The sequence below is a fragment of the Streptomyces flaveolus genome, assembly GCF_044765825.1.
GTDB classification, from domain to species: domain Bacteria; phylum Actinomycetota; class Actinomycetes; order Streptomycetales; family Streptomycetaceae; genus Streptomyces; species Streptomyces flaveolus.
On record NZ_JBIWKU010000019.1, the window covers coordinates 71,074 to 112,204 of the forward strand.

37 protein-coding genes and 8 pseudogenes are annotated in these 41,131 nt (G+C 68.8%); 11 read left to right on the forward strand and 34 right to left on the reverse strand.

Annotated elements, in window-relative coordinates:
- The coding region (locus ACIRG6_RS36815; protein ID WP_403326350.1) for a WD40 repeat domain-containing protein at positions 1–599 on the forward strand (599 nt) is incomplete at its 5' end.
- Positions 600–774: 175 nt separating this feature from the next.
- On the opposite strand, the gene ACIRG6_RS36820 is transcribed toward ACIRG6_RS36815, so the two are convergent.
- The 3 genes and pseudogenes from ACIRG6_RS36820 to ACIRG6_RS36830 form a co-directional block, all read right to left on the reverse strand.
- Positions 775–1,200 carry a hypothetical protein gene (locus tag ACIRG6_RS36820; RefSeq protein ID WP_403326353.1) on the reverse strand — a complete coding sequence of 142 codons (426 nt, stop codon included), beginning with the start codon at positions 1,198–1,200 and terminating at the stop codon, positions 775–777.
- A gap of 401 nt (positions 1,201–1,601) precedes the next feature.
- Positions 1,602–2,066, reverse strand: coding sequence for a hypothetical protein (locus ACIRG6_RS36825; protein WP_403326356.1), 465 nt, complete (start codon positions 2,064–2,066; stop codon positions 1,602–1,604).
- Positions 2,067–2,931: 865 nt separating this feature from the next.
- A pseudogene (locus ACIRG6_RS36830) lies at positions 2,932–3,422 on the reverse strand (transposase); the annotation flags it as partial.
- 3 nt (positions 3,423–3,425) lie between these two features.
- Between ACIRG6_RS36830 and ACIRG6_RS36835 the strand changes: the two are divergent.
- Positions 3,426–3,519: pseudogene (locus ACIRG6_RS36835) on the forward strand (IS5/IS1182 family transposase); the annotation flags it as partial.
- Between the two features lie 471 nt (positions 3,520–3,990).
- Positions 3,991–4,401, forward strand: a pseudogene (locus ACIRG6_RS37790) (SCO2400 family protein); the annotation flags it as partial.
- Positions 4,402–4,451: 50 nt separating this feature from the next.
- On the opposite strand, the gene ACIRG6_RS36840 reads toward ACIRG6_RS37790, so the two are convergent.
- The 6 genes and pseudogenes from ACIRG6_RS36840 to ACIRG6_RS36865 all read right to left on the reverse strand — a co-directional run bounded on the left by ACIRG6_RS36840 (position 4,452) and on the right by ACIRG6_RS36865 (position 8,651).
- A complete protein-coding gene (locus tag ACIRG6_RS36840; protein WP_403326359.1) occupies positions 4,452–4,934 on the reverse strand; it encodes a hypothetical protein in 483 nt (160 codons plus the stop codon).
- A gap of 742 nt (positions 4,935–5,676) precedes the next feature.
- A pseudogene (locus tag ACIRG6_RS36845) lies at positions 5,677–6,039 on the reverse strand (helix-turn-helix domain-containing protein); the annotation flags it as partial.
- A 38-nt stretch (positions 6,040–6,077) separates the two neighbouring features.
- Positions 6,078–6,356: a hypothetical protein gene (locus tag ACIRG6_RS36850; RefSeq protein ID WP_403326362.1), complete on the reverse strand. Its 279-nt coding sequence runs from the start codon at positions 6,354–6,356 to the stop codon at positions 6,078–6,080.
- Positions 6,357–7,465: 1,109 nt separating this feature from the next.
- Positions 7,466–7,711: a hypothetical protein gene (locus ACIRG6_RS36855; protein WP_403326365.1), complete on the reverse strand. Its 246-nt coding sequence runs from the start codon at positions 7,709–7,711 to the stop codon at positions 7,466–7,468.
- A gap of 248 nt (positions 7,712–7,959) precedes the next feature.
- Entirely contained in the window at positions 7,960–8,115 is a 156-nt protein-coding gene (locus ACIRG6_RS36860; RefSeq protein WP_403326368.1) for a hypothetical protein, read from the reverse strand.
- 182 nt (positions 8,116–8,297) lie between these two features.
- Positions 8,298–8,651, reverse strand: coding sequence for a hypothetical protein (locus tag ACIRG6_RS36865; RefSeq protein WP_403326371.1), 354 nt, complete (start codon positions 8,649–8,651; stop codon positions 8,298–8,300).
- Positions 8,652–8,892: 241 nt separating this feature from the next.
- On the opposite strand from ACIRG6_RS36865, the gene ACIRG6_RS36870 reads away from it, so the two are divergent.
- The 3 genes and pseudogenes from ACIRG6_RS36870 to tpg (ACIRG6_RS36880) all read left to right on the forward strand — a co-directional run.
- Positions 8,893–9,303, forward strand: a complete 411-nt coding sequence (locus ACIRG6_RS36870) for a hypothetical protein (protein ID WP_403326374.1) — start codon at positions 8,893–8,895, stop codon at positions 9,301–9,303.
- Between the two features lie 82 nt (positions 9,304–9,385).
- On the forward strand, positions 9,386–10,789 hold the full coding sequence (locus ACIRG6_RS36875; protein WP_403326377.1) for a VanZ family protein: 1,404 nt from the start codon (positions 9,386–9,388) through the stop codon (positions 10,787–10,789).
- A gap of 128 nt (positions 10,790–10,917) precedes the next feature.
- Positions 10,918–11,340, forward strand: a pseudogene (gene tpg / locus ACIRG6_RS36880) (telomere-protecting terminal protein Tpg); the annotation flags it as partial.
- A gap of 89 nt (positions 11,341–11,429) precedes the next feature.
- On the opposite strand, the gene ACIRG6_RS36885 reads toward tpg (ACIRG6_RS36880), so the two are convergent.
- From ACIRG6_RS36885 to ACIRG6_RS36930, 10 genes and pseudogenes are all read right to left on the reverse strand, one after another.
- A complete protein-coding gene (locus tag ACIRG6_RS36885; protein ID WP_403326380.1) occupies positions 11,430–11,945 on the reverse strand; it encodes a hypothetical protein in 516 nt (171 codons plus the stop codon).
- A 415-nt stretch (positions 11,946–12,360) separates the two neighbouring features.
- Positions 12,361–13,128: pseudogene (locus tag ACIRG6_RS36890) on the reverse strand (helicase associated domain-containing protein); the annotation flags it as partial.
- Between the two features lie 259 nt (positions 13,129–13,387).
- Positions 13,388–13,693 (reverse strand): hypothetical protein, encoded by a 306-nt coding sequence (locus ACIRG6_RS36895; RefSeq protein WP_403326383.1) that lies wholly within the window; start codon positions 13,691–13,693, stop codon positions 13,388–13,390.
- On the reverse strand, positions 13,690–14,184 hold the full coding sequence (locus ACIRG6_RS36900; protein WP_403326451.1) for an RNA polymerase sigma factor: 495 nt from the start codon (positions 14,182–14,184) through the stop codon (positions 13,690–13,692). Before ACIRG6_RS36900 ends, ACIRG6_RS36895 begins: the two co-directional genes overlap by 4 nt.
- A gap of 39 nt (positions 14,185–14,223) precedes the next feature.
- Positions 14,224–14,517 (reverse strand): annotated as a pseudogene (locus ACIRG6_RS36905) (WhiB family transcriptional regulator); the annotation flags it as partial.
- The gene (locus ACIRG6_RS36910; protein ID WP_403326386.1) at positions 14,498–14,746 is read right to left on the reverse strand and encodes a hypothetical protein; all 249 of its coding nucleotides are present in this window, start codon (positions 14,744–14,746) and stop codon (positions 14,498–14,500) included. The gene ACIRG6_RS36910 and the pseudogene ACIRG6_RS36905, both read right to left, overlap by 20 nt.
- 167 nt (positions 14,747–14,913) lie before the next feature.
- Positions 14,914–18,123, reverse strand: coding sequence for a Helicase associated domain protein (locus ACIRG6_RS36915; RefSeq protein ID WP_403326389.1), 3,210 nt, complete (start codon positions 18,121–18,123; stop codon positions 14,914–14,916).
- A 100-nt stretch (positions 18,124–18,223) separates the two neighbouring features.
- The gene (locus tag ACIRG6_RS36920) at positions 18,224–19,252 is read right to left on the reverse strand and encodes a TniB family NTP-binding protein (protein ID WP_403326391.1); all 1,029 of its coding nucleotides are present in this window, start codon (positions 19,250–19,252) and stop codon (positions 18,224–18,226) included.
- Positions 19,246–21,498 (reverse strand): transposase, encoded by a 2,253-nt coding sequence (locus ACIRG6_RS36925; RefSeq protein WP_403326394.1) that lies wholly within the window; start codon positions 21,496–21,498, stop codon positions 19,246–19,248. Before ACIRG6_RS36925 ends, ACIRG6_RS36920 begins: the two co-directional genes overlap by 7 nt.
- Entirely contained in the window at positions 21,495–22,349 is an 855-nt protein-coding gene (locus ACIRG6_RS36930) for a TnsA-like heteromeric transposase endonuclease subunit (protein ID WP_403326397.1), read from the reverse strand. Before ACIRG6_RS36930 ends, ACIRG6_RS36925 begins: the two co-directional genes overlap by 4 nt.
- Positions 22,350–22,622: 273 nt before the next feature.
- Between ACIRG6_RS36930 and tpg (ACIRG6_RS36935) the strand changes: the two are divergent.
- A pseudogene (gene tpg, locus ACIRG6_RS36935) lies at positions 22,623–23,152 on the forward strand (telomere-protecting terminal protein Tpg); the annotation flags it as partial.
- A 194-nt stretch (positions 23,153–23,346) separates the two neighbouring features.
- On the opposite strand, the gene ACIRG6_RS36940 reads toward tpg (ACIRG6_RS36935), so the two are convergent.
- Both ACIRG6_RS36940 and ACIRG6_RS36945 read right to left on the reverse strand, forming a co-directional pair.
- Positions 23,347–24,345 (reverse strand): helix-turn-helix domain-containing protein, encoded by a 999-nt coding sequence (locus ACIRG6_RS36940; RefSeq protein WP_403326400.1) that lies wholly within the window; start codon positions 24,343–24,345, stop codon positions 23,347–23,349.
- A 9-nt stretch (positions 24,346–24,354) separates the two neighbouring features.
- Positions 24,355–24,630 (reverse strand): hypothetical protein, encoded by a 276-nt coding sequence (locus ACIRG6_RS36945; RefSeq protein WP_352170525.1) that lies wholly within the window; start codon positions 24,628–24,630, stop codon positions 24,355–24,357.
- A 924-nt stretch (positions 24,631–25,554) separates the two neighbouring features.
- Here ACIRG6_RS36945 and ACIRG6_RS36950 point away from each other — a divergent pair.
- Together ACIRG6_RS36950 and ACIRG6_RS36955 are read left to right on the forward strand one after the other, a co-directional pair.
- On the forward strand, positions 25,555–25,923 hold the full coding sequence (locus tag ACIRG6_RS36950; RefSeq protein ID WP_352170526.1) for an effector-associated constant component EACC1: 369 nt from the start codon (positions 25,555–25,557) through the stop codon (positions 25,921–25,923).
- The gene (locus ACIRG6_RS36955) at positions 25,920–27,074 is read left to right on the forward strand and encodes a caspase family protein (RefSeq protein ID WP_403326403.1); all 1,155 of its coding nucleotides are present in this window, start codon (positions 25,920–25,922) and stop codon (positions 27,072–27,074) included. The genes ACIRG6_RS36950 and ACIRG6_RS36955 overlap by 4 nt, the downstream gene beginning before the upstream one ends.
- Here ACIRG6_RS36955 and ACIRG6_RS36960 read toward each other — a convergent pair.
- On the reverse strand, positions 27,071–27,292 hold the full coding sequence (locus tag ACIRG6_RS36960; protein WP_220671434.1) for a hypothetical protein: 222 nt from the start codon (positions 27,290–27,292) through the stop codon (positions 27,071–27,073). The genes ACIRG6_RS36955 and ACIRG6_RS36960 overlap by 4 nt on opposite strands.
- A 636-nt stretch (positions 27,293–27,928) precedes the next feature.
- On the opposite strand from ACIRG6_RS36960, the gene ACIRG6_RS36965 reads away from it, so the two are divergent.
- Positions 27,929–29,335, forward strand: coding sequence for an AbiJ-related protein (locus ACIRG6_RS36965; RefSeq protein WP_403326405.1), 1,407 nt, complete (start codon positions 27,929–27,931; stop codon positions 29,333–29,335).
- Positions 29,336–30,050: 715 nt separating this feature from the next.
- Here the strand turns inward: ACIRG6_RS36965 and ACIRG6_RS36970 are convergent.
- The 11 genes from ACIRG6_RS36970 to ACIRG6_RS37020 all read right to left on the reverse strand — a co-directional run bounded on the left by ACIRG6_RS36970 (position 30,051) and on the right by ACIRG6_RS37020 (position 39,683).
- Positions 30,051–30,296 carry a hypothetical protein gene (locus ACIRG6_RS36970; protein WP_403326408.1) on the reverse strand — a complete coding sequence of 82 codons (246 nt, stop codon included), beginning with the start codon at positions 30,294–30,296 and terminating at the stop codon, positions 30,051–30,053.
- A 404-nt stretch (positions 30,297–30,700) separates the two neighbouring features.
- Complete coding sequence (locus ACIRG6_RS36975) at positions 30,701–31,414, reverse strand: hypothetical protein (protein WP_403326411.1); 714 nt, start codon at positions 31,412–31,414, stop codon at positions 30,701–30,703.
- Complete coding sequence (locus ACIRG6_RS36980) at positions 31,411–31,845, reverse strand: hypothetical protein (protein WP_403326414.1); 435 nt, start codon at positions 31,843–31,845, stop codon at positions 31,411–31,413. Before ACIRG6_RS36980 ends, ACIRG6_RS36975 begins: the two co-directional genes overlap by 4 nt.
- On the reverse strand, positions 31,842–32,864 hold the full coding sequence (locus ACIRG6_RS36985; RefSeq protein WP_403326416.1) for a nucleotidyltransferase family protein: 1,023 nt from the start codon (positions 32,862–32,864) through the stop codon (positions 31,842–31,844). The genes ACIRG6_RS36980 and ACIRG6_RS36985 overlap by 4 nt, the downstream gene beginning before the upstream one ends.
- Positions 32,865–33,013: 149 nt before the next feature.
- Positions 33,014–34,006 (reverse strand): ImmA/IrrE family metallo-endopeptidase, encoded by a 993-nt coding sequence (locus tag ACIRG6_RS36990; RefSeq protein WP_403326419.1) that lies wholly within the window; start codon positions 34,004–34,006, stop codon positions 33,014–33,016.
- Between the two features lie 44 nt (positions 34,007–34,050).
- Entirely contained in the window at positions 34,051–35,025 is a 975-nt protein-coding gene (locus ACIRG6_RS36995) for a hypothetical protein (protein WP_403326422.1), read from the reverse strand.
- Positions 35,026–35,094: 69 nt separating this feature from the next.
- Positions 35,095–36,105, reverse strand: a complete 1,011-nt coding sequence (locus ACIRG6_RS37000) for a hypothetical protein (protein ID WP_403326425.1) — start codon at positions 36,103–36,105, stop codon at positions 35,095–35,097.
- Positions 36,095–36,385, reverse strand: a complete 291-nt coding sequence (locus tag ACIRG6_RS37005; protein ID WP_403326428.1) for a GNAT family N-acetyltransferase — start codon at positions 36,383–36,385, stop codon at positions 36,095–36,097. Before ACIRG6_RS37005 ends, ACIRG6_RS37000 begins: the two co-directional genes overlap by 11 nt.
- Complete coding sequence (locus ACIRG6_RS37010) at positions 36,354–36,530, reverse strand: hypothetical protein (protein ID WP_403326431.1); 177 nt, start codon at positions 36,528–36,530, stop codon at positions 36,354–36,356. The genes ACIRG6_RS37005 and ACIRG6_RS37010 overlap by 32 nt, the downstream gene beginning before the upstream one ends.
- A 38-nt stretch (positions 36,531–36,568) precedes the next feature.
- Positions 36,569–39,232 (reverse strand): DEAD/DEAH box helicase, encoded by a 2,664-nt coding sequence (locus ACIRG6_RS37015; RefSeq protein ID WP_403326434.1) that lies wholly within the window; start codon positions 39,230–39,232, stop codon positions 36,569–36,571.
- Positions 39,233–39,341: 109 nt separating this feature from the next.
- Positions 39,342–39,683, reverse strand: a complete 342-nt coding sequence (locus ACIRG6_RS37020) for a hypothetical protein (RefSeq protein WP_403326436.1) — start codon at positions 39,681–39,683, stop codon at positions 39,342–39,344.
- Positions 39,684–39,922: 239 nt separating this feature from the next.
- On the opposite strand from ACIRG6_RS37020, the gene ACIRG6_RS37025 reads away from it, so the two are divergent.
- Complete coding sequence (locus ACIRG6_RS37025) at positions 39,923–40,219, forward strand: hypothetical protein (RefSeq protein WP_403326439.1); 297 nt, start codon at positions 39,923–39,925, stop codon at positions 40,217–40,219.
- A 233-nt stretch (positions 40,220–40,452) separates the two neighbouring features.
- On the opposite strand, the gene ACIRG6_RS37030 is transcribed toward ACIRG6_RS37025, so the two are convergent.
- Positions 40,453–40,875: a hypothetical protein gene (locus ACIRG6_RS37030; RefSeq protein WP_403326442.1), complete on the reverse strand. Its 423-nt coding sequence runs from the start codon at positions 40,873–40,875 to the stop codon at positions 40,453–40,455.
- Between the last annotated feature and the right edge of the window lie 256 nt (positions 40,876–41,131).

Consider the following 41,131-nt stretch of genomic DNA (forward strand, 5'->3'; position numbering starts at 1 on the left):
CGTTCTCTCCGGACGGCACTTTGCTGGCCACCGGCGGCGCTGACTCGACGGTGCGCCTATGGAACCCGCTCACCCGGAAGCCGGTCGGCAAGCCCCTGGCTAGACACACCGGCTACGTAAGCGCGGTGGCGTTCTCTCCGGACGGCACTTTGCTGGCCACCGGCGGCGCTGACTCGACGGTGCGCCTATGGAACCCGCTCACCCGGAAGCCGGTCGGCAAGCCCCTGACCGGACACATTGGCGACGTGAGCGCGGTGGCGTTCTCTCCGGACGGCACTTTGCTGGCCACCGGCGGCGGGGACAAGACGGTGCGGTTGTGGGACCCGGTCACCCGGGAGCCGGTCGGCAAGCCCCTGACCGGACACACCAGCATCGTGTACTCGGTGACGTTCTCCCCGGACGGCGCCCTGCTGGCTACGGCCGGCGCCGACTCGACGGTGCGGTTGTGGGACCCGGTCACCCGGGAGCTGGTCGGCAAGCCCCTGACCGGACACGCCGACTACGTCTTTTGGGTGGCGTTCTCTCCCGACGGCGCCCTGCTGGCCACTGCCAGCCAGGACATGACAGTGCAGCTATGGGCACGGTCCACCCGCATGTAGCAACGCCCAAGGTTTCAGCACCCGAGTTCAGGCCCGACGGCCGTCCAGCGAGCAGTCGTCGATGACGAAAGGGGGCGGAATCGGTCGCTGTGACAGCGGACCGACAGCCACGACGGATGCCGCTGCGCCATGTTGTCCTGCCCGCGTGTTCGCGGGCAGGACATCGCCGCCGACGTCAGACCACGGAGGCGCAGCCGGTGACGGAGCCCGCCGGTGAGATGTTGCAGACACGGAACTGTATGTTCCGGGCCCGGAATCCCATGTCCAGGGAAGTGGAACTCCAGGTGCGGAACGAGCTGTAGGTGACCCAGGGGGATGTGGGCCCTGCCTGCACCTCGCCCTTGAACTGGAACACGCCGCGCAGCGTGCAGGCGGAGTTGGCCCGCGACATGGAGTACGAGCCCCAGGTGATGTAGCCCGGGTAGTTGAGGTCGGACGACTGCTTGTAGCCGTACGTGCCGGTGACCCGCCAGCACGAGTTGTACGAGGTTCCGCTGATGTTGTACTCCGCCGCCGAAGCGGAGGATGGAGCCAGGGCGAGGGCTGCTCCAGCGGTCGCTGTGGCCACGGCAACCGCGACCTTGCGAAGCGTCAGACGCATTGTGTTGTCCCTTCCGTACGTCAGTCATGCAGCCGGATCGGCGCGTGACCCAGGGGATAGGGAAGCGTCGGCAGGGGCAAGAGCCAACTCCTGTCCCGGACAACCGGAACACTGTCCGTGCTGGTCAGGGCCTCGTGCGGATCAGTCCCGGACAAGGCGGACACGGGAAGAGGAAGTGTTCAGCGCCGCCAGCACCTGCGCCTGGTCCCCCGGGCGCCCCGGGCGCTCCGGGTCAGTGCACTCACGCCCTGACCATGATCGTTCTCACCGATAACCGCTGTACCGATGTTCCCCGAGGCCGGAGAGCCACGTGAGTTCAGGGAAACTGAAGGGGCCTCAGTGGGAACTCGAGGGTCGGATGGTGTGCTCTGAGGGGATCGATCGGTGGGTTCGTCTCGAACTCACGTTGAGGCATCCAAATCTGCGGGCTTCATCGCCTTGTGAAGATGGGCCTCAACCGGACCCAGGTGCTGGTCATAGGCCAGGACGATTTCGTCCGCGAGGTTGAGGACACGGATGCTCCCGCTCGCGAACTGCAGGACGATGCCGAGGGCAAAGTCGAGGTTGTCGTGCCGGTAGCGGATCTCTCGGGTGGAGAAGATCTGCTGGCCGACGAACCGGGTCATGGGGAAGTCGGGCAGGTCGTCCTCGACCGTGGTGTGGCCATATTCGTCCATGTCGTAGGGGCCATGAGGCTGGTCAACCTCCATGGACAATCCATCGCCTGGCGTGTGGAACCGGACGGGGCCGAGGTCGTCCATATGCAGCCACATGTGCAGGAGAGAGGGCTCGGTCTCCTCGTAGTGGTGCCAGGACGTCGTCACCTTCAGCAGGCGTCTGCCGACCAGGTCCTCAGCATTGATCATCGACTGAGGCTGTCACAGCGCTCAACGACTCGGCACTGGTTTCCAGGAGGCGCCGGGCCGAGTCCGCGTAGCGCATCGTGGTCTTCTCGTCGAGCCCGAAGACCTCCGCGAGATGGAGTGGATCAGGCCCGTGGGTCAGGGCTTCTTCGAGCTGCCGGTCAACGCGAAGCCGCTCCAAGGTGGCGTCCTGCCCTCGCATCGGAGCACTGATCCAGTGGTTGCTGGCCCGGCCGGTCGTGTTGGCGGTCTGGTTGTTGATCAGCAGGTGGAGGTTCGCGGTGCTCGGCCATCGGCACGCCGGTGGTCCAGCCAGTCCGTCAGGAGCTTCAGGGTGAAGTCGTCGAGAGGCCGGGCGCGTCCGGCGATGGTCAGCCTGCGGTTGCCGAGATCGACGTCGTCGAGCACCAGGGCGGCGATCTGGGCGACCCGGGCGGCATGGACCGCCGCGAGGGCGAGCACGAGCCGCGCCGCCGGGGTCATCGCTGTCGCGACGGAGCGTTCGACCTGCTCGGGGAGGAGCGGTTGCAGCACGGCGTACTCGTTTTGCCCGACCTTGATCCGGCTGGTGGGGTTGCGGAAGATCAGCCCCTGCCGTTTGGCCCAGGTGAACAGGGACCGCAGAGCGACGAGCTGGTCACGCCGCTGGTGCCCGTGCAGCGTCTTGACGTGGGCGAGGACGTCGTCGCGGGTCACCTCCCGCAGGTGGTCGTAGCGGTTCGACCACTCCAGTAGGGCCGGACGGACCTGGTTGAGGGAGAGCCAGACCGTGCCCTCCCTGCGTGGGAGGCTGCGGGGGCCGCCGTTGCGCAGGACGCGGGTCCAGCGCTCGGCTTCCGAGCGGATGCCGGGTGCGAGCCCTTCCAGGCATCCGACGAGCCAGCGCTCGAAGGATGACTTGCTGTCGTCCTCGAAGATCCCCATCTCCTCCAGGACCGTGACGATGTGGCCGACGGGCAGGTCCAGAGCCCGCAGCGGGGCGAAGATCTCTGTGTGCCGGATCACGTCGCCCTCGACGTGAGATGGCGACGGCGACGGGAAGGCCGCTGCGGTCCACGACGAGGTGGATTTTCGATCCACTCTTGCCTCGGTCGGTCGGATTCGGTCCGGTCAGCTGCCCCCTTTGAGTGCTCGGACGCTGACAGAATCGACGGCGAAGCGCGACCAGTCCAGCTCGCCCTGGGCTCCGAGTTCATCGAGGATGACGCGGTGCAGACGTGCCCAGACCCGGGCCTGGCTCCAGCGGGCGAAGCGCCGGTAGACCGTGGGCCAGGCCGGCCCGAAGACCGGTGGCAGTTGCCGCCACGAGCAGCCTGACGTGGCCACGAACACGATTGCAGCCAGACACTCGCGGTCCCCGGTCGCTACGAGCGAGATCCCCGCAACTACCTGGCCTTTCTCGGCCTGGCAGCCGCCCTGTGCTACTACAAGCGACCTCATCCGCCTCACCACGTAGGACACGGTCTTAGGGGCGGAGAGCCTCGCTTCGTTGCCATCCTGCGGAGCGCATGAAGCCACGAACCCGGCCATACGAAGGTGCGGGACCCAGGGGCCCAGGCGGACCCGGCGGCCGTTGCGGACCGTGTCCACCAGCGAAAACACCGGTCTGAGGACCCAGGGACCCAGGTTCTCGGGCGGTTGCTGGGTCCAGCTGGGTCCGCTCGCGCGATGACACAGATCTGGGGGATGTTGTCGACGACTGAACGACAGGGAACTGGTCGCCGTTGTGCCTCTCGCCCGTAGGTCTCGGTGACCGTGATCAAGGCGACGTACTCGCACGTCACCTGAAGTTTCGCGCGCTGAGGCAGGGGATCCGCACAGGAGCGCCACATCGGCCCCACACGGTCTTTCGAAGGCGCCGTTAGCGTTACATGCTCGATCCCACGCTCGATCCGATCCCTCGTGCAAAACTGTCAGGAAGAAGCGGATGGACTACTGCTCCTCGTGCCGTCGGCACCTCAACGGAGCCCTGGTGTGTCCGGGTTGCGGCGCTTACGCCCCGGACATAGCGCCGTTGACCTCAGGCGGCCGCACCGTCCCGGCCCCGGCCGCCATAGCGCTCTGGCCGGAGGTGGCGGCGACGGCGGGAGCCGACGCGTACGGCGCCTACGACGACGCCGGCACTGTTTTTGAGGACGTCGGCGGTGATGTCGAGGGTGCCGACGGTGAGACCGAGGGGCCTGCCTCCTCACCGCAGGGGCGGGCGGGCCGGCGCCGACAGCGGGCCCGCTGGAAGAAGAACCAGCGTCGAGCCGTGGTCGCGACCGCCGTCGCGCTCGTCGGCGGCGGTCTGACCGTGGCCTCGATGGAGGGCAGTTCCGGCCATCGCGCCCAGGCGTCGACGGCCGATAACCTTTCGAGCATGGGCACCGGTGAGCAGTCGGTGGATCAGACCGCCGAGCTCCCGCCGGCCGGCACGGGCAAGCACCGAAAGCCTTCCTCCACGAGCTCCCGGTCCTCCACGACCGGCACCTCGCAGCGGCGTTCCGAGGCCGTCGCGACCCACACGGACTCGGCGAGGGCGCGGCAGCCGGTGGCCGCGGCCTCACAGGCGAGGTCGGGGGCTGCCGCACAGCCGGCCGCGTCCGTACCATCCGCCGACACCCGGTCTGCCGACACGACGACTGCCGGCACCGGTACCGGTACGTCGGCGGCCCGGTCGCCTGAGCCGACGGCCACCGGCGGCACGGGGTCGGGAACCTCGGCAACTTCAGGCGGGTCGGGAACATCAGGCACGTCGAGCACGTCGGATGCGTCGTCCTCAGAGTCTTCGGGGACGTCCCAGTCGAACTCCGCACCGGCGGCGACCTCCCCGTCGGGCATCTGTGTGCTCGGGCTGATCTGCGTGAGCTGATCCCCCTCCCAGGTCAACTGGTCACTCTCTGGACCTCGCCAAGGGAGCCGAGATCAAAGTCCCCGAGCCCAGAACGAAGGCCGCGCACATCGCGCCGCGCGCTGGCGTTGATCAGCTGGCGTCTCATCGGCGTGGGCAGAGAGGCCGTGTTGCAGGCCGGGGCGACTTCGAGTATCGGCTCCCCGATCGCGTGGGTGCTGGCGGCGAGGTCGTCTACGACGGTGCGCGGCGACGGCCGGGTCGGCCGGCGGATCGGTGGGAGGCGGTGGCGGGGCGCGCGGACGTCGCGGACGGCCTGGCGGACCACGGCGCGCACCGTGGCGCTGTCGAGGGTCCGGAGGCCGCTGTGGGCGAGCGTGGCGAGGCCGCGGGTGATCAAGCGCCGCGACGACGTCCGCGCGGCTGGAGACGTCGATCAGGGCGCGTTGGGACAGGCCGTAGTCAAGCGCGGCCGCGGCGGTTCGGCGCCGTGATCCTGGTCCTCGTGCTGCTCGCCCACGACTCCATCGTCCTCCGGCCGGCGGGCCGGTCCAGGGCGCAGTGAGGTGGGTGCCCGGCTCGGTGCACCAGAGCCGCACCCAGCGGCGCACCGCCTGGACGTCGTCGTTGCTCGCCACTACGTTGTCCGCCGTCGTCATACCCGCCCCCTGTTCTCCGGTCTGGCTAGAACGCAGCGGGCTCCGCCAGGTGCGGCCAGCAGTTCGTGCGAGTAGCACCCCTGCGGCCAGCCAACTCACTACGGGCGAGGCCCGCGTCGTGCTCGGCGATGCTGTGGTCGCGGGTGGGGACCAGGGTGCCCTCCGCGATTAGGACGGTGCCGGTGCGGAACCGCTTGCGCTGCTGGGGTGCGAGCGCTGGCCCGAGGTGGTCGATGATGCGGTCGGCCGCGGACTTGGACACCCCGAACAGCGGTGCCGGTTGGCGCAGAGTGAGGTTCGTGCGCCAGTAAGCGGCGACCAACAGCACCCGGTCCGCCAGCGGCACGCCCCACGGCCGGCCCCTGCGGACCGGGTCGGCGCCCTCGCGCCGGAGCGCGGTGATCAGCTTGCCGAATTGCCTTGGGCTCAAACCGCTGAACGGGGGTATCCACGCGGGATCCGAAGCCGTGATGACGCCAGCCATTTCAGGATCACCGCAAGTGGCCGGGCGCCTCTCCCTGTTCAGTACGTTTCAAGGGCTGGAGGAAGGTTCGCGGTCGTGTGCGCTTCCGCGATGTTGAACACACTGGCGCACGCCGGACACTCTGCCCGGCCAAAGACGTGTCTGATCCCCTCGGCGAGCCGCTGCTGCCCGTCCCGGTCGGCTGTGGCGTGCATCCATCGGCCCGGGTCGCGAAGCTCCTCGGCCGGGGCGGGCCGCAGCGACCGCCGCTCGATGTCGCCCTGCTCCCAGTCCCGAATGGCCGCGTAGCAGCCGTAGTCACCGACGGCGATGGTCACCTCCGCTTCGCAGCCCGGGCAGGACACGGCATAGAAGTCGTCGGCGAAGTCCCCCCAAGGAGGCGCTCCAGTGGTACTGCCCTGCAAGGGCAAGCAGATCACCGAAGAGCCGGTTGTAGTCGGCCGGACGCGTCCGAAGCCTCTGGTCCACGAGTTCCCGCAACCGGTCGACCTCGTTCGGACAGCCCGCGAGCAGAGCTTCACCATCGGGGTGCCGCAACGTGCCACGCACGATGGCACTGGCCAATTCGAGTGCCTGGGCACACGCGGGAGCTAAAGCTGCCAAGCGCGGGAGAGCTGCGAAGCTCGCCGCGGAGACCGTCTCACCGTGGAGGCAGAGACGGGCCCACAGCTCGTCCCACGCCTCTGGTGCTTCTTCTCGCTCCACCTGATCCAGGAGCAGTGGCACTCGCCCAACCACCCCGTGAGCATCGACCACCTGCGTCCAGTCCGTCACGAGGGTATTCAACTGTTCCTACAGCCTCGCTGCCAACCTGCAGAATGACAGGGCCTCGAGCTCCCGAGCCATTGCGGGACAGCCCCTAGCTGGCCTGCCGTGAAGTGAGCGGTCGGGGTGCTGTCAAGTACCCCGAACGTCATCGCATTGTCCGAAGCGGATGCATCCGGCGTCACCAGCGGGGAACCTGAAGCCGTCTCGAACATCCAGCGCCCCGCCACGGCCGTCCGCTGCGGGGCCTCGTCCGCAGACATCGAACGGCCGAACGCGGCGGGTATCTCGTCTCGAACGCCCCCCGCCGCACTGGTCGCTGAGAGTCCACTTAGCACCGCCGCAATGGACAGCACCATCCCGACAGTGCAAAGCCGTCTACTCACAGGCATGACACAGCCTCCCCGCGGAGTCTCCCCGACCCCGACCTAACGTGAGCTAATGTTCACGGACCGCACACTGGAGGGTAGAGCGGCACCTGTCACAAGATCTAGATCCGATGCCGCGCTATTCGGACTGGTCACGTCGAACAAGCTGTTTTCATCAGACGCTGGCGAAGGCGGACAGCAGCGTGTCGGTCCGGACCTGAAGACCGCGTGTCCCGGCTCCTGCGACTTCGACGGATCAAAACCCGGACAAGCTCACTCGCGGGAAGCCCGGGTCAGCCCTTATCCCGCCCTGGCAGGGCCGCGCCATCCAGGAACGCGTGATAGGTCTCAACGGCATCCGGCTCGACTTCCGGGTTAGACGGTCCATAGCGGGTGTCGGAGCGGTCCCGCTTCGGTCCGGAGACCCAGAACTCCTCACTGGTCTGCGTGTCGTAGAAGTTCGCGTCGAACATCCCGCCTGCCCGGCGCAATGTCCTTCCCTGAAAATACGCAGTGCTCCAAGTCTTCGAGAAGTCCACCCACCCGATCCACGAGGGTCCACGGTCGGTGTCATAACCAGACTTCAACTGCACGAACATGAGGCGTCGAGGCATGTACCCAGGGTCCCGCACAGCCCGCACCCGCGACCAGCGCTTTTACAGCAGACAGAGGGCACGCCCGCCCGCGCTTCTTCACCTGGAGAGTGCCTCCTTCCTGGCAGCCGACAGGACCCAGACAAGCCCCCAAGCCCCGGAGAGGCTGGCTCGTGAAAGCCCGAGGCTAGGGGTCAAGGGAGGGTTGCGCGGCGAAGCACCCCCGCGTCGGCGGGGAGGACGGGCAGGGCCGCACCGAGGTACTGCTCGACCTCTTCCCGGCCGCCCGGGTCCGCACGCCCGGCGACGGGCTCGCCCAGCAGAGCCTGCCACTCATCCAACGAGGACATACACGTCTCCCACACCGGTCAGCGAAGAACTGCGCGCCAACTTAACTGCCTGCACCACGACGTCGCGCGGCGCGGCCGCCGTCAGACGGGACACCCCCTGCGGAAGTCGGCTCACCGCGCGGAACCCGCGAAACCGCGGGGCGAAATCTGCTGCCAAGCGCCATGGCGGGTGGAGGCCTGTCCTACGCCGACGGTGACTCGATGGAGAAGGCCGTGAGCTGCAAGACCGCCCACTGTGACCGGTGCCGGCCGCACGGCATGGCCGAGTGGGGTCTCATCGCCGCGTGGCGGATGCGCGAGGGCGACGACGAAGGCGTGGGCGGCGTGAAGCGGGACTGCCCGCACGGCGGCTGGTCACCGTTCAACTGGTGGTACGAGACGGCCCTCGGCAGGCGGGCCTGCTGGAACAGGGCGATCGTGTCGATACCCGGAGGCGGGGCGTCCTCGAGCTGGTCGGATTCCAGGCCGAGGTCGAGGGTGAGCTGCTCGCCGGGCCGGGGCAGGTCGACGATCTCCAGGGAGCCGGTACAGGACACCAGGGCGCCACCGAAGGCGCTGGGCCGTTCGGTTGGGTCGTGCCGCCACAGCAGGCCCTTCGTGAGGCGGCCGGCAACCAGCCCTGTGATCTACCTGAGCGTAAGGATATGGCCACTACCTGTCTCAAATGATCTTCACGAAGATGCGCGTAGCGTGATCAAATACTTACGGCATCGACATGAGCAGCGCCTCTCTGCGTCGAGGGAACTGTCATGTCTACGACATAATTAGGGGTAACTGATGCGCTCCAAGACCAACATCGCCCTGACCGCACTGGCGATAGCGGCTGGCTCGGTCATGTTCAGCGCGCCGACCGCGTCGGCCGCGGCCTACTGCAGCGGTTCCGGCTACACCGCCACCAACGAACCGATGGAGCGGTGTACCACGTTGTCCAACGGCATCGTCTACAACAAGCAGGTCTCCGGCACCACCGTGTACACCACGTACTCCAAGACGGGCGGCTCTACCGTCAGCGTCCGCCTCGGCTACACGTACAACGGGTCCACGACGTACTCCTCCTACTTCTCCATCGGCTCGGGCCAGACGGTGAAGAAGTCATGGGGCCTGAGCAGCAGCGCCTACTGCAAGAGCATGACGGGCGTCCTCAACTACAGCGGCGGAACGTTCCAGACGCCGTCCACGCACTGCTGAAACCAGACGTGCGCAGGCCCCGTCTGATCAGACGGGGCCTGATGCCCTGTTGGATCACTCCGTACTACGCAAGGACCGCGCCGTGTTCTCCGCGATCTTCCAGCATCACGTCGCCTATCTGGTCGCGTGCACATTGACCGCCCTGGCGCTCGGTGGCGGGGCGTGGGCGCTCGCTCGCCGACTGGGCAATCCCCACGGCCTGTGGTGGGCCGGGCTTGCCTTCACCGTCACCGGTGTCCTCGGCGTCACGTTCATGGGTGCCGGCCCGGCCAGCGGCGTATGTGTCCTCAACCACCAGTTTGGCGAGCCGTTCCACACCACCCAAGGGCTGTGGAACCTGGCGATGATGGTGCCCGTCGGCGCTCTTGCCCTCCTGGCCGTCCGCAGGCTCCTGCCCGCCCTTGTCGCCGTCGTCGCCTTCCCCTTGGCGATTGAGTTCACGCAGGCCACCGTCGACGGTCTGGGGCGCGTCTGCGACAGCTCGGACGCCGAGATGAACATCATCGGCGGGCTGGTGGGGATCGCCATCACCGCGACGGTGCTCACTGTGCGCGCGTCGCTCCGGTGGCAGGGCGGCGTGAAGGGTGCGCTGATCGCCTCCGTTGCATTGCTCCTGCTGGGTTCGGGTGTCGCCCGCCCGATGCTCAACTTCACCAACGTCGACGGCAGCGGCCTCTCTGCAGCGGGCACGGACCAGAGGCAGGCCGTCGAGGCGGCGGTCGAGGAAGCCTTCGGCGACCGTTACACGATCGGCCAGCTCTATGAACAGCCCTGTCTGGACACCTCGTGCAAGAACATCATCTTCAACCTGCATATCCGTGGGAAGGGCCAGTCCGAGCTGTTCGGCAACGGCAGCCTCTCCTGGCCGGACAAGAAGCACCTGAACGTCCTCCTGGAAGACAGCGACCGGCCCACCGACATGGGATATCCGGTAAAGGGCACGACCACACCCACCACCGACCACGAGGCACACGAGATCGCGCAGACATACGCCCGCCAGCAATACCCGTGGGCCAAGAGCGCAACCGTGCAGGAGACCGACCCCGTCGGCGAGAAGGCCAGCCTGGGCTGGATGACGAACTGGCGATGGACGCACAACGATGTCCTCATGCCCAGGATGCTGGACGTCCAGATCGACAAGGCCGGTCGCGTATCCCAGATCGACGTAACCCTCGGCCCTACCCGCGCCGACCTTCCCAAGCCCAAGCTCGACGCGGAGCAGGCCGAAAAGGCGGTGAACGACGCCGTGGCAGCGCAGTTGCGGGCCAACGGAAGCACGGGCGCCGAGTTCCAGACCAAAGCCATCACCGTGAAGGCCGACGACCTGGATGGCGCGTGGAAGCCCTACTGGCTCGTCAACGTGACATGGCCTAACGCCGGACAGAACGGCGATGCGCAGGCGCCAGCTCCCGTGGAAACCTACCGAGTCAACGCTCTGAGCGGGCAGGTGTACGACGCCGGCCGGGTGCCCATCAAGACGAGCTGACCTCTTCGGACACGGCGGATGACGCCAGACGCACGCGTGTTACGCCTGGCTCTGTTCACGAGTTCCGGCTCTGGCACAACTTCCGTGAAATAGCGCCGGCCGGACTTGTACCCGCCTCTGGACGTGCACTCGGCCTCTCGCAGCGCACCGTCGAGCGCTACGTCAAGGACCAGATCCGCCGCCCCCGCGCCGACCTCGCGCAGCGCCTCGAGGACGCCGTACGCCAGCGCTGGCAGCCCCGCATCCGCGCCCAGGCCCGCAAGCAAGCTGCCACCAGCGCCGGCCTCGTCCTCGACACCCGCGCCCGCTTCGGCTTCACCGCAGCACCCGGCACCACCGACGACGCCCGCATCCGCCACCTCACCCTCGCACTGCCCCCGCACCACGCCGCCCGCCTCTTCGACGCTCAGGACCAAGGCGCCGGCGAACAGCAGCTGCGGGCCCTCGCGGCCGAAGCACTCGGCGAGGTCTACTTCCGCGACGGCGGCCGCCGCGCCGCAGGCCTGGAGGTCGAGTTCACGGATGTCGAGCACGTGGAGTTCAACCTGTAGAAGGAGCGGCATCCCCGCGGGCGCGGGCAACAGTGGACAGTGAGCGTCGCCGCCCCGATGCCGTCGGGGCCATCCCCGCAGGCGCACTGTCATGCTCCGGGCGCTCCCACTCCCACAACGAGGGTCCGTGGTTCTTCATGGCCTTGCACACCGCGTTGACCAGCGACTGCGGGTTGGCTGCGGAGGCGGCCTTGGGCTGCGTCCACTCCAGTGCGTATACGAACAGATCCCGCACGTGGTCTGCGGCCCCGGAAGCGCCGGCCGCCGCGGTGAACAGCGCGTCGAACAGACTCGCGATCCTGCGACGACCAGGCGGACATCAACCGCAGGGTCAGCGCGCGGGCGGCCGGCGGCACCCGTTCGTCCAGGCTCTCGGTCTGCCCCATGGCCTTGGCCAGGGGCTTGCCGGTCACCCACTCGTTGCCGGTGACCAGGGTGAGGTTGTCGACGAACGCTGCGGCGGTGCGGGCCATGGCCAGAAGGTCGTGGCCCCGCAGTGCGATCACCGCGTCCAGCCGGCGCTCGGTCTGCTCGAACTCGCCCAGGGCCGCCTCGCCGACGGCGGCCTGGAAGTAGACCTGCGCCAGTTGGTGGGCATCCGCCACGTGCGTTCCAGGGCCACACACCCCTCATCCATGCCGTAGGACATCATGACCGGTGTGTACTGCGGTACTCCTCGCCGGGAACGGCCAGTTCCTGCTGCCCGCGCTTTGTCGAGCTGGGGGAGCGCAGACCCGTCCGCGCGTACGGCCCGCCGCCGGTCCGCTGCTCACAGGGCAACCAGTAGTCACCAACGGCCGCGGGGCCGTTCGGCACCGAGCTGGACTTCACGGAGGCATTCGCGGTTGTCCGGCAAACCGGGCACGACGCGGCCCTCGCCCTTCGCCCAGGTGAAGCTGCACAGTGCCTTGGGTCGGCGCCTGCCGCCATCGTCTGCGGCGTGGGAGCCATGGCCCGGGACGTTCCAGGTGACCAGCGTCCCGCCCTCGTACGGACGCTGTGCGACCACTTGGACCACAGCTACGCCCACTCCACCCCCAGCTCTCGCAGCGCTTGCACCTGCTCACCGGTGAGTTTGTCGCGTCTGGCGCGGGTGTTCGATAGCCACACGCCCAGGCGTACAGCCACCGGCTCGGCCTCGCTGTCGACCGTGATCTGTTCGCTGTGGCCGCGGGGGACTGGCCGTTGGCCTTCCCGTTCGATCCACTGTGCGAGGGCTGCCAGTCCGCGCTGAAAAGCCTGCTGGGCCTTGCTCCCCTTTGCCGTGCCCTTGATCGTTGGTGCGGGAGGCGGTGCCTGGGCGGGCTGTACGCCCAGCTTCAACAGCCGTTCCTGCTGCTCGGTGGTCAGCAGTCTCCAGTCCCGACGTTGCCGTTGGAGCCAGCGTCCGATGTCGTGGCCGTCGATCTGCACGCCGGGTGCGACGTCGGGCAGGACTCCGCCGGGTTCGTCGGCGGCGAGGTGGGCGAGGTGGCGGTAGTGGCGTTGCCAGTCCAGGGGCCAGGGACAGTTCCAGTCCGGGTCGATCGCCGTCAGCTGTGCCGCGCGCGCAGCCGCCCGCTCGGGATTCTTCCCGAGGCCGCCCTTCCGCCGCAGGTTCGCCAGAAGCTGCCCCGCCGGTACGAGACCCTCGGTGTCGCTCTCGCCCCAGACGGCGTCTTGGCGGGGTGCGAGGTGTCCGGTGGCGCGCCGGTAAGCCCGGAACACCGCGAGCTTGGTCTCCCAGGCTTCTTCGCCGGGCTCCCAGACCATGCCGGCCTCGGGGGCGTCGAGGAGCTTCTTGCTGTCGTCGCCCAGTTTTTCTGAGTTACTGCTCGGGCTGTGAGCTGGGGTTTCTCAGTTCATATGGGTGATGTTGGCGGTGCCTGGGGGTGATCGAGTGTGAGGTTGGTCGAGGCGGTGTCTCTCTGACCTGCGCGTACGCGGGTGTGCGCAGCTTGGTCGAGCAGGGTGCAGTTGCAGTGAGCTGCTATTTGATGGAACAGGTCAGGCGATGTCGGGGTTGGTGAGGTCGTTGAGGTTGGACCTGTCGGCTGTGCTTGTGTGCCTACTCGTCGTTGGTGCTGTCGGTCTGCGGTTCGAGGTCGATCTCATGCAGGGCCAGGACAAGGTGGCTTTCGACGTCTGTGGTGGCCTCAAGGGTTGCCTGCAATTCCTGCCGGCCGTGGTCGAGGAAGGCGTCGATTGAGGCTTTAACGGGAGGCGCGGGAGGAAGAGTGGCGGCGTACAGGGCGGCTGCCGCCCTGCTGTCGACATCCGTGGTCGCGTCCAGCGCGTTGGTCAGGCGCCGCATGGCGGAGGTCAGCACGTCATCTACCGGCTGGGCGGCGCTGCGCCTGGGGGAGTTGCTCACAGTGCGCCTCCTTCGTCCTGTTCCTGGAGCATGCGCTCAAGGTTGTGACGCGCCCGGCGCAAATTTTGGCGGACGTTGGCGCTTGGGACGCCCAGTGCTTCGGCTGTCTGTGCGGGCGTGGCTCCGTCGATTTCAAAGGCCATCACCGTGCGCTGGAGAACAGGAAGCCTCCGCAACAGTTGCACGAGGTCGACCTGCTCGGCGATGTCGCCGCTCGGGTCGGGCACACCCGCTTCGGGTAGGTCGGCGGGGTCCGAGGACCAGGTCTTCTGCTTGTCTTTGGCCTTGAGCCACATGCGCCAGGCGGTGGTCCGAAGCCAGGCTTCGGGGTGTGTCACTGATTCCCATGCCCGTGCGAGTTGTACGAAAGCGCTCTGCACGGCGTCCTCAGCGTCGTGTCGTCCTGCACCGGCGGCGATCAGGAACCCGACGGTCGGTACGAAGCGAACCCGGAAGAGAGCCCCGTACTGCTGTTCCTGTTCCAGTGACAGACCCTGCTGCTCTTGGGTCTGCCGGGGCCGTTCTTCGACAAGTAGACCGGCGCTCTGCTCTGGCTCGGCATGTGCGTTCTGCAGAACCGTGCGCCAGGACTTGACGGTGGGACGTCTGCGAAGCAGTGCGCGCCGTTCTCGTTCGGTCATGCCGCCCCACACGCCGAACTCCACTCGATTGTCGAGTGCGTCGGCGAGGCACTCCGTTCTCACGGGGCAGTCGGTACACACCGCTTTGGCCCGGCCCTGTGCCGTCGACTGCACGAACAATTCGTCCGGATCACTGGTACGGCAGGCCGCCTGATCCGACCACTCAGTCACCCACGATGACACTGCTGCCCCCCTGCTTCTCAATTGCCCGCGGTCCGCCGACTTCGATGGTGATTCTGTCGTGTTCGTCCATGACCCGGCTGCCGCCGGGCAGTTCCCGGATCATCTCGCTGCGATGTCTGCTGCGGATGCGGGCCATGCTGGTGCGTCCGTGCACCCGAATCAACATCCGCAGCGCGCTTGTGAGGTATCCGGCCCCGGCGGCGAGGGCTGCAATCTCATACTCCGGCATCGCTGGGGCTCCTGATCGGTGAACGTGGGCTCGACTGTCGAAGGGTGAGTGCCTGCAAGGGGCCTGCTGCGTGACCTCGATGCCAGATCTTTTTTGAGTTTTTTCTTCCGGCCGGGCGGAAGAGGGGGTCGGGCGTGCCCGGGGCGGACAGTGGTGGGGGCGTCAGTTCATGGCGGAATGACACCGATGGTGGTGAGGAGATGCTGTTGCTGGGGGTGCAGACGTGGCCAGTTGCGGTGTTGGGTCTGGATCCATGTGGTGATGCGTGGCGGGTAGGGCTGACCGGTGTGGTGGCCGGTCTGGGCTTGATGGTAGGTGCGGTGCCAGTGGTAGGGCCAGGGTGGGTTCCACCAGGGGTCGATGGTGTCGAGGGCGTGCAGGGTGGCGGGGGAGAGGCGGCGTTGGCTGGCTTTGCGGCGTTGTTGGATCAGCCAGACCCCTAGAGGGAAGCCGTCATGGGGCGTGCTTTTGGGGACGCAGAGGTTGCCGGTCTCCTTGGCCCAGGCGCGGGCGTGTGCCACGCCGGGGCTTGGCGGGTAGGGGCGGGTCGCTTCGCGGCGCTGTGTGCTGGTGCGGTTTTCCGGGGTGATGCCGATGCCTGTGAGGAGCGTGTGCTGTTGCGGGTGTAGCTGGCGCCAGGCGGCGCGTTGAGCGGATGCCCAGGAATGGGTGGTGGAGTTGATGGGTGTGGTGCGGGCGTGGTGGTAGGCGCGCTGCCAGCGCATGGGCCAGGGTGGGTTCCACCAGGGGTCGAGCATGGTCAGTGCGCGGTGAACGGCGTATGGGGTGTTCGCGTGATGGGCCAGAAGACGTTGTCGGGCGAGCCAGGATCCCAGGGGGAAGCCGTCGTGGACGGCGCAGTACGGCGTCGCCAGACTGCCGTGCGCGGCTGTGTAGCTGCGGGCGTGCTCGAGCGCGGTCTCGGCATACGGGGTGACGGGCCGGGTGCGGGTGCTCTCCTCGGTGAGGCCGATGTCGGCCAGCAGGCGCTGCTGGCCGGGATGCAGGTCGGCGTAGTGCCTGATCTGCCAGCGTAGCCAGGCCTGCTCGTCGGGGGCGAAGCTGCGGAACTGGTGCATGGCGTCTGGCTGGTGGCCGGCCTGGACCTGATGATGGATGTGCTGCCAGGCGCGTTGCCACGCCAGGCTCCAGGGCGGACACCACCACGGATCGACCGCGGTCAGCGCCTTCGCCGCAGCGCACTGAGGCGCGCCCGTGTCGGCATCTGTTCGGGCGTGCTGGCGTTGCCGGCGCAGCCACCGCCCCAGCTCGAACCCGTCGTGGACGGTGCTGATCGCGGCGGCGAGAGTGCCGTGTGTGGAGTGATAGGAACGTGCGTAGCCGAGTCCGACGGCGAAGTCGGCTTCGCGTTCGGCGGGCCGTGCGGCCGCGCCGCGGGCCCGGTCCGCGGTCAGCCCGATCCGGGTGAGCAGGTCCTGCTGGTCGGGCTGGAGTGTGTCGTATTGGGCGCACTGGTTGGTCAGCCACCTGGCGAGTGCGCGGCTGGTGCCGGGGAATCCGGCCGCGGCGTCCAGGACGTGACCGTCTGCGATGTGGGTGTGTGCCTGGTGCCAGGAGCGTTGCCACTTCAGGGCCCAGGGCGGGTTCCACCAGGGGTCGATTGCCGACAGTGCCAGTGCTCGGGGTGAGGGAGCGCCATGACGCAGCTGGTAGGCCCGGTCTTTGCTGCGCTGGTTGGCCAGCCACTGCCCTAGCTTGAATCCGTCCTGGACGGTGTCGGCGGTCGCGGTCACCAGCGTGCCGTGGGCGCGGGCAAAGGCGCGTGCACCTGCGAGGGTGCGTTCGAAGTGGGTGGCCATGTGCTTGCGGCGAGGTCGGGCCGCCCGTACGGCCTCGGGAGTGAGGCCGATGTCAGACAGCAGACGCTGCTGCGCGGGGTGCAGGTCGGCATAGCCGGTGCACTGCATGTGCAGCCATTCACCCAGACCGAAGCTGGTGGTGGGGAAGCCGCGCTCGGGCCGCAGGCCGCCCCGGGCGCGGGCATGGTCGCGGGCTTCGTAGTAGGTACGCTGCCACATCACCGTCCAAGGCGGCCGCCACCACGGGTCCAACGCCTCGAGTTCCGCGACGTGTTCGGGCGGTACCGAGGGGGATTTCCGGTGGTTCGACAGCCACCGGCCCAGCCCAAAGCCGTTGAACCGCTCGCCGATCGGAGCCGCGAGGTGGCCGTGAAGGGCAGCGTAGGCACGGGCGTGGGCCAGACCGGTATGAAATGCCTGTTCGGGGGTGAGCCGCAGCCCGCGGCCCCGCGACGGGCTGCCTCCCACCGCCTCCGGCTTACTGCCGTTGCGGTAGGCCTGCAGTTCCCGGGCGATGGGCCGGGGCCGGTGTGCCATGTGCAGCGTCCACAAACGATCGGCGGCGTCTGCTCCATCAGGGGACCGCACGCAGTTGTGCACCCATACCAGCAGGGGCCCGGCTGAGGTCGAAGCGATCTTCTCGGGCAGCCAGCCCCGGTTGGTGATCTGGGCCAGCTCGCTGACCAGAGCGGGCGTATCCGCAAGGGTGTGCGGCAGGTGGCCGCGGCTCTCGGCGAGCAGTCGCCGCCTGAAGCCTTCGTCAACGAGAGCAGAGGCGAGGGCAACCGTCTCCGGGTAGGTGACCGCGTCCCTGGCCAGCAGTCGCCACCAGCCGGGATCGGTGCCTGGCGGCGCGAGCTGCAGTGCCCGGCGCGGCCATTGCTCGTCCTCAGGCCATTGCTGTGCCCACCAGGAGACGGCTACGGCATGTGCGACCTCGAACGCACGAACGCCGTCCGGCCGGTGGCGCAGCAGATTCAGGTGTCGCCGGTGTGCCGTGATCATCTCCGGCAGCCCCGTTAGGTCGATCTGCTCGGTGCCGGCCGGTGCGCCGCCGATCCAGTGGGTGCCGAGCATCCAGCGTCGGTGGCGCGGGCAGACCCGGGTGTGCGGCTGTAAGTACAGCCGTGCGGGTTTGGCCCGTCCGGTGCGTGCGGCTGTGCACAGCCGGCAGCCTTCCCCCGCAGCCGGGACCACGGAGCCGAAGCGGAACCGCCCGGCCGTGCCCGCCCCGTCCGGCGAAAGAGGTTCCTGGGCGGTCCAGGCAGGCAGGGCACGCTGAAGGATCTCCTCGGGCACGCGGCTGAACATGCAGACACGGGCGCGGGCTTCGGCGTTGAGGTAGACCTCGCCGTCCGGGCGGTAGCCCTTGAACAGGCCTCCACCGACCTGCAGCAGCGCGGGGACGAGGTCTCTGACGCCGAGCCGGTAGCGGTCGGCCAGCCGGTCCAGGTACGAAAGGTTCGTCTCGCCCGGCAGCGGCGCGAGCCGTGCTGGCCCCGGTCGTGCCGCAGCCGTACGCGGCGGCTGCGGCTGTGGTGGAAGAAAGTCGTGCATCAGGGAGTGAAGGTCGTTTCCTGGCGGGCCCGGACGTGCTGGCATCCGAGCCGTGGCCGAACGGTGGATCGGTGCGGACGGTTGAGGCAGACGCCGCCGGTCAGGGCTGGCGTTGCGTGGGCATCCGGTGGCGCCTGGGTGCCCGGGCCCGTTGTTCGGCGGCGGTGTCGAGCTCGATCTGTTCGAGCAGCTTCTTGGTGATCTTTTCGGTGCCGTCCAGCAGGGATACCAGGGCGGCTTCGCGGATGAGGTGGGAGAGGCTGCCCATGCGTCCGCCAGTGCGGGCGTGCAAGTAGGCGGCGTGTGTGACCAGCGTGCCGGGCCGGTGCTGGCGCAGCCGCAGCGCGCTGTCCATGCCGTTCACCAGGGCATTCCAGACCTGCTTGTCCGCGCTGCTGCCGTAGCGCAGCGGCTGGTTGCGCACGATCTTGAAGCGGCCGGCGAGCTGGGAGCCGCGCACGCCGGTCAGCAGTGGCGAGGCTTCGACGTCGATGCCGGAGTAGACGAACGTCGCCGGGATCCGTTCGCCGAGGTACTTCAGCTGGTCGGAGGTCTCGGCGCCGGCCCGGCTGCGGGTGTCCATCAGGTGCACGTCGTCGACTAGGACCAGCTGGGTGCCCATCTCGCAGAGCAGCTCGCACACGGCGTTGGTGATCTGGATCTGGTTCATCCGCTCCAGCGTCGGCAGGCCCAGGAAGCGGGCGAACTCGCTGATGAGCATTTTTGGGGTGGAGGACGGCGGCACGGTGATGAACAGGACCGGCAGCCGCCCGTCCTGGTTCGGTTGGCGGCGCCGGTCGGCGAGTTCGACGGTGCGCCCGAGCTGCTGCATCGCGGTGGTCTTCCCGGTGGTCGCCGGCCCGGAGATGATCAGGCCGCGTCTGGCTCCGCCCTGCTGGCCGCGGTTGAGCAGCAGCAGGCGGCGGACCGCGGTGGAGATGGTGTCCATGGCGGGGGTCTTCAGCACCACGAACCGTGCGTGGTAGTCCTCCCGCTGCTCCAGCGTCCACTCCTGGTCGCCGGCGTCCCGTGCCGGGGCGTGGGGTGTGTCGACGAACTGCTGCCACCCGTCCCACGTGGTCAGCGGACTGAAAGTGCTCGTGGTGGCGGGCTGGGCCGCTGTCACCATGCCTGGGCCTCCTGGTACGGGTCGTAGATGAGCATGCCGCCCGCCCCGGCGGCGTTCAGCGTCTGCCCTGCGGCCTGGTCCCGGTCTGTTTCGGCCGACGACTCGGATGCTTCGGCCTCATCCGCGTGTTCTGCCGCGGCGTCCTGGCCGTCGGCGAGGGCGGCGAGAAGGTAGTCCTCGCCGTCCGGGTCGTCCTCGATGTCGTCCAGGCTGTCGTCGGTGTCCCAGCGGTCGCCGTCTTCAAGCGGGACGGTGAAGGAGCCGGGCAGCCCGAACGAGGCCCCCGGCGCCAGAGGCGCAGGGCACTGCTGCGAGGCGGTGGCAGGGGACGGGTCGGTCATCTGCGCGGCCGCCTGGGCCCGGGCGGCTACCGTCCGCTCTCGTCTGCTGCCCAGTCCCTGGCTGGCACGGCGCAGCAGCGCATCCAGCGCCTGAGCGATCGCCGCCTCGTGTTCTTCGCGGCCCTCGCGGCGTTCCACGGTGCGGCGGACGTAGTCGAAGGTGAACGCGGTGAAGGGGCGCCGTACCGCCTCCGCGTGGACCCACGGCACCTCCAACCATCCCCCGGGCAGGCGCACCCACACCCGGTTCGGATCGTAGGGGTTGTGGTGGACCTCCCACCGTCCGTTCTTGTCCTCCTGCGGTGAGCGGCGGCGCCGGTAGGGGTTGAGGCCGGGGTGGTCGTAGGTGCGGTAGCCGAAGCGGACGCCGTAGTCGTTGATCGCCAGCCACCGCAAGGGCAGCAGCTCAACGTAGTCGTCGGCGGACAACGGCACGGGCACGTGACCGGTCACCGCCACCAAAGCTGCCCACATCTCGTTCGGAGAGACAGCGACCTGCGGCATCATCGGGTGCCGCAGCGCCTCGTGACGACGCTCCTGCCACCCGCAGATGACCCACTCGTCCAGCAGTTCCTGAAGCTGCGCCAGGCTCCAGCAGGCATCCGGTTCTGCGGCCGCGCCCCGCTGGGAGACGTCCGAGCCGGTGTGGCCTGGCAGGTACTGGCTGAACCCGTCGGCGATGGCGCGAAAGGTCCGCTCCACGTTCCCCTTCGCCGGGCCGTTCGCCGGCGGTACCGGCTGCACCGACACCCCCAGGCTCTCGCACGCGGAGACGAACGAAGCCGACACATACACACGGCCCTGGTCCACGATCACCGTCTCCGGCATGATCACCGGCCGTGCGGCCGCCTGCTCCAGCCGAGCGTCCAGCGCGATCAGCCGCTCATACGGGATGACGGATCGCTGCATGGACAGCGCCTTGTCCCAGCCCGGCCGGATCGCCGTCGGCACCACCATCTGCGCCAGCAGCATCGCCGCGTCCACCGACGTCGTGCCCATCGGGCGCAGCAGCGCGGCGCAGATGCTGCGCGTCGCCACGTCCAGCGCGATGCTCAGCTCGACCCGGCCGGTCACACCGTCGTCCAGGACCGCCAGTACATCCAGCGGCGTGCTGTCCAGCATCACCAGCTCGCCCGGCCGCAGTGCCACCGTCGGCGTGAAGGGAGGTGTCGGCCGCGACGCGTGCCACCGCCGCTGCGCCGCCGTTCCCAAAAGGCCTTGTCCGTCGGCCACCGCGTGCGCCAGCCGGTTAAATGTCGACGCCGGCGGCAGGGCCACCACTCCGGCGCCGTACTCCTTCTCCAGCAGCCACCTCACCTGGCGGCGCAGTCGTGCCAGCGTGCCTGTCGACCGCTCCCGCTGTCCCTCCAACACCTTCCTGACTGCCGCGACGACCCGCTCATCGGCCCGCCCCACCGCCGACCGCTCCCGCACCGCACGGCCGTCGACCAGCCCCCACAGGCCCTCGCTGCGGTAGCGCGCCCGCATCCGGCGCACTGTCGCCGCACTCGCCGCCCAGCCTGCCGCCGTCAACTCCCCGGCCTTCGCCCGCTCCCGCTGCGCCAGGCTCCGCGTCGCCGGATCGAACTGCTCACGCGGGGCGCCCTGACCGTCCGCGTCAGGAAAGCCGGTCTCCACCTCCCGCACATGCCGCTGCCACGCCAGAGCCCGCTCACGCACCTGGTCCGGCAGGGCCTCCAGCAGCCCGAACGGCGGCACCTTTCCCGGCACCGGTCCGCCTTCCACCTCGAAGGACGGATCGGCGAACAGGTAGGGCAGCAGCACCACCGCCGAGGCGCCCTCGTCACTCACCAGCGTGGCCCGGGGACCTTCCAGCACGGCGAGCGTCCATACCCGTCCGTCGTAGCGAAGGCGCGCCCCGACCTCGACAACCGCCTGCGTCACGCCGCTTCGGCCTCCTGCCGTGCGACCGAGACGACGACACGCTCGTGCAGCGGTTCGTCCAGCCGCACCCGCAGCACACCGCTCCACAGTGCGTGGAAGACCGCGGGCCATACGGCGATCGGATCCCCCAGCTCACACACCGTATCCACCGCCGGCCGCGGACTGCCAAAGGCCTCCAGCAGAGCCGGCATCCACGGCCCTGCGGCGTACCGGGGATGCCGGTACGCCGCCAGCCACTGCACATTGGCCACCAACACCGGATCCGGCGGCCCCGCCAGCCGGTAGGACCAGCCCGCTGCCTCCGCGGCAGCTGCCGCGACCCGTGCCCGCGCCGCCAGCCGGGCCGAGGGGCCGCTGCGGCCCGCGCAGTCGAGCAACAGGCCGCTGCCGTCCTGAAACCTGGCCATCAGCTGCGGTGCATGACCGACGGCCTTGCTCTCCTCACGCCACAGCAGCTCGACCGGCCGGCAGGCCAGCGCCACCACCGTCGATTCCCGGTCCAGCAGCATCAGCTGGGTCCGCATGACACCAGACCCGTACGCCACCAGCCGCCCGGTCGTCGACGACCACCACCAACCCGGAGCAACCCGCCGCCCGTGCCGGACGGGGAAAGGCCGTACCGCAGGACTCTCCTCGAAGGGGACGTCCTGCGCAGCCTCAAGCCACGGGACCTGACGCGAGCAACCCAGAGGGTCTCGAAAGCGCACATCGATGAGGTTGACGTCTACGGCTGGAGCGTCTTCGCGTCGCACGGCACCATCCGTACTGTGCGGCTCGGGGATGCGGCACCTGGCCTCGGGCACCGCGGACGATGCGGCCTCCTGGCTGCTGTCGGCGATCACGTACTCCACACAACGCCATACCTGACCTGCCGCGCAGCAGAACCGGCCGGTAACCGCAACATCAGTGCAACCGCGGGTTGTTGGGATGCGTCCGGCACCCAGGTGTCGGCCGGCAACGGCTGGCCGGATACCGACCGGCTTGCGCCGCTGTGGCAAGCCGCTTCCCGGCGGCTTCAGAGGAGGTCCGCGACCGCTACGACGCCCCCGACCTCAACCTCGCCCGCTACATTAAGGACGGCACGTCACCGACACCGGCCACGGCGAGTAGGGAGCAGACGGCCGATGAGCATGTTCGCGGACGGCCGGACGCCGCCGTGCACAAGGCGTTCACCCACCCCGTACTCAAGACCGCGTCCGCGCAGATGCGCTACCTCGTCAGAAACCGCAAAGGCACCCGCGCGGTGGGCCAGCTGCTGCGCATCTCCCAGCGCACCGTCAACGGTACGTTAAGAACCAGATCAAGAAGCCCCGCCCGGACCTCGCCGCCCGCCTGGAGCGCGAGGTGAAGAAGCGGTGGCAGCCGCAGATCCGGGCCTGGGCCCGCCGCCGGGCGGCAACCACCGGCGGCATCGTCATCGACACCCGCGCCCGCCTGGGCTACACCGCACCCATCCACCGACCAGGACCGCATCCGCCACCTGACCGTCACCCTGCTTCCGCACTACGCCGCCCGCCTCTTCGGCGCCCGCCTGCGCGCGCGAGATCGCGGCCGAAGCCCTCAAAGACGTGTACTTCCAGGACGGCGGCCGCCGCGCCGGCTCCCTGGAAGAGAAGTCCGCTTCACGGACATCGAGCCCCTCGAGCTCGACCTGCAACAGCCAGGCCCCGGCCTGCGGACCGAGAGCCCCGGCCCCGGGCCGCCGAGACCCGCGCGCCCACCCGGCTGCCCGTGCCCGTCCGCTGGGCAGCGTCTCACCGCAGCGAAACACTGCCCAGCCGGGGGCGTCCTGCCCTTGACCGCCTGATGCGGTCCGTGTCCTGTCAAGGGGAGGTCAGCGGACGGCCGTCAGCCGGTGTGTGGCCGGCTGGAGGAGCTTCGCCCGTACCTGTGTGCGGCCCGCGCGGTGGGAGGAGCTCCTGGGGCCGGTGTGCGGGGCTTGTTCACACTCCCGCCGGCTGCGGGGCCGCCGCGGCCCCGGCTGGAGAGGCTCTTCACTTCGACCGCCACGTACCGGCCCTCGTGCGTCGTGAACAGGTCCGGCTGCCAGGCGAGTGGAGCATGCAGGCTCTTGCCGTTGAGGGAGGCTTGCGACGCCAGGTAGCTGTGCATGCCGATCGCGACGGCTTCATCCAGCGCGGCGGGCGGCAGCAGTTCGACCAGCCGCCTCCATGCCTGGCTGTTGGTCCGCGTACCCGGTCCGCCCGCGTAGGCGGACGCCATGTGCAGCAGGCGCCGCTCGACGGGGCGGTCCGCAGCTGCCGGTTCCGGCGGCAGCTCATGCGCGGCGGTGGCCTTGGCGAAGGCGGCCGTCCAAGCGGCGTGCTTGTCGGGCGGGACGCCGCAGCCGGCGAGGAACGCCTCCAGCTGCTGCTCGTCGGCGGGTATGGCGTCACGGTTGACGATGCGGGCGGCGCTGCTGACGGGCAGGGCGAGCGGGTTGCCCGAACGGTCCCGGATGTCCCGCAGACTCGGCGCCCCTGCCTGCTCCCACACCACTTCCAGAGCCCGGCTCAGGTCAGCTGCGTCGCTGATGAGTTCGGGCCGCGGGGCGTGCAGCCCGGACAGCCGGCCGCGTTCCTCGATGCGCGCGTGCCGCCACAGCTCACCGGCGTACTGCACCTGTGCCGCCCCGCCGCCGCAGCCCTCCACGTAGGACTCGACCGTCGTGTGCCGGGGCACTACGATGCCCGAGGCCGCCCGCTTGAGCGTGGCCGGCGACAGCCCCGTCGCCCGGGCCAGTTCCCGGTAGGTCATGGCGGCCGACTGCCGCCGCAGGCGCAGATATGCGGCCAGCCGGCCCCGGGCGGGCCGGCTGTGGTCGACGGGATTCTCCCGGCGTCCCATCGCGGCCTCCTACTTTCCGGCGGCGGCGCGCAGCACCGCACCGGCCAGTGCCGCCGCACGGCGACGGCCGCCGCCGACGGCCACGACCGCCGCCGCGCCCAGGGCACCGCAGCCGCCCAGCAGGACGAAGATGTCCTGCAGCGGCACCCCGGCCACGTGCAGGGCACCGCCCAGGACGGGGAAGGACACTGCGGTGAAGGCCTGCGGCGCGCCGAAACGGGACGCAGGATCCGTCCGCACGGGCTCGGCGGGGACGGGCACTGCGAGGGTGGTCTCGGTGGGCATATGACGTCCTCTCGGCATGCCCGGCCGCCAGAAGACGGCGGGCCGGGCGCGAAACTGCTACTGGCTGCAAACCCCGTGTGCACAGCGGCGATTGGCGTCGCCAGCTGCGCCGGGGGAGATCTCCATCATTCCAGGACGAGGCCGCTCCCCGCAGAGCGACCACCGCCCGTAAAATTCCACATGTGGGGTATGGGAGTTTTTTGGTTCGCTGGTGTCCAAGAGAGCGGTTCTCACCCCCTGCTCCTGCGTCCCCCTCTGACCAGCACTGGTGTCGTACGACGGCGGCGCAGGAGGGGCCCGGCCGCCGGGATGGTTCATTCGCGTCCACGCTCGGCTTGCCGCAGTCCCTGTCTATGAGTGATGGTGGGCCGCACAACACCACGAGGCCGGTCCTGCTGGCCGCGAACGTCCTTGAACTGCTACTGGCTGCAACCGACGCTGACAGGGACACCCGGCACAAGCCACGTTGGCGCGTGGCCTGCCCGCACCGAGCCGGCACCCATCCCCCGGGCGCCGGCTTCCGCGTGTGGTCCCGCACACCCCCGCGGCCGGCGTACACGGCGGGCACGACGCCGGCCAGCCGACGGTGCCCCGGCCGACGCAGGACACAGGCGTCCCTCGTGCGGCCCGTACACGCAGCCGGCCAACGGTCTGCCCGCGGGCTGCAAGGAGGGGGCCACGACAGCCCCAGCCTGGCCGGGCAGCGGCGCCGCGCCCGCCGCAACGCGACCGTCATACCGCGGCCTTCAGGCAACGTGCCGGATGGGATGCCTCCTTCTCCAGTGCCCGCATTCCCCTTACCCGTGCCGCGTCCTGGGCACGGCTGCGGGGCCGGTACAAAGACAACCCGCGCGAGCGTTCTGGATTCTCCAGCCCTCGCGGGGGATAGGTCTGCATCGTCGTTGGAATCGGTGCGGAGCCGGGGTGGGCGCAGTGCTGCTAGAGGTGCGGGTCGATCCGTCTGCGGGGGAACTGCGTTCACTGCAGGGCTGGTTGCGTGCGGATCCCGAGGCGCGCCGGTCGGTGACGGCACACGTGCGGGGCGGTGTCCCCGGTCCGGGAGACATGGGCACGGCGCTTGATGTCCTGCAGCTGGTGACGGGCAACGGGTGGAGTGCGGCATCGTTCGTGCTGGCAGTGGCGGCGTGGCGGCAGACGCGCCCGCAGCGGCCGCGGGTGGAGATCCGCCGCGGGGACACGGTCATCGTTCTCACCGACTGTTCCGAACAGGAGATCCAGCAGGCGACGCGGGCACTTGACCACCTCGACGGCGACGGGGAGGCAGGCCGGTGAGCGTGCTGCCCGACCCGGGAGCGTCGCGCGCGGTCCTGATCGGCACGAGCCGCTACCGGCACCTCGAGCAGCTGCCGGCGGTCTCGAACAATCTGCGGGCCCTCGCCGGCCTCCTGACCAGCCCGGTGTCCCTGCACCTGCCCGCCCAGCATGTCCGCGTCGTCGAGAACCCGGCCGCCGGGCAGAGCGCGGTGGGGGCAGTGAGGCAGGCGGCTGCCGAAGCCACCGACACACTGATCGTCTACTTTGCCGGGCACGGCTCGGTCGATGCGGACGCGCTCAGCCTGGCCTTGCCGGACACCGAGTACGGGCGCATCGAGACCAGCCTGCCCTATGACTGGCTGCGCCAGGTTCTCCTGCTGGACTCCCAGGCCGAGCGGCACGTCGTGATCTTGGACTGCTGCTACAGCGGCCTGGCTCTGGGGAGGATGAGCGCTTCACCCGGGCTCGCCGACCAGGCGGCCGTGGAGGGCAGCTTCCTCCTGGCAGCCGCCGCAGAGACCCGGACCGCCCTGGCGCCGGTCGGGGACACCTACACGGCCTTCACCGGCGCCCTGCTCGACACCCTGCGTCACGGCATCCCGGGCGGTCCGATCCTGCTCGATCTCGCAGCCCTCTACCAGTATCTGCGCCGCACCCTGGAAGCCAGGGGACACCCCGTCCCGCAGGCCAGGGACCGCAACAGCGGCTCCAAGGTGGCACTTGGACGCAACCACGCATCCCTCCCCGCCCCGCCGGCCGCCCTTTCACCCGGCACCGTGAGCGGTGAGCGGCCCTGGCCGGACCCGGGGGCGGTCCGCACCGTCACGGGCTTCTTCACGGCTCTCGCAGACGTCCGTGTAATCAGCGGCCTGACCCACCAGGCAGTCGGCGAGCGTTCTGCCGGACGCATCTCGGCCGGCACCGTCAGCCGTCTGCTCAACCGCACCACCCTCCCGACGACCTGGGGCACCACCGCCGCCTACCTCGCTGCCTGCGGTGTCCCCGACGGCCAGATCGCCCGGTGGCAAGCCCTCTGGGAGCACCTGGGCGCGCAGCCCGCGACGGCGGAAGAGGCCACCGCACACCCCGCACCCCCTGCCCGGGCTGGCAGCGGCAGGACACGACTGTGGCCGCGGTCCTGGTCGGTCTTTGGCCGGGAGCGGGGCTAACGACCGGAAACGGCAGGGGCCGAGGAGCCTGACAGCTGGGGAGCGGGCGTCTTGCCCGAGCCGTCGGACTCGTCGGCGAACAGCGTGTTCCATCCGGCTACGGCCACCAGCACCGCCACCACGACCACGCCCGTGGACGGCTTCTTCCACTTGCCGGAAGCCGACGACGGCTTCACATAGTGCCCCGCCCGGTAGTACCCCTTGCGGTTCTGCGCCACAGCTACCCCCCGCTCCGCGCGACTGCCTACCGGGCGAAGTCTCCCAGCGATCGGACCGCACCGGCCCTTGAACGGCTGGGCACGGCTGATTCTGCACGGTTGCCTCAACAGCGCATCCGCCGCGCCGCGTGTCGCTCCGTCACTTCGTGCAGAAGCGGACGCGGCCACCCGATCGGGACGGGCAGAGCCGAGCCAGCCTCTGGATGCGCGGGCCCGTCCCTTTCCTCGCTGCGCGGCCCCAGCGGGATGCTGCGCGTCCAGTACGCCTCTGTGGCGGCTGGCTGTGCCGATGTCGGGTGAAGGCCATCGAGCCCGCCGGGTGGGGCACCCCGCGTGACACCCACCCGCACCTGTGCGACGACTGCAAGCAACGGGCCATCACCGCCGAACGCCAAACCGCGCAGGCCGGCCGAGTACCAGGAGCACGACCAGGCCGTGCCCGAGCGGAAGGCCGGAGGCACCAGGCTCTCCCGCTTCCGCGGCTGACATCCGGCCGTGGCGGCTACTTCCAGGGCTTCGGTAGCCCGTGCCACAGGGCTCTGAGCCAGTCGGGCGGGTTGGTGGGGACCTCTGTGTGCGCCTCAAAAAATTTCGATCTGCCGGTACCCGGCCGCCCTGCCCTCCATCCTGAGACACATGACGTCCAGCGACCCCGCCCCGGCACACCCGCAGCCATCGATCACATCGGTGACGCGGAACGACATTTTTAACTACCTGCGCGAAATATCGAGCCCCTGGTGGGGGAAACTGGACGAGGTCACGTTCCTGGAGGACCTCTACGACCTGGTCCAACCTACGGCCGATAACAGCTGGCTCTCGACTGTCCGCGCTGACATCCAGCAGCACCGGATTAACAACTACGATCTGGATGACGACTGGATCTTCGAGGACCCCCGGTTGGAGCTATCCGACGGACCGGACGAGGTGCTGCTCGCCTTCCTGGCGCGAACCGTCCATCCCGAGGTCGCGGTTGGCGTCGAGGAGGCGACGAAGCAGGTTGAGGAGCTCAACCGGCTGCTGGCACCGGACGGGTGGGGCCTGCGTCCACACGACTTCCTCTCGGGCCGCCCTGTCTACACGCCGGTCCGGCTACCGCCCACGGGACCGCTGGTCCCGCTACCGCTGAACGACGACGACACGAGCAAGCTCGATCTGGTCCTAGGGCAGACTTACAGCCTCCTCGACTGCGCCGGTGAGGAGACCGCGTGTGACCTATTGCGCATGGCTGTCCTGACCCTGCGCCGCGACGGCGGCTTCTTCCGCCCCCTGCCTGGTGACGGTTGGACGGCGGACACCTACGAGGCCGTCCTGACCGTGGAGCGCGAACTCCAGCCCACCTGCACCCCGGAGATGAAGGAGGTGATCTGGCGGACACTGGAGAAACTGCTCAGCCAGCTCGGACGCACCGACGTCCAAAACCTTGTGGTCGAAGGCGATACCCGGCCGCTGCCCAATATCTCCCCGGACTGGCGGACCGAGGCAGCGGCCCCCGCTACCCCCATCGTTCGCGGTCTCCGCCTCCTTTTCTCCACTACAGAGTTCGACGTCACCCGCAGGGACTTCGCCGATCTGGAAATCCGTGCCTCGCAGGACAGCGGCGGGTTCCACTACCTCTACGACACCCGCGCACGCCGGATGATCACCGACTTCGTCCTCGACGACCGCCCTCGGGTGGCCACCCTGTGCAATGTCACCATCATCAAGAAGGGGGCTTCTCCGGGCGTCCCATGGCGCGCCCCCTCAGTTGCCCGAACCGGACGTGAGGGCGGCGCTGATCAGGCGTCGCAGCAGGCTGTGACCCCCGCGGCGGCTGTTGAAACCAGCGGCAAGCAGGACGGCCACGCTCGTGCCGCCGGCGACGGACAGAAGTACCACGATGTCCCGGACTGTGATCGCAGTGACGAGCCGCAGAACGACGGCGGCGGAGAGGAAGCCCAGGACCACCAGCGCCTGCGGCATGCCGAACACCGACGCGCTGCCGTTCGAGTCGTTGTCCTGGACAGTCTTGTGCAAGGTCATAACAACCCCCATGCATGTCTGTGAGGGGCGGCGGCCGTGAACGCACCGCCGCCCCAGCTGTTGGCGTCTTCGAATCCGGGAGACCGCGGGACGGCTTGGCGGTGCCGCCCCGGATGCGATCGGGGGATCCGGGAGGTCCTTGCAGTCACGGGCCGCTGGCGTACAGTCCGTTGAAGTTGACGTGGGGACCGCCAGCCACAACGATCCCAGGACCGGGCACATCTCCGCTAACGGCCCAGTAGTTGGCTCATCCGCCGTCTAGGGACAGGACCGCCATCCCCTGTGGAGCCATCTACCTGCGGCGATGTGACCGCGTCCCGGGTTGGCTCATCAGTCGTCCCGCTTGGAATGGCTGCCATTCACGGGGATCACGTCCACAGTGGAGGCACTGCGCAAGTAATGGATTTCCATTAATCCTGCCACGCAGCCCCCGCATTGCTGTTGGCGCTTCAATCTGGGGAACGCACAGGGTCGCGATTGGCGCGCGACCCACACAGAACGGGCTGGTGACCTGCCGCTTGGCCGCGGCGGGGTCACCAGCCCGAGTCATACGCAGCTGCTCTCGTACTTGATTCCGCCAGCCACTGGCTGCCGCTCCTGCCGACAGGGACGGCGAGAGTTCCTCAGTACCGCCTACACCGACCACGACCTGTTCGTACTCCTCGAAGTCGCCGGTGTCACCGCCCCCACCGAGACGACCCGCAGTGGGTGGAGTGGCGCGGCGGCCACGCCCACGAATTCAGCGCCGCCTGACGTCCGAGCGGCGGCGGAGGGTCTGCCCGGCCGCGGTGGCTACTCCCAGGGCTTCGGCCGCGCGCCACAGGGCTCTGAGCCAGTCGGGCGGGTTGGTGAGGAACTTGTCCGTCAGCCGGTCGGTGATTGAGCGGGCGGCGCCCTGAACGGCGCCTTGGCCTATCGCGGCGGTCAGCTCGGTACCCACGGCGGGCTGATGTGGCCCAGGTGCGGGGACGTTGTCCCGGGTCATGATGTTGCTCCGTTGAGCAGAGGGGCCGAGGACAGCAGACACCTGTGGTGGTGTCGTCCGCGCGAGGGTGGTGGGCACCTCGCGGCCGGCGGTTCGGCTGCGGCTCGAGCGGACGGGTCGACGAGCTCATGTGTCAGAACCAACGGCTTGCTGACCAGATCCGGCAGACTACCGACGAGAACACTGCCCTCAAGGCCCGCGTCGCACCCCTGGACGAAGACCTCGCGGCAGCGCGCACCAGCCTGCGCCGCATGATCCGAAACGAGAACATTGCACGCTGATGCCTTGGGCTACAGCCAATCAGCGAATGGATACATGTTCGGGCCGAATCATGCTCTCTCCTAATCGATTGATACGAGTCGGCCTGAACCCGACAAGTGCGTGCGGCAGGAACTCTGGCGCTTCTACCGGGACCACCACGGCTTTTTGAGCGCGCGCAGGTGCTCCCGGACGGCAGCGATGTAGGCGGTCTCCAGCGTCTGCAGCGCGCTGAGGTCGATCTGTGCCGGTGGGATGTTCATGCCCGTGTCGCTCTCGATGGGAGACGTTTCCCACGCTGCGCGCATGGCCGCTCCGGCCGTCTTGCGCAGCTCCTGGACGAGATCAGCGTAGGCACGGCCCACCGCTTCGGATTCGATCTTCGTCCAGGCAAGGTGGTAGGAGAGGTTGCCCTGGATCTCCCGCAACGTCTCCGACAGCCGCACGCGTTCCTCGGCCGCGGCGTCGAACCGGCGCCGCCTGATGGCGTAGGGCATCTCCTTGTAGGCGCTGTGGGCGGCGAAGGCCTCGGCGAAGGCGGTCCGGAGCCTGCTGATCTCCTCCTCCCGGCTCTTTCGCCGTGCGAGCCAGATGTTGATGGCCGCGGTGAGCGCGGCGGCGAGGAACGCCCCGGACACCACGGCCGGCCACACCGAGGTGGCATCGGCCGCAGCAGGGGCCGCGGGCGGCGTGGAAGGAACCACGGTGGCAGTCGACACCGCCGGGACCGGCACGGAAGGGGCCGCAGGCGTCGCGGAAGGCACCGCTGCGGTCGCCGACACAGAAGGAGTCGGCGGCGCAACCGCCGTCTGCACGGGCGTCATGACGACCTCCAAGCAGATATCGGGCACGTCGCTCACATGCCGTGGGGAGATTCCTGGCCGGGCCACTCACCCGTGCTACGCCACCATTGTTCACGCAGCAGATGGGCCACCACATGCCCCAGCAAGGCCTCTGGACCGTCCGCGCGGATCCAGCGCTGCTCAGGTGCATCGTACGGGTACCACATGCACAAAGCGTCATCGGAATACCGGTGAGGCGACTCTGACGACCCGTCGGTGTACACGTGCGGCACGTCGGGCAGCCCTGGGCCGAACACGATCGAGACCGTCTGATCGACGACGTCCGCGACCCGCAGCTGGACGGCCAGGGCGAAGCCGCCGCGGAAGCGGCGCGGAGGCGGGATGACCCTGACCGGCTGGCCGCAGGCGGCCAGGCGGCGCTGGAAGGCGATGCGGGCCGCCGGCCTGGCGAACCAGGCCGGCGCACGCCAGGCAGGACGGCGTCTCACGCGTCATGCCCCGCGCCGTAGGCCCGGGTGGGCCGTACCTCGGCCGCCGACCCGCTCAGCCCCAGCGTCACCGTCGTGACAGGCGTGCGCTGCCGCAGCGCCGCGATCTTGCCCGCGAAACTGTCGGATACCGGGGCCTGCACGTACCGGTAGAACACCCCCGACAGCGCCGACAGCACCGCCTCGCGGTCGTCGTCGACCGCCAGAGCCTCGGCCACGCCGTCCGCCGCCCCGCGCAGCCGACGGGCCGCAGCCTCACGCCCCACCAGCAGCTTCACGTTCGGCGAGACCCCCAGAGGATCCTTGGTCGCCGTACCGGCCTCCACCCGGGCTGCAGCCTCGGACAGCACCGTGGCCAGTGCCTTCGCCACCCCCATCCCCGGCTCGATGAACTCCCACGCCCACACCGTCAGGTTGTGCGAGGAGAAGCCCGGCTGGGAGTACTGCTTGTTCCACGCCTTCAGCAGGCGCACCACCCTGCGGCGGGTACGGCGCATCGACTGCGTCCCGCTGGTGAAGAGCGCGACGTGTCCCTCCGGGTCGGACGCCTCCCACCGGTCGGTCTCCAGGTTCGGGATCCACAGCCCGCCCCCTTCCTTCCGGGTGAGGGCCACGACCAGGTCCACCGTCGGGTCCTGGCCGTCTACCGGCTCCCCGAAGGTGATCTTCGGGCCGCGCTTGGAGGTGCCGCACCGGGCCTTCGGGTACACCTTGCGCACCGCGGGGCCGAGCAGCGCGCACAGCTCGCCGGTGATCTCGGCCGGCGTCTCGCCGCCCCCGTCCGGGCCGAGCCGCGAATACACGCGCCGGTCCAGGACGACTCCGCCGTCACCGTCGCCGACCGGGTGGGTGAAGGTGTGCTGGGGCAGCGAACCACTGCGGTAGGTCCTCAGCGCGCCCGTGAAGCCGATCGCGCTCGAGCAGACCAGGTCCAGCCGCGCACGGGCCTGCGCCAGCGGCTCAGGGTGGGCGTCGATCTGGCCGCGGATGTCGTTGAGAATGTCCTCGGTGTATCCCATGAGGGTGTGTCCGTTCAGGTGAGGGGCGCCGAGCGCCGCACAGCGCCCAGGGCCTTCCCCCAGGCGGAGCCGTCACTTGGCGGCTCACCCTCCTCTGACGTCACACCGCCGAGATCGTCCGGGCACCCCTCACCCTCGCTGCAATCAGGTCAGGAACAGTCCCGGCAGACCGTGCTTGCACCCTCGAACCGGGACGGGGCCAGGACCATGAAGCACTCCTCGCAGGCACGGTCGCTCCGCCTCCTGGCAGCCGTGCAACCGCAGTGCCCCTGCCCGCACGAAGGGTCCCCGCACACTGCACACCCCGGCTCGGTGATCTTGAATGGCTCCCCGCACGTCTCGCACTCCCACCAGGAACCGAACCGGGAACTCCCCGTCCGCGGCCGCGGCGCCGTGAAAGTCCGCCAGGCCACGCTGTCCTCGGCGAGCACCGCGATCAGATACTCCTCGTCACACCAGGCCGCCTGCCCGTACAACAGATCGCTCCGCTGGCCGGACCGGTAGAGCACGAACGTCTTGTCGCGCTCCACCGTCGCGCGGGTCTCCAGGGCCGCGGCCAGGAGCGGGGTGCTCGACTGGTCGGAGCCCCGAGCCGGCGGAATCATGCCGTGAGCCGCGGCGAACAGCACCCGGCCCCCAGTGTCGAACAGGACGACCGCGCCCCCGCCGGCCAGGTACTGCGCCGCACGCACACAGCACGCCTCGCGCGATGCCCGGGAGGTACGGAACATGGCGGCCACATCGTCGGCGCAGGGTCCGCGGCGGCGTACGTCCGTGGCAATCTGCGCATCCGGCACGAGGATACGCGCGGCGAAGGCGTCACATGCGGCTTCCTCGAACGCTTCGGAGTCCTCCCAGTCGAACAGGCGCTGCCCCAGCTCGGGGTCGGTCTGCTGGAGATGGTGGCCTAGCTCGTGCAGGCCGGTGAATCCGCGGCGCCGATGTGAGCGGGCCGCCCCGACCACCAGCGTGGGGGGATCGGTCTGCGACCGGTAGCTGCCGGCGACCGAGCACCGGCCACCGCCGTCCGACGCGGTCTGCAACGACACCTGGACGTCCGTCCAGCGGCCCAGTTCGGCCAGCGGATCCGCACGCAGCGCTTCCACAGCGCCGGGGTGCAGCCGCTCAAGAGCCGAGATCATTGCCTCCGCCTGACGCGGAGCCTCCTGGTCGAACCGGCGCCGTGTCACGCGCCGCCCTTCGTAGGGTCCTCGCCGCCGAGGAACTGCCGCAGACGGGCGTCCCAGTCGGCCGCGCCACCGCCTGTCTCGCGAGCGGCCAGGGCGAAGGCGCCGTAACTGCCCCAAAGACGCGCCTGGGCTTCACTGATCTCCAGCTGCCGGGCGCGGCGTACCCATACCGAGCGCCACCGCGGGTGCTCTATGGCCTGGACGAGGTCGGCGGGCAGGGGACGGACCGTCCGGGCGATCTGCTCTGCGCTCAGCCCGGTCGCCGAGGCGATGGCACCGATCCGGTCGGCAGGCAGCGGGGCCTTGCCGCGAAGCAGTTTCATGACCTCGGGCTGCGGCATCTCCAAGGCAGAGCACAGCGTCCTCAAGTCCAACCGGCCGCCGAGCAGCGACGCCAAGGTCCCGGGAGGCCGTCCGCTCTCCTGAACCGGCAGACCGGGCGCATGTTGCAGATGCTCCAGATCATCAGCGAGGCCGGCTCGTGTCTCGGCGTCCGGCTCCAGGGCGGAACGGATCATCTGTCCCTGGCGTACCCCTGCCGCGGCCGGCGCCGGCCGGCCCTGGGCCCGGGCCGCCGCACACCCCACGATGTCCTCGTCCCAGGCATCGACCACGCGCTCCAGCACGCGCATGGGGACACAGGAGACCAGCCCTGCCCACACGGTGGCCTCGACGCCGAACGCGGTACGTGCCCCGTCGACGACCACGCTGGTCTCATCCTCACCGGGCGGGTCGATCGTGACGGGGACGGCGTTCACCTCACGGGCCTCCACCTCCAGGATCAGCACAAGCACGCTGACCTCGTCCCAGCGTGCCCGCCACACCTGACCAGCCTTGATCTCCGCCTGAGCCGGATCACCGAAGCGCTCCTTCAGCCCTGCCTCCGACAGAGCATGCGGCCCACGCATCTGCCGGGCCAGGTCTAGGAACCGCTGCGGCACTCCTGAGTCACTCATGGTGTCCTCCCGCATCCATCGACTGAGCAGGCCTCCACCATCGACTGACGTCATACCGGCCAGGACGTCCGGCCTCGGCCGCGCTCATCGTGTCTGCGTTGCTTCGCTGCACAGCCGGATCACCTCCGACCCCACCGAACGTACTTGGTCCCCGTCTTCGTTCCCGACGAGCTGCTGCAGTTTCTCCTTCAGACGTGTTCTGTGGTGATAGGCCTGGGACCGGCCGCAGCCCAAATGCGCCTGGAGCTCTCCAGGGCTCTCCAGATACGCGACCATGCCCCGCTCTTGAGGGCTGAGCATGGCCACGATATGTGCCGCGGCAGACGCCGCACCGGCCTCGTCGTCGCGAGCAAGCACGATCTCCTCCGGGGAGGCGTGCGCACTGGCGGTGATCTGCGATCCCGCATCGTCGGGGAGCGGGAGGACTCTCGGATCCAGCGCCACGGGAAAACGAGCGATGAACACCTCGACGAGCTGCGCGACCTCCATCGATCCGGCGGCGGTGGACAAAACCGCACGGATCACAGCTTCCAGCGACTTCCTGTCAGCGAGAGGGGCGCGACGCGTTTCACTGGTCCACTTCGGGATCTTGATGTTCGGCACGGCGTACGCGGCGTCGACGAGCGGGTCGGGGGGACCGGACCAGGGCTGCACCGTCGTGCCGGACAAGCGCCACCTACCGGCCCCCGCCTCGTCCGGCGGCACCGCCTCGAAGGCACTGCAGTGTGTCAGCACCTCTTCCAGCGAGCGCCTGACCGAACCGAGCGCGGTTTTACGGGCCTGGTCGATCAACCAGCGCCGGATCGATGTCCGCAGCAATCGTCCGACACTGTCATCGTCGGTGGCCAGAGCCAGGAGATTGGCGGTGACCGCCTGGAGGCGGTCTGCCAGGAACTCATACAGCAGATCCTCCTCATCGGCCTTCTGCCAGCCGGCCGGCGGATTCAGAACGGGAAAGCGCAGTGCTTCCTGCCGCACCAGCTTGCCGGTCAGAGTCAGGCACGCGGGGCCGAAGCACCCGAGTTCGTGCAGTTCGTCGAATACGGAAATAGCCGGTACCTCCCCTTGATGGGCGAACCGTACGTCAAGGAGCACTCCCGGAACAGGAAGTTACGGATTCCTCCTCGTCCGTCCATCCCACGCACCTGCAGCGAGGGATCTGCCCAACCGGGCAGCCCCAGGCCGCGCCGGATGCGCCAGGCTCGATTGGGGCGAGTCCGCACGCCCGGAAAAACGTCCCTCGGCCAGCCGTATCTTCGCCGTCCTGGGGGGCCAGGGCAAGGAAGGTGCGGCCAGCCTGCTGGGCCCGGCGGGCGATCTCGGTGAGGAGGGTGCGACCGACTTCATGACGGCGGTGGGTATCCGCGACGGCCATCGACAGGATCCATTTCGTGGAGCTCGGCCACGATGACGTGCAGACCTTCGGGGCTGTAAGCCCTGCCGATTCCCAGACCGTTCGAGTCGAGCAGTTCGCCCACCGCCTGGTAGTCGGACCAGGTGATGCCACGGATCAGCAGCATCTTCCGAGTATCCCAAGGCCCCAATGCGGGCAGCTTGTTCAGGCCCAGTCGATGCCCAGCTCCCGCAGCGCGTCGAGTTGCTCCGCGCTGAGTTTGTCGCGTCTGGTGCGTGTGTTCGAGACCCATACTCCGAGGCGTACCGACGCCGGCTCGGCTTCGCCGTCGACCACCAGCTCCACTACGGCGCCGCGCGGGACGGGCCGCTGGGCGCCCTCTCGCTCGATCCACTGGGCGAGGGCGGCCAGCCCACGAAGGAAGGCCTGTTGGGCCTTGATCCCCTTTGTCGCGCCCTTGGCCGTCGGGGCGGGAGGCGGCGTCTGGGCGGGCTTAACACCGATCCTGGTCAGCCGGTTTTGCTGTTCGGCGGACAGCTGTTTCCAGGTGGCTGGCTGGGTCTGTCGCCTGAGCCAGCGTCCGATGTCGTCGCCGTCAATCTGCACGCCGGGTGCGATGTCGGGCAGGAGCTCGCCGGGTTCGTCGGCGGCGAGGTGGGCGAGGTGGCGGTAGTGGCGTTGCCAGGCGAGTGGCCAGGGGCAGTTCCAGTCGGGGTCGATCCCGGTCAGCTGTGCGGCGCGTGTCTCCGCGCGTTCGGGGTTCTTGCCGAGGCCGCCCTTGCGACGCAGGTTCGCCAGATGCTGCCCGATGGGCACAAGGCCCTCGGTCTCGCTCTCGCCCCAGACGGCGTCCTGGCGGGGTGCGAGGTGTCCGGTGGCCCGTCGGTAGGCCCGGAACACCGCGAGCTTGGTCTCCCAGGCTTCTTCGCCAGGCTCCCAGACCATCCCGGCCTCCGGCGCGTCCAACAACTTCTTGCGCCGAGGTTCCAGCTCCCCGGCCCGCAGGGCTTTCCGCTGTTGGTGGGCCCATCGACCAAGCGGAAACGACTTCGTCGCTCCCACCGTGGTCTCCACGTCATAGGGCACGGCGTAGAGACCGTTGATCTCATGTTCCTTCCGCCAGCGGAGCAGGGCCTGGTAGCCCTCCAGCCAGACCAGCGACTCCGGCCGGTAGACGCGGGTGCGCAAGAAGGCCGCGATGGTCGCCGCGTCCCGGGGGGTGGAGAAGTGGAGCAGGGCCGACTCGGCAGCGGCGTCGGTGTCACCCTGCTCCTCGCCCTCGCCGTGAGTCCCGACGATGCGCCCGTCGGTGTCGCGCTGGATGTGGGTCTTGTGCTTGCCGCTGGTGAGGGCGCGTGAGGCGAGCTGCTCGACCAGGCGCTCGTCATGCGAGCGCAGGCCCTGGAGGACAGCCACGAGCGGCTTGAAGCTGGCGGAGGCGACCATGTCGGTGGGGTCCTCGCCGGGCTCGAGGAAGACGGGCACGATGATCCGCGCAATCTTCGTGGAGCCGTCCCGGTTGAGCCGGAGCGCGCGGCCGATGTTCTGCACGATCTCGACCTGGGAGCCGCGGGTGTCCGCGAAGCAGACGGCTTCCACGCCTCGTTCGCCGGTGATGTCTACCCCTTCCCCGAGGACCCGGCAGCTGGCGAGGAACGCCCGGTGCACCCTGTGCCCGGCCGCGTCGATGCCGTTGGCGAACTGGCGAAGGGCTTCGCGCCGCTCCGTGACAAGGTGGTCGCCGCACAGCCACGCCGACCACACCCGCTCCGGCGGCACGTGCCGGCCGGACTCCAGCTCGTACAACTGCGCGCCGATCGACGACACGGGCAGCTTCTCCGCGGCCGCCAGGTCCTCGTCCGAGGCATCGCGCGCATACAGCTCGGCTGCGGTCTTCGGCAGCTTCTCCGCGAACGCGGCGGCTTCCTCGACCTTCTGGTGGAACGTCATGACCGTACGCAGGTTGTACGCCGCAGTGTGCTCCAGCAGTGCGGTCTGCAGGAGCGCCAGGCGCCGGCCCCGCCGCGCCTCCTCGGATTCCCCGACGATGGGGGAGGGGTCGTGGATCTCGAGGACGTCGATCTCGAAGCCGGCGAGGATGCCCCGCTCGATCGCCTCCGAGAGCCCCAGCTCGGCGCCGGGAAGCCACGCCCCGAAGGTGCCGTCCGGGTCGTCGGCCATGCTCGCGAGCTCCACCTCCTGGCCGTGCGCGCCCTGCTGCGGGCGAGGCGAGGCGAGGATCCGCGGGGTTGCGGTGAGGTAGAGCCGGAAGTCGGCGGGGATCCGCTGGTTGTCGTGGATCGCCGCCCACGGCCGACCAAGATCGCCCGCGGTTGAGTGGGCTTCGTCCACGATGGCGAGGTCGAACGGGGCCATCTGCTGGCCGTAGAGCCGTTTCCCTCCCGCCAGGGCGGCTTCCAGCGGCCCGCGAACCGTCTGCTGGCCCGTCGGGTCCTCCGGGTCCTCGCGGTCCACGAGGGAGGCGTAGGTAGCGAACACGATCACGGGCCCGGACCCGGCCCACAGGGCGAGCTGGATCGCATTCGTGGTGGTACGCACCTCCAGCGAGCTCAGCACCGGGTCGTTCTCCAGCGAGCACACCGCGACCATCGGCGCCCGGTGACCGACCGCCCGCCACGCCTGGGCGGTCTGTGCGAGCAGGTCCAGGGTCGGCACGGTCACGAGGATCCGCCCGCCGGGGAAGCATTCCAGCGCGCTCGCGGCAGCCGTGATCGTCTTACCGGATCCGGTGGCGGACACCAGCGTGCCCCGTGCTCCCTCAGGAGGCACAGAAGATCTTGCAAAAAATCTGACCCATTCCCGAATCGCCAACTTCTGTGCCACCTGATGTTCCCGGAGGCTGATCACAGAATCAATTCCTTTCTTTTAACGGGTTACATCAGGTTCCTCCACCACGATTATTTGGCGGCTGCTCCCCAGTAGCCGACCAGGTGCCGAGTGAGGAAGCGGGATGCGTTCACCGGCCGAAGCGCCCCTTCTTGGGGGGTTCGGCAGGGACCATCTCCTGTACGTGGACGAGTTCGGCCACGCGGATGTTCAAGTGCTCGGTGTACGTGGTCGGCGACTTGTCGCCCTTGCTCCAGGACGACTTGGTCAACTCCACGAGCCAGCTCGTTGGTGAGGTGCGGAAGACCAATCGGCCGCACCCGCTGGAGTCGGTGCTGTACCTCGGGCGCCGTGTGCGAGCGGTCTCCTCGGCGCGCGCAAGGGCCGCCTCCTCTCCGTCTTCGACGGGGATCTTGTCCACCAGTTCACACTCCCCGTAACTGACCCGTTCCACCAGCACGTACCAGTTCACAATCCCGCTCCTCCCCAAGTACGGCGACGCCGTGCTCAGCTCGACCGGTATCCAGGTCGTCAGCCGCTGCAGCGCTAGTACCAAGGATGATGTGACCTGCTACCGGGTGTCCCCACTATGTGCCAACGCTACATGCTGCATCACATTGAGAGACAGACCTGTGAGACCCCCTCGACACATCCCTCCACGAGATCCCGTCCGACCTGATGGGCATCGCGTATCGGGGTACACGGTGCCGCATGGCACCGAAGACCGAACGCATCCAGTTCCTGCGGGCCGTGCGGCAATTGCGCCGTATCCGCTCCTTCTACGCTGCGGGCATCCTGCTGTGGACGGGCTCGGCCCTCTGGACCGGCTGGCAGGCACCCGGGAGCCGGCAGATGTGGGTGTCCGTCCTCCTCCTGGCCGTCTTCGCCGTACTGCTCGTCACCGCGAGCCTCGCCCTTCGGCGCCTCGCAGTTCCCGCAACGGGCCGGCCCGTGCATCACGCTGCCCCGCACAAGCTGCCGAGCACCCGCCGTCACGCTCACGCCTGAGAGCCCGTCAACGTTGCTCAGCTCACGAAGTCGGCCAGACCCCGACCACGCCTGCCGGGCAGAGCCTTGACCGGACCAGGCGAGCCTTCCCTGCAGGTGAGCAAGCCTCAGGCTCGTTGATCGTCCCTCTCACAGCGGCGCCGGCCCCCTTGGGACGATCGACCACCGTGCGGGGACTGAGGGTTGTCGTTGCGGGCGCCTGTTCATGACGGGTACGAGGAATACCGCACCGTTCAGTCCGAGCAGGAGCGATCGATCGAGAGGAGTTTGACCTTCTTCAGGTACTCCATGTGCTCGCCTCCCAGGGGCTCAACGACACCGACAACGAATTGCTCGTCGTCTCCTGAAGCAACAGACACCGTCTCGGAGCCCTCAGCGGAAAGCTGCGTGCCAGAATCGCTCGAACCGGATATCTGCACCTTGACAACGTATGAGCACGCGAGACCGGATGTGTTGCTTATGGAAGCCTGCACACCCGGACCCGAAATAGACATGTATGGGGCCTTGGCAAGAGTCAAGTCATCTGCCGCAGGTCTGGACGGCTTCCGTTGATCATCCTGAAACCAGGACACTGCACTCATCAGGCCAATGACCACGGCAAACCCGGTGGCCAAAAGGCCGACAAGTAACCAGCTGCTTTTCCTCTGCGTTGTCATGAGTCCAAGCATAAAAGTCTGAAGAAGGATCAAACAGTGGAAACAGGGGACGAGTTCTACTGTTTGGTCGGGCACCCACTCCTCGAAAATCGGATTCCGATCCTCCGCAACCCCGACCCTTCCCCTCGATGCTCGGGCCGCAGGCCCGTTGGCCGACCCGCGCAGCGGGGCCGGCCCTTGGGGGTGCGCAGCACCCCCTGGTGGCTGGAGCGCAGCGGAAGCCACCCAGCGGAGCCGTAGGCTCCGCAGCTCCGGG

Excerpts from the sequence above, each read along its gene's own strand:
- ACIRG6_RS36940 (WP_403326400.1), bottom strand. The coding sequence starts at position 24,345 with ATGGGACGCCGGGAGAATCCCGTCGACCACAGCCGGCCCGCCCGGGGC.
- ACIRG6_RS36970 (WP_403326408.1), bottom strand. The coding sequence starts at position 30,296 with ATGACCCGGGACAACGTCCCCGCACCTGGGCCACATCAGCCCGCCGTG.
- ACIRG6_RS37025 (WP_403326439.1), top strand. The coding sequence starts at position 39,923 with ATGGCACCGAAGACCGAACGCATCCAGTTCCTGCGGGCCGTGCGGCAA.
- ACIRG6_RS36860 (WP_403326368.1), bottom strand. The coding sequence starts at position 8,115 with ATGTCCTCGTTGGATGAGTGGCAGGCTCTGCTGGGCGAGCCCGTCGCC.
- ACIRG6_RS37005 (WP_403326428.1), bottom strand. The coding sequence starts at position 36,385 with ATGGCCGTCGCGGATACCCACCGCCGTCATGAAGTCGGTCGCACCCTC.
- ACIRG6_RS36820 (WP_403326353.1), bottom strand. The coding sequence starts at position 1,200 with ATGCGTCTGACGCTTCGCAAGGTCGCGGTTGCCGTGGCCACAGCGACC.
- ACIRG6_RS36965 (WP_403326405.1), top strand. The coding sequence starts at position 27,929 with ATGACGTCCAGCGACCCCGCCCCGGCACACCCGCAGCCATCGATCACA.
- ACIRG6_RS36985 (WP_403326416.1), bottom strand. The coding sequence starts at position 32,864 with ATGGGATACACCGAGGACATTCTCAACGACATCCGCGGCCAGATCGAC.
- ACIRG6_RS36945 (WP_352170525.1), bottom strand. The coding sequence starts at position 24,630 with ATGCCCACCGAGACCACCCTCGCAGTGCCCGTCCCCGCCGAGCCCGTG.
- ACIRG6_RS36870 (WP_403326374.1), top strand. The coding sequence starts at position 8,893 with ATGCGCTCCAAGACCAACATCGCCCTGACCGCACTGGCGATAGCGGCT.
- ACIRG6_RS36920 (WP_403326391.1), bottom strand. The coding sequence starts at position 19,252 with ATGGTGACAGCGGCCCAGCCCGCCACCACGAGCACTTTCAGTCCGCTG.
- ACIRG6_RS36990 (WP_403326419.1), bottom strand. The coding sequence starts at position 34,006 with ATGATCTCGGCTCTTGAGCGGCTGCACCCCGGCGCTGTGGAAGCGCTG.
- ACIRG6_RS36910 (WP_403326386.1), bottom strand. The coding sequence starts at position 14,746 with ATGCCGGAGTATGAGATTGCAGCCCTCGCCGCCGGGGCCGGATACCTC.
- ACIRG6_RS37030 (WP_403326442.1), bottom strand. The coding sequence starts at position 40,875 with ATGACAACGCAGAGGAAAAGCAGCTGGTTACTTGTCGGCCTTTTGGCC.
- ACIRG6_RS37010 (WP_403326431.1), bottom strand. The coding sequence starts at position 36,530 with ATGCTGCTGATCCGTGGCATCACCTGGTCCGACTACCAGGCGGTGGGC.
- ACIRG6_RS36825 (WP_403326356.1), bottom strand. The coding sequence starts at position 2,066 with ATGATCAATGCTGAGGACCTGGTCGGCAGACGCCTGCTGAAGGTGACG.
- ACIRG6_RS36995 (WP_403326422.1), bottom strand. The coding sequence starts at position 35,025 with ATGCGGGAGGACACCATGAGTGACTCAGGAGTGCCGCAGCGGTTCCTA.
- ACIRG6_RS36915 (WP_403326389.1), bottom strand. The coding sequence starts at position 18,123 with ATGCACGACTTTCTTCCACCACAGCCGCAGCCGCCGCGTACGGCTGCG.